This window comes from Kitasatospora mediocidica KCTC 9733, from assembly GCF_000744225.1.
Classification (GTDB): domain Bacteria; phylum Actinomycetota; class Actinomycetes; order Streptomycetales; family Streptomycetaceae; genus Kitasatospora; species Kitasatospora mediocidica.
Genome location: NZ_JQLN01000006.1, coordinates 849,212 through 906,882, shown reverse-complemented (window position 1 = coordinate 906,882; position 57,671 = coordinate 849,212). Strand labels below are relative to the sequence as shown.

Annotated in this window: 49 protein-coding genes and 3 pseudogenes (2 of these 52 running past the window's edge); 27 read left to right on the top strand and 25 right to left on the bottom strand. The window is 69.7% G+C overall.

Going from position 1 to position 57,671, the window contains the following annotated elements; genetic code table 11:
- Positions 1-255: the 3' end of an AAA family ATPase gene (locus BS80_RS42110; protein ID WP_035803981.1), read on the top strand. 2,946 nt of this gene lie to the left of the window's left edge; 255 of the gene's 3,201 nt are visible here — the last part of the coding sequence; its start codon lies beyond the left edge, outside the window; the stop codon is at positions 253-255.
- 1 nt (position 256) lies between these two features.
- On the opposite strand, the gene BS80_RS30395 is transcribed toward BS80_RS42110, so the two are convergent.
- Positions 257-520 carry a hypothetical protein gene (locus tag BS80_RS30395; RefSeq protein ID WP_035803980.1) on the bottom strand — a complete coding sequence of 88 codons (264 nt, stop codon included), beginning with the start codon at positions 518-520 and terminating at the stop codon, positions 257-259.
- 154 nt (positions 521-674) lie between these two features.
- On the opposite strand from BS80_RS30395, the gene BS80_RS30390 reads away from it, so the two are divergent.
- From BS80_RS30390 to BS80_RS38265, 3 genes are all read left to right on the top strand, one after another.
- Positions 675-2,198 carry a Mu transposase C-terminal domain-containing protein gene (locus tag BS80_RS30390; protein ID WP_408607449.1) on the top strand — a complete coding sequence of 508 codons (1,524 nt, stop codon included), beginning with the start codon at positions 675-677 and terminating at the stop codon, positions 2,196-2,198.
- Positions 2,195-2,968 carry an ATP-binding protein gene (locus BS80_RS30385; protein WP_051967385.1) on the top strand — a complete coding sequence of 258 codons (774 nt, stop codon included), beginning with the start codon at positions 2,195-2,197 and terminating at the stop codon, positions 2,966-2,968. The genes BS80_RS30390 and BS80_RS30385 overlap by 4 nt, the downstream gene beginning before the upstream one ends.
- Positions 2,969-3,106: 138 nt before the next feature.
- A complete protein-coding gene (locus BS80_RS38265; protein ID WP_157536686.1) occupies positions 3,107-4,111 on the top strand; it encodes a hypothetical protein in 1,005 nt (334 codons plus the stop codon).
- Here BS80_RS38265 and BS80_RS30375 read toward each other — a convergent pair.
- The 13 genes and pseudogenes from BS80_RS30375 to BS80_RS30325 form a co-directional block, all read right to left on the bottom strand.
- Complete coding sequence (locus BS80_RS30375) at positions 4,094-5,533, bottom strand: Wadjet anti-phage system protein JetD domain-containing protein (RefSeq protein WP_035803979.1); 1,440 nt, start codon at positions 5,531-5,533, stop codon at positions 4,094-4,096. The genes BS80_RS38265 and BS80_RS30375 overlap by 18 nt on opposite strands.
- Positions 5,526-8,597, bottom strand: coding sequence for a coiled-coil domain-containing protein (locus tag BS80_RS30370; RefSeq protein ID WP_035803978.1), 3,072 nt, complete (start codon positions 8,595-8,597; stop codon positions 5,526-5,528). Before BS80_RS30370 ends, BS80_RS30375 begins: the two co-directional genes overlap by 8 nt.
- Entirely contained in the window at positions 8,594-9,244 is a 651-nt protein-coding gene (locus BS80_RS30365) for a hypothetical protein (RefSeq protein ID WP_051967383.1), read from the bottom strand. The genes BS80_RS30370 and BS80_RS30365 overlap by 4 nt, the downstream gene beginning before the upstream one ends.
- Before the next feature lie 4 nt (positions 9,245-9,248).
- Positions 9,249-9,821: a hypothetical protein gene (locus tag BS80_RS30360; RefSeq protein WP_035791283.1), complete on the bottom strand. Its 573-nt coding sequence runs from the start codon at positions 9,819-9,821 to the stop codon at positions 9,249-9,251.
- Entirely contained in the window at positions 9,818-10,084 is a 267-nt protein-coding gene (locus BS80_RS43205; RefSeq protein ID WP_063772103.1) for a hypothetical protein, read from the bottom strand. The genes BS80_RS30360 and BS80_RS43205 overlap by 4 nt, the downstream gene beginning before the upstream one ends.
- 8 nt (positions 10,085-10,092) lie before the next feature.
- Positions 10,093-11,094: a hypothetical protein gene (locus BS80_RS30355; RefSeq protein WP_232246702.1), complete on the bottom strand. Its 1,002-nt coding sequence runs from the start codon at positions 11,092-11,094 to the stop codon at positions 10,093-10,095.
- A gap of 466 nt (positions 11,095-11,560) precedes the next feature.
- On the bottom strand, positions 11,561-12,472 hold the full coding sequence (locus BS80_RS30350; protein ID WP_157535673.1) for a hypothetical protein: 912 nt from the start codon (positions 12,470-12,472) through the stop codon (positions 11,561-11,563).
- 243 nt (positions 12,473-12,715) lie between these two features.
- The gene (locus BS80_RS30345) at positions 12,716-14,905 is read right to left on the bottom strand and encodes a sbcc family protein (RefSeq protein WP_051967382.1); all 2,190 of its coding nucleotides are present in this window, start codon (positions 14,903-14,905) and stop codon (positions 12,716-12,718) included.
- Positions 14,847-15,155: an AAA family ATPase gene (locus BS80_RS44185; protein ID WP_083975546.1), complete on the bottom strand. Its 309-nt coding sequence runs from the start codon at positions 15,153-15,155 to the stop codon at positions 14,847-14,849. Before BS80_RS44185 ends, BS80_RS30345 begins: the two co-directional genes overlap by 59 nt.
- A pseudogene (locus BS80_RS30340) lies at positions 15,155-16,308 on the bottom strand (exonuclease SbcCD subunit D). Before BS80_RS30340 ends, BS80_RS44185 begins: the two are co-directional and overlap by 1 nt.
- A gap of 398 nt (positions 16,309-16,706) precedes the next feature.
- On the bottom strand, positions 16,707-17,327 hold the full coding sequence (locus tag BS80_RS43200) for a hypothetical protein (protein ID WP_035803977.1): 621 nt from the start codon (positions 17,325-17,327) through the stop codon (positions 16,707-16,709).
- 639 nt (positions 17,328-17,966) lie between these two features.
- Positions 17,967-18,500 carry a hypothetical protein gene (locus BS80_RS38260; protein WP_051967381.1) on the bottom strand — a complete coding sequence of 178 codons (534 nt, stop codon included), beginning with the start codon at positions 18,498-18,500 and terminating at the stop codon, positions 17,967-17,969.
- An 812-nt stretch (positions 18,501-19,312) separates the two neighbouring features.
- Positions 19,313-19,642, bottom strand: a complete 330-nt coding sequence (locus tag BS80_RS30325; RefSeq protein WP_035803976.1) for a helix-turn-helix domain-containing protein — start codon at positions 19,640-19,642, stop codon at positions 19,313-19,315.
- Positions 19,643-20,046: 404 nt separating this feature from the next.
- Between BS80_RS30325 and BS80_RS30320 the strand changes: the two genes are divergently transcribed.
- Together BS80_RS30320 and BS80_RS41265 are read left to right on the top strand one after the other, a co-directional pair.
- Positions 20,047-21,060, top strand: coding sequence for an SDR family NAD(P)-dependent oxidoreductase (locus BS80_RS30320; protein ID WP_051967380.1), 1,014 nt, complete (start codon positions 20,047-20,049; stop codon positions 21,058-21,060).
- 91 nt (positions 21,061-21,151) lie between these two features.
- The gene (locus tag BS80_RS41265) at positions 21,152-21,316 is read left to right on the top strand and encodes a hypothetical protein (RefSeq protein ID WP_157536685.1); all 165 of its coding nucleotides are present in this window, start codon (positions 21,152-21,154) and stop codon (positions 21,314-21,316) included.
- A 64-nt stretch (positions 21,317-21,380) separates the two neighbouring features.
- Here the strand turns inward: BS80_RS41265 and BS80_RS41260 are convergent, their stop codons facing one another.
- Positions 21,381-21,545 (bottom strand): hypothetical protein, encoded by a 165-nt coding sequence (locus tag BS80_RS41260; RefSeq protein WP_157536684.1) that lies wholly within the window; start codon positions 21,543-21,545, stop codon positions 21,381-21,383.
- Between the two features lie 898 nt (positions 21,546-22,443).
- On the opposite strand from BS80_RS41260, the gene BS80_RS30305 reads away from it, so the two are divergent.
- The 6 genes and pseudogenes from BS80_RS30305 to BS80_RS30285 all read left to right on the top strand — a co-directional run bounded on the left by BS80_RS30305 (position 22,444) and on the right by BS80_RS30285 (position 29,252).
- Positions 22,444-22,815, top strand: coding sequence for a hypothetical protein (locus BS80_RS30305; RefSeq protein WP_035803973.1), 372 nt, complete (start codon positions 22,444-22,446; stop codon positions 22,813-22,815).
- Positions 22,816-23,057: 242 nt separating this feature from the next.
- Positions 23,058-23,384 (top strand): annotated as a pseudogene (locus BS80_RS39885) (radical SAM protein); the annotation flags it as partial.
- Between the two features lie 518 nt (positions 23,385-23,902).
- The gene (locus tag BS80_RS30295) at positions 23,903-24,832 is read left to right on the top strand and encodes a hypothetical protein (protein WP_157536683.1); all 930 of its coding nucleotides are present in this window, start codon (positions 23,903-23,905) and stop codon (positions 24,830-24,832) included.
- Between the two features lie 47 nt (positions 24,833-24,879).
- Positions 24,880-25,494: a hypothetical protein gene (locus BS80_RS30290; RefSeq protein ID WP_035803970.1), complete on the top strand. Its 615-nt coding sequence runs from the start codon at positions 24,880-24,882 to the stop codon at positions 25,492-25,494.
- A 344-nt stretch (positions 25,495-25,838) separates the two neighbouring features.
- Positions 25,839-27,569, top strand: a complete 1,731-nt coding sequence (locus BS80_RS38255; protein ID WP_051967379.1) for a restriction endonuclease — start codon at positions 25,839-25,841, stop codon at positions 27,567-27,569.
- Positions 27,570-27,851: 282 nt separating this feature from the next.
- The gene (locus BS80_RS30285) at positions 27,852-29,252 is read left to right on the top strand and encodes a hypothetical protein (protein WP_051967378.1); all 1,401 of its coding nucleotides are present in this window, start codon (positions 27,852-27,854) and stop codon (positions 29,250-29,252) included.
- A 534-nt stretch (positions 29,253-29,786) separates the two neighbouring features.
- Here the strand turns inward: BS80_RS30285 and BS80_RS30280 are convergent.
- The 5 genes and pseudogenes from BS80_RS30280 to BS80_RS30260 form a co-directional block, all read right to left on the bottom strand.
- A complete protein-coding gene (locus BS80_RS30280) occupies positions 29,787-31,925 on the bottom strand; it encodes a trehalose-6-phosphate synthase (RefSeq protein WP_051967377.1) in 2,139 nt (712 codons plus the stop codon).
- Between the two features lie 165 nt (positions 31,926-32,090).
- Entirely contained in the window at positions 32,091-32,987 is an 897-nt protein-coding gene (locus BS80_RS30275; RefSeq protein ID WP_157536682.1) for a carbohydrate kinase family protein, read from the bottom strand.
- Between the two features lie 300 nt (positions 32,988-33,287).
- Positions 33,288-33,641, bottom strand: coding sequence for a hypothetical protein (locus tag BS80_RS30270; RefSeq protein ID WP_035803968.1), 354 nt, complete (start codon positions 33,639-33,641; stop codon positions 33,288-33,290).
- A gap of 484 nt (positions 33,642-34,125) precedes the next feature.
- Positions 34,126-34,659: a CbrC family protein gene (locus BS80_RS30265; protein ID WP_035803967.1), complete on the bottom strand. Its 534-nt coding sequence runs from the start codon at positions 34,657-34,659 to the stop codon at positions 34,126-34,128.
- Positions 34,660-34,770: 111 nt separating this feature from the next.
- Positions 34,771-35,271: pseudogene (locus BS80_RS30260) on the bottom strand (ISKra4 family transposase); the annotation flags it as partial.
- 842 nt (positions 35,272-36,113) lie between these two features.
- Here BS80_RS30260 and BS80_RS30255 point away from each other — a divergent pair.
- From BS80_RS30255 to BS80_RS30245, 3 genes are read left to right on the top strand one after another with little or no spacing between them, the layout of a single operon-like run.
- Positions 36,114-36,500, top strand: coding sequence for a hypothetical protein (locus BS80_RS30255; RefSeq protein WP_035803966.1), 387 nt, complete (start codon positions 36,114-36,116; stop codon positions 36,498-36,500).
- A complete protein-coding gene (locus tag BS80_RS30250) occupies positions 36,485-38,584 on the top strand; it encodes a hypothetical protein (protein WP_157536681.1) in 2,100 nt (699 codons plus the stop codon). The genes BS80_RS30255 and BS80_RS30250 overlap by 16 nt, the downstream gene beginning before the upstream one ends.
- Positions 38,581-38,997: a hypothetical protein gene (locus tag BS80_RS30245; protein WP_035803964.1), complete on the top strand. Its 417-nt coding sequence runs from the start codon at positions 38,581-38,583 to the stop codon at positions 38,995-38,997. The genes BS80_RS30250 and BS80_RS30245 overlap by 4 nt, the downstream gene beginning before the upstream one ends.
- Here the strand turns inward: BS80_RS30245 and BS80_RS30240 are convergent.
- Entirely contained in the window at positions 38,957-39,796 is an 840-nt protein-coding gene (locus tag BS80_RS30240) for a S1 RNA-binding domain-containing protein (protein ID WP_232246701.1), read from the bottom strand. The two genes, BS80_RS30245 and BS80_RS30240, sit on opposite strands and share 41 nt — an antisense overlap.
- A gap of 105 nt (positions 39,797-39,901) precedes the next feature.
- A complete protein-coding gene (locus BS80_RS43935) occupies positions 39,902-40,150 on the bottom strand; it encodes a hypothetical protein (RefSeq protein WP_332262203.1) in 249 nt (82 codons plus the stop codon).
- A gap of 655 nt (positions 40,151-40,805) precedes the next feature.
- On the opposite strand from BS80_RS43935, the gene BS80_RS43930 reads away from it, so the two are divergent.
- The 6 genes from BS80_RS43930 (at position 40,806) to BS80_RS30210 (ending at position 46,985) form a co-directional block, all read left to right on the top strand.
- Positions 40,806-41,276, top strand: coding sequence for a hypothetical protein (locus BS80_RS43930; protein WP_332262202.1), 471 nt, complete (start codon positions 40,806-40,808; stop codon positions 41,274-41,276).
- Complete coding sequence (locus BS80_RS43925; protein WP_332262201.1) at positions 41,207-42,418, top strand: Mu transposase C-terminal domain-containing protein; 1,212 nt, start codon at positions 41,207-41,209, stop codon at positions 42,416-42,418. Before BS80_RS43930 ends, BS80_RS43925 begins: the two co-directional genes overlap by 70 nt.
- A 360-nt stretch (positions 42,419-42,778) precedes the next feature.
- Complete coding sequence (locus BS80_RS39880; RefSeq protein WP_232246700.1) at positions 42,779-43,591, top strand: TniB family NTP-binding protein; 813 nt, start codon at positions 42,779-42,781, stop codon at positions 43,589-43,591.
- Positions 43,592-44,461: 870 nt separating this feature from the next.
- Positions 44,462-45,085 (top strand): hypothetical protein, encoded by a 624-nt coding sequence (locus BS80_RS30220; protein WP_035803963.1) that lies wholly within the window; start codon positions 44,462-44,464, stop codon positions 45,083-45,085.
- Between the two features lie 552 nt (positions 45,086-45,637).
- On the top strand, positions 45,638-45,931 hold the full coding sequence (locus BS80_RS30215; RefSeq protein ID WP_157536680.1) for a hypothetical protein: 294 nt from the start codon (positions 45,638-45,640) through the stop codon (positions 45,929-45,931).
- Between the two features lie 565 nt (positions 45,932-46,496).
- Positions 46,497-46,985 (top strand): SUKH-4 family immunity protein, encoded by a 489-nt coding sequence (locus tag BS80_RS30210; RefSeq protein ID WP_232246699.1) that lies wholly within the window; start codon positions 46,497-46,499, stop codon positions 46,983-46,985.
- Between the two features lie 6 nt (positions 46,986-46,991).
- Here BS80_RS30210 and BS80_RS44300 read toward each other — a convergent pair.
- A protein-coding gene (locus tag BS80_RS44300; RefSeq protein ID WP_456298582.1) for an IS630 family transposase occupies positions 46,992-48,055 on the bottom strand; the annotation gives its coding sequence in 2 pieces (ribosomal slippage) (positions 46,992-47,608 and positions 47,608-48,055; 1,065 coding nt in all).
- Between the two features lie 219 nt (positions 48,056-48,274).
- Between BS80_RS44300 and BS80_RS30195 the strand changes: the two genes are divergently transcribed.
- Positions 48,275-48,601 carry a hypothetical protein gene (locus tag BS80_RS30195; protein ID WP_157536679.1) on the top strand — a complete coding sequence of 109 codons (327 nt, stop codon included), beginning with the start codon at positions 48,275-48,277 and terminating at the stop codon, positions 48,599-48,601.
- A 2,054-nt stretch (positions 48,602-50,655) separates the two neighbouring features.
- Positions 50,656-51,297 (top strand): GGDEF domain-containing protein, encoded by a 642-nt coding sequence (locus BS80_RS30190; protein WP_198045653.1) that lies wholly within the window; start codon positions 50,656-50,658, stop codon positions 51,295-51,297.
- A gap of 378 nt (positions 51,298-51,675) precedes the next feature.
- Here the strand turns inward: BS80_RS30190 and istB are convergent, their stop codons facing one another.
- Complete coding sequence (gene istB, locus BS80_RS30185; protein WP_051967429.1) at positions 51,676-52,401, bottom strand: IS21-like element helper ATPase IstB; 726 nt, start codon at positions 52,399-52,401, stop codon at positions 51,676-51,678.
- 106 nt (positions 52,402-52,507) lie between these two features.
- Here istB and BS80_RS30180 point away from each other — a divergent pair, with 106 nt between their 5' ends.
- On the top strand, positions 52,508-52,789 hold the full coding sequence (locus BS80_RS30180) for a hypothetical protein (RefSeq protein ID WP_232246717.1): 282 nt from the start codon (positions 52,508-52,510) through the stop codon (positions 52,787-52,789).
- A gap of 5 nt (positions 52,790-52,794) precedes the next feature.
- On the opposite strand, the gene istA is transcribed toward BS80_RS30180, so the two are convergent.
- Complete coding sequence (istA, locus tag BS80_RS30175) at positions 52,795-54,303, bottom strand: IS21 family transposase (protein ID WP_035803958.1); 1,509 nt, start codon at positions 54,301-54,303, stop codon at positions 52,795-52,797.
- Positions 54,304-54,451: 148 nt separating this feature from the next.
- Here istA and BS80_RS30170 point away from each other — a divergent pair, with 148 nt between their 5' ends.
- The 3 genes from BS80_RS30170 to BS80_RS30160 form a co-directional block, all read left to right on the top strand.
- Positions 54,452-54,715: a DUF4192 family protein gene (locus BS80_RS30170; protein WP_035803957.1), complete on the top strand. Its 264-nt coding sequence runs from the start codon at positions 54,452-54,454 to the stop codon at positions 54,713-54,715.
- 1,486 nt (positions 54,716-56,201) lie between these two features.
- Entirely contained in the window at positions 56,202-56,837 is a 636-nt protein-coding gene (locus BS80_RS30165) for a hypothetical protein (RefSeq protein ID WP_035803956.1), read from the top strand.
- 495 nt (positions 56,838-57,332) lie between these two features.
- Positions 57,333-57,671, top strand: the 5' portion of a protein-coding gene (locus BS80_RS30160; protein ID WP_035803955.1) for a hypothetical protein. Its footprint extends 201 nt past the window's final position; 339 of the gene's 540 nt are visible here — the first part of the coding sequence; it begins with the start codon at positions 57,333-57,335; the stop codon falls past the right edge of the window.

The window sequence follows — 57,671 nt, the reverse complement described above, 5'->3', positions numbered from 1 at the left end:
TTCCTGGACGAGGGCTTCGGCTCGCTGGACTCCGTCCGACTGAACGACACCCTGCAGGTGCTGCGCAAGAGCGCAACGGGAGACAGGTCCGTCACCGTCATCAGCCACCTGTTTCCGGTGGCCGAAGCGGTGAACGACGTCCTGATGGTCCGAAGGAAGACTCCAGGGTCGTCGTCCGTGGCCCGCTGGCTGCTTCCCGAGGAGCGCGACAACCTGATCCGAAACGAGATCAGGCAGATGCTGGAGCACGCCTGAGTCAGACATCGCAGGTCGGCTGGCGGCGGTGAGGACGACCGCGCTTCACCGGGGCCGCGTCTGACGGCCCGGCCCCGGTGAGGAAGGCGGCCTCCGGGGTGCCTGCGGCGAGCGCCCCGCCACACGGCGCCCCGAGCGGCACCGGCGCCACCCCGCCCCGGCGGGCCGCCGGGAGGGCGCCGGGCGCGCCGCGCGACCGCTCCCGCGAGGCCTCGGTGGCCACGTAGACGAACGGCTGCGGCCCGCAGCGCGACGCACCCACCACTGCCGGACACCACGCACGTCCGGCGCGCTGTCGAGACCTGCCACCCCCACCCGTCGGCATCAAGGAAGAGCCCAACCGCGTGAGCAACTCCCCCAGCGACGCCTCCGGCGTCACCAGACCTGTTTTCACCCGCGGCGCGGGCCGACCCGCCTCGGTGCCGCGCCTGCTCGCACTCGACGCCTGCGGCGAGCTGACCAGCGCCCACGTACGTTTGGCCGCCGAAGCGCTGGGGTGCTCCGAGCGGACGGTGTGGCGGTGGCTGGCCCAGGCGCGGGCCACCGGCCGCACCGAGCCCGCGGCGCGAGGACGGTTCGCCGTCACACCAGAGATCCGGCGGCTGCTGGTGTTGTGGGGCGGAAACGCCTCCGCCGTGCACCGCGAGCTCGACCAGCGGGCCTCGGCCGACCCCAAGCTTCCTGCGGCCCCGTCCCTGGCAACGCTCCACCGGGCGCTGAGACGGGATCTGACCCCCGGGTACCGGGCCGGGCTCGCCCGCGGGGAGAGCGCCCGGCGGGCCTTCGACGTGTTCGGCAAACGACCGGCCGAGCACCGCAACGCCGCCTGGGAAGGCGACCACAAGTGCGTGCCCGTGCGGGTGTGGGTGGAGGACGAGCTCGCACAGCCCTGGGTGACCTGGTTCATCGACTGCGCCACCAAGGTCGTTCAGGGCGCGGCCATCACCCCGCATGCGGCGAGCAGGGACGCGGTGCTTGCGGCCCTGCGCACGTCCCTGGACCGCTCGGAGCCCTTCGGCCCCGCGGGCGGTCTGCCGGGCCTGGTCCGGGTGGACCGCGGGAAGGAATTCCTCTGCCACACCACGACATCGGCCCTCGGCGCGTTCGCTGTCCCCGTCGTCGACCTGCCCGCCTACAAGCCGCACCTCAAGGGCACCATCGAAGCGCTCAACGACGCGGTGGAGGAGATGTTCTTCGTCTCCCTCCCGCACTACGTCCACCAACAGACCCTGCCGGGAAAACGCACCGTCGACCCCCACGCCCCGGCGCTCACCTTCGAGGCGTTCGTGGAACTGCTGCTCAAGTGGGTCCACTGGTGGAACACCGAACACAAGCCCAAGGACCTCGCCAGCCGCACCCCGATGGAGGCATGGCTGGCGGACCCCACTCCGCTGCACGACGTCCCCGACGGCCGGCTGGCGCACTTCGGGCTCGAGGACGACGGCCGCACCCGGGTCATCACCACCCACGGCGTGCAGTGGCGCAGCCGCCACTACATCGCCCCGTGGATGGTGGGCGAGGCCGGGCGCAAGGTGACGCTCCGCCACCTGCCCCACCACAACGCCACGATCGAGGTCTTCGACGTCCACGGCGAGCACCTGGGCGCCGCGCACCTGTCCGAGGCCGCCAGCACCGAACAGGTCCGCGCGCTGCGTAACGCCCGCACTGCCAAGGCCCGCCAGCTCCGCGCGGACCTGAAAGCGGCGGCGCGGCTGCGCCGCGACCGTTTCAAGGCCGTCACCGTCGCGGGCCCGCCCCAGCGCCTGGGGGCGCTGACCGCAGCCGAAGCCGAAGCGGGGCTCGCCGGCACAGCCACCCTGGACCTGTACAAGCGGGCGAACCCCACCTACGTCCCGCACCGGGCCGTTCCCGAAGGCTGGGCGCGCCCGCTGCCACCCGGCGGTACCCCGGTCCCGCCGGCCGATCACGAGGAGACGCAGTGATCGACAGCGTGAGCTGCGGCAGGCTCCCGGCCGAGGCCGACGACCACATCCACCGCCTGGACGCGCACCTGGTCGCCACCGACGCTCTCATGACCACGCTGGACAACATCGAGGCCACCATCGAGGCGAAGGCCATGATGTGCGCGTTCGGGCCGGCCGGCCACGGCAAGACGATGTCCGTGAACTCAGCACTGCGCCAACTCGCCCCGGACACCACCGTCCGTCTGGAGCTGCGCTCGGGGCCGACTGTGCGCGACATCCGCTACGGCCTGTTCCAGGTCCTCGGGCTGCCCGGAGAGCCCCCGGGCAGGCCGATCGAGTTCGACACGCTCCTCAAGGAGACCCTCTCCGAAAGATTCCGGGTGCTGGTCTGCGACGAGGCACAGTGGATGGGCCGCAGTTCCTTCGAGTACTGGCGGCACCTGTGGGACGACCGGCACACCGACATCGCGGTGATCTTCGCCGGCGGCGACAACTGCTACAAGGTCCTCAAACGGGAGCCGATACTCGCCTCACGGATCTTCATCTGGCAGAAGTTCAAGCGCATCCCCGAGGACGAGGTCACAGCCACCCTCCCGGCATTCCACCGGATGTGGTCGGGTGTGCGACCGGATCTGATCCGCGACATCGACCGCGCCGCCGCACACGGCAACTTCCGTAACTGGGCGACCGTCACCAAGCACCTGCAACAAGGCATGAAGAAGATGAACCTGACCGAGATCAACGACGACCTCGTGAACTGGGTCTACAGCAGGATCGGCGGCATGTAGCCGCTGCGGCTGGTCGCGGCGGCACCGCTCGATGCCGCCGCGACCAGCCCTCCTCACCGGGGAACGGCCGAGCACGGTACCCGGGTCCGCATCGAGACGACCAGGCGGAAGGCGACAGTGGCCGTGGGAATCCGCGACATGATCCTCGTAGTGGACGAACACGACGACGTCTCCCACACACGAGCGGCCCTCCAGGTGCACTGCCCCGCCGAAGGGCGCATCACTGTGCAGCCCACCCCTGCCAGCGGCGCCCCCGCCGCCCTCGCCCACGACGTCCTCTACGCCCTCGGCAAGCGCCTGACCCCGGGGCCGGACTCCCCCGACGTGTGGATGGACTCAGTGGACACGGCCTGGTTGGCGGCAGCGGCATGGAGCACCGTGGCCGGCATGAGGGACACCGTAGTCACCCGCGCGCACCTGCTGACCGCACGCCGACTGGATCAGCTGCTCGCCTGGCAGGACAAGGCCGGGATCCGGCTGACACTGCTGTGGCAGGCTAGCCCCCGGCGCATCCCGCCCCGGCTGACCGACGCCGCACGCCGAACAGACGGCCTGCGCCACCTCACCGCGCTGCTCACCAGACCGGGCCCCTTCCCCTCACTCCCGCGCCCGCCCCGATCAGCGCCTGCCGCGGCGGCGGCCGGCACCGCCCTACCGGACTGGGACCGCCAGCACCCACGCCCACAATCCAGCAGGCCCCCGATCGCACCGCGCATCCGCGCCCACTGTCCAGGGGCCACCGCAGCCGCACAACGGGTCTGTCCCGCATCCGCGTTCGGCGTCACACCCGAGACCGTAGCCGCCCTGACTGTTCTCGCCCACCCTCTCATCGCCGGCGCCCTCACCGTCCTCTCGCTCACCCGCAGCACCATCGTCGGACTGCGGTCCGTACGCGACATCGACATCAGCGGTGACATCTCTGCGATCAGGACACACGGCCCCGGGCACCGCCAGTGCAGCCTGCACACCGTGCCAACATGGGCACGCCCGCTGCTCGCCGGCGCCCGCACCCACCATCGCCTGACTGCCCGCCGCGTCGAGGACAGCCTCTTCGATCCTGTGATGGCCGCCGAGTCGCGGCACCTACGCACACACGCCGAACGGCTCCTCGGGCAAGCCAGGGCTTCACCGGAGGGGGCATGACGGCCTTCCGAGGCCGGACAGAAGGGCCGCTTCCAACAGATCCGGGAGTGCGGGCAGGACCTCGTCGTACATGGTCTCCTGCTCGCAACCCTCGCCTCCAGTCCGGGCGATCTCTCCGGCCAGGTCTCGCAGGGCCGGCAGGGCTTCCTGGGCGAGCTGGATCGCCAGTTCGCGGTTGCCCGCGAGCTTTTCCGGAGGCTGGAAGTATTTGACACCGGCGCGGTAGAGGTCGACGGTCATGGCAACCGGAATGACGGGCCGTGCGACGCGGTCGGCGAGGTTGCTGACGATGCGGATGCCGTGGGCGTCGAGGTCGCCCCATGCCACGAGAGGGAGCCCGTCGAGGGTGCGCAGGAGTTCGATGAGGCCGTTGGTCGCGTAGCCCTTGCCCCAGATGCACAGCCAGGTGTCAGTGATCTCGGGGACCTTGCAGATCTGTTCGAAGGTGTCCTCGTTCTCGACGATGAAGACGCCTCGGGCGTCGCAGGAGATCATGCCGAGGGCGTGGACGCCGCGGGCGGGGAGGGCGAGCCAGGGGTCGCAGGCTGCTGTGTCGGCGATGACGGTGCCGACGCGCCACTGGAGAGGGCCACGGATGCGCAGGTCAGTGTCGGCTTTGTCGACGGCTTGGTCGAAGGGGACGCCGATGAGGTTGGAGAAGGCCTGCTGCCGTGCGGGGGTCCACGTGCTCTTGGTGTCGCGCAGGCTGCGGCCGGCGAGTTCCTTCGCGGTGATCTTACGGGGTTGGCCCTGGGCGGGCCACCAGGTGCTGGCAGCCCGGACAGCGAGTTCGTAGACGCGCCAGTCCTCGGCGCGGGTGGCTGTCCCCTCGGGGACCTTCAGGACACGGCCGGGTGGCGTGTTGGCCAGCAGCTCGTACTCGGTGGCGAGTTCGGGGATGCCGCACATCAGGTCGAGCAGTTCGCGATGGAGGTCTTCTGGGCGGGATCGGCCCTTGAGTTCAGCGAGTTTGTCCTCGGCGAGTTCGGCCCATGAGTGCGTCAGGGTCCAGGAGCGGGGGCTGTAGCCGGTGACGTTGACGACGTCGCAGCGCAGGATGACGGCGCCGCAGCGGATGAGTTCGACGGTGGTCTGCCAGGCGTTGTCTCCGAGGTCGGCCTCGATGGTGGACCAGCGCTTGGTGCTCTTTGTCTCCAGGACTTTGGCCAGTTGCCGGGGCGTCAGGGTGGAGGGTGGGTCGTACGGGCTGACCGGGTGGTCGGCGACGAGGTCGACCTGGCGGGGGTTGACGCGTTGTTTGCGGTCCTTGGGGACGCGTATGTGGATGATGTCGTCGCCGTCCTTGACGACGCGGGGCAGGGTGACCGCGGTGATACCTGGGGGCAGGTCGCGCAGCGGTACGGTTTCGCGGCCGTGTGCTTCGCCGATGAGGAGCGCAGGGCGGTGGGCTGGGTCAGGCATGGGCGCGTCCTGCGGTGATCCAGTCTTCGGTGAGTTGGGTGCGTTCGCCGTTGCTGTCGAAAGCCCAGACGCTGGTGGGCTGGTTGGTGATGTCGGCGGCTGATGCGTGGGTGAACCACAGCAGTTCGCCGCAGACGTCTGCGGCGTCGGCCAGGACGCTGTCCTGGCAGGTGCCGAGGATGGTCAGGTGCTGGTCCCGGGCGACGTCGCGCAGGGCTGCGAGCACGTCTTTCCGGTTGGTCTCGCCGAGGCTGTTGCCGAGTTCGTCGAGGATGAGCACGCGTCCGCGGCTCTGATTGTCGGCGAGGAGGGCCGCGAGGACGAGCTGGATGGCGTGCACCTTGACCTGGGCGCTGTTGGCGTTCTCCCGGTAGGAGACGTATCCGCCGTTGCGGGAGCGCTTCCAGCGCGGGGTGACCTGCCAGTGCCAGTCGCCGGCTCCTTGCGGGCGGACGCTGTGGTGTTCGAGCCTAGCTCCATAGCCTTCGCTGCCCAGGTCGAGGTCGTTGAAGGCCGCGCCGATCTGGGTGAAGAGGCCCTCGAGGTGATTTTCGATCATGTCCTGGAGGGTCTCCAGTGTGTTCTTGCTCGTGGCAACGCCTTCGGTGAGTTCGTCGATCGCCTGTCCCCGGGTCCGGCGGTCGCGGGTGATGCGTGCCGCCGCCACCTCGTCCTGATCTCGGTGACCGGCCAGGCGGTTCTCCAGCGGGTAGGCCGCGTCGGTGTATGAGCGCAACGGCAGTTCCCCGGGATCAGCCTCGGCCAGAGACCGCGTCGCTTTCTCGCCTTCGCGCAGGTCTTCGCCCACGTCCGCGCCCGGAGCGCCGTCGACACCGTAATGCTCGTAGGCGCGGCGCAGCGCGTACTCGGCCTGTCGGCGAAGCGCGGCGGGCCGAGCGGCTTGGGCCTGGTCGGGCAGGCCGGCGAGTTGGCGTATCGCCGCATCCAGTGTTTGGCCCCACAGGTTCTGCCATTGCGGTGCGGCTGCCCTGGCGCGCTGGCGTTCGAGGGCGGTGATCGTGGCGCGGCGGTCTCTGAGTTCCTTTTTGGCAGCGTCCAGTTCGAGTTTGGCGGTGGTGAGGCGCTGCTCGTGGCCATGCTGTTCGCCCCAGGCGTGCTGCCAGACTTCCTGGAGTTCTTCCTCGGTTCGCTTGGCTTCGACGAGTCGGTCGTTGGTCTTGTCGATGTCTGCCTGGAGCCGCTTCTCCTCTGCTTTCAGTTGGGCGAGCTTCTCGGCGGCTTGGGCTGCCGTGTGCTGCGTTTGGGCCAGGGTGACGCCGGCGGCGGCGGCTTTGAGGGCGTTGGCGGCCTCTGTTACCCGTGTCTTGGCTTCGGCGAGTTGTCGGTGTGCCTGCTGCAGCCGGGTTGCGCGTCCGGCCAGCGGGGTGGTGAAGCCGCCTGTGACGGTCAGGGCCAGTGCCTGGTCGTGGACGTCGGCACCGTCGGCCGTGGGGGCGAAGCGCTCCTGAAGGGCTGTCAGGAACCGTGCCAGGTTCAGGTTGCTGCGGATTCCCTCGGGCAGTGGTTCCCGCTTGGGGTCGCAGATGACGATCTGGGTTCCGGGCAGGGCGGTGTGCAGGTGCGCTCGGGCCCTGTCCTCGTGGTGGGGCTGGACCACGACGGCGTCGTTCCAGGGGGCGAGGCGAGGCTCCCACAGGGGACGGGCGGTCTCGTCCAGGTCGATTTGGTCGAGCAGGCCGTGGCCGAGGATGCCGTGGTCGCTGAGCAGGTCGATGGCGCGGCCGGCGGTCCCGCTGCGGCCTTGCTCGACGTCGTTCAGGTGCGTCTCGGCGAGGGTGACGGCGGCCTCGGCGGCCTCGTGTGTCTGTTCCGCCTTGATGTGATCGCGCTGGCTCAGTTGAAAGCGATCGGCGGTGGTGGTCGTGTCGCTTCCGTCCCAGTCGTGGGTCTGGGGCAGAAGGGTGGAGCGCTCTTCGAGCAGCATCGCGTGTCGGGTCTTCAACTCGGTCAGCTTTTGCGCGAGTTCGCTGTCGAGCTGCTGAGCGTTTGACCAGTTCTGCTTGGCCTGGCGTTCCTTGTCGGCGAGGTCGGTCGCCGACCTGAGCGTGCTCACGCGGTCGTCGGCTTCCTGTACGGCGGCCGCGGCGGTCTCGGAAGCTTCCTCTGCTACTCGGATATCCGCGGCGAGGCTCTCGTCGAGAGCGTATGCCTCGCGGTAGGAGGCCGCGAGGTAGCGCTGCCACGCCGCACGGCCGGCTTCGAGGCTGTCGAGGGAGGCTTGACGGGCTCGTACTGCACCCAGCACCTGCTCTTCAATGAGCCGTTGCTTGTCATGCTCTGCCTGGGCGTTCTCGAGGTTGATCAGGTTTTCCAGTGCCTGGCCGCGCAGGCTGTACTCCTCGTCCAGCAGATGGCTCATGCCGGACAGAGCGATCAGGGACCGGCCGATGTCCTTGGGTTCCATCTCCGTCAGCTGCTGGCTGAGCAGCGAGGGGGCGGGTGGGCGCAGGGCGGTATCGAGGTAGGTGAGGCAGCGGGGGGCCGTGCCATAGAGCGTGTCGGCCATGGCGCGGGCGGAGAGCTGTTGGCGTGTGACCAGTGCGCGCCACAGGTCGTCGGCCTGGATGCTGCGTTCGTGGTCGGTGGCGGCGTCGGCGAGGTGTAGGCCTTCGGTCCAGTTAGCCTGCAGGTAGGGCGCGGTGGTGGCGATGCGGATCCACACGGTCATGGGGTCGGCGGCGGGGTCGGCAGGGTGGGCGAAGACGCCGACGATGTAGCCGTGGTCAACCGGCGATGCCCGGTGGGTCTGGTCGACTCCGGCGGCGTCGGGGTGGAACAGGATGCCGCTGGCGGGTCGTCCCCCGTTGGTGTCCAGGCGCCATTGTGGATCGGCCAGCAGCAGTGAGACGGCGATGAGGAAGCTGGTCTTCCCAGACCCGTTGGAGTCCTCCTTGGGGCCGAGGCCGGAGACCGCGATGAATGTCTCGGGGACGATTGGGACGGGGTGCGAGGTAAGCCTGGCGATGTCGAAGGTCTGCACGGCGACGAGTTGGCGGTCGCCGACGAGGCCCCGCGGCAGGTCCGAGGCGGGCGGGGTGGTCATGGCGTCTCCCGTGTCTCACGGTCGAGGGCGGTAGCTGGCGATGCCGGGCGGGGGGCTCGCCGGCGCCGAATCGACTCGGCGAGGGGGCCGGCGGGGTCGGCCAGCAGGATGAGCTCTTCGAACAGCTCACTGCCCGCCGATTTCGTCAGGCGCAGGAACTGGTGGCCCAGGACGTAGCCGGCCTTCGTGTGGCGGACTAGGTCCGCGTCGGCCAGTCGCTGCAGAGCGCTGGTGACGACTCCGTCGGGCACCCGGCTGTCTTTCAGCTCCTGCACGGACACGGGCGTGCCGCGGGTCCAGGGTTGGTCGGGCAAGGTGGTGCCCGCGGCCTGGGGAATGGCGACGCTGTGGAGCAGGACCAGGGTGAGGACGGCGCGGTCGTCGCGCGGCAGGATGCCGATGCCTTCGTGTACCAGACGCTGCCTGATGTCGTCGTCGTAGCCGGATAGGTAGCCGCCGCTAACGGCGAGCAGGGTACGTCCGGACGCGGCCAGGACCTGTTCCACGACGACCCTCAGCGCAGTCTCCGCGAGGGCGCGGTAGTGGGCGGGGCGCACTGGCAGTCGGGCGGTCTCCACGGCACAGACCGCGGCGCGTACGTCCGCCCGTCGGTTGTGGGGCAGCGCGTCCAGCGACGGTACGTCCACCGGGTCACTCCTTCCCCAGGCCCGGGCCGGGCAGGACGTCGTAACCGCTGCGGAGTTCGGCGATGTCGCGCTCGGACCACAGCGCGGCCATGGGGCCGAGGCGGATCGTGCCGTCGCCCTCGTCCGAGGCGAGGTAGCCGCAGGCGCGCAGGAAACGTACGGCGGCGAGGAAATGCGAGGCGCGGCCCAGTGCTGCGATGCCTTCCCTGGCGGCGAGGGTGTCGTGGAGCGGGACCAGAGTGGTGATGATGTCGTCCTGTCTGGCGGCCTGCCCCGGGTACAGGGGCTGACTGCGGTCGGGCCAGCAATGGCGGATACAGGCAGCAAGGGTGACCAACCGGAAAGCCGAGGCGGTGCGGCGGACATCGCTGTCGTCCAGCCAGCCGTTGGCGGGTTCGACGTCGGGGCTGAAGGCGAGCATCAGTTCACTGGCTCCTCCCGCGGTGATGACGTCGGTGAGGCGGCGTTCCACATCGTCGACGGCGCAGCGCAGCTGGGCGAGTTCTGCGCGATCGGCCGGGACAGGAAAGGTACGCAGCACCCGGGCACGCGCCAGCTGGTAGCGGTGGTCGTTCACGAGGGCTCCGCCGATGTGGTCTCGGTGTCGTCGTCGTGGTCGTGCATGTCCTGGAGGCCGTCGGGAACCCGGTAGACGGCCATGGGTGAGGCGTAGGTGACCGGGCCGGAGGGGTCCACCACCACTTGCCGGGAGATGGCGAGCATGAACGGCAGGGCCGGGTCGGCCGCGGCACGCAGCAGGTCGACGACATGTCGGACCGCAGCCCGCCAGGGCAGGGCCCGCAGTTCCTCGGTGAGGTCGGCTTCTGCCCTACCTCCCATGAGCAGAGTTACTGCGGCTTCGCGCCGCTCCCGCGCGCGGGCGGCCCTGGCCCGCGCGGTCTCGACCGGATCCGGACCCGGTGGCCGTGCGGGAGGCCGTGGCAGGCGCTGCCGCGGCGGCGGGGCCGGTGGTCAGCAGCGGCGGTGAGAACCTGGCCGACGGTGATGTCGACACGGGGCGGGTCGAAGACAGTCGCAGCGAACACACTCGCCAGCGCGTCGATCGGAGCGCGTCGGGCAGCGGTCACATACTGCTCGGGCAGCAGCATGCTGAAGTCACGACGGGTGGTGGCCTGTCGCATGAGACGGTCATGGAACTCCTGGACGGCCGCCGTGTAGCGCAGCGCCTCCTGGATCAGGCGAGTGCCGGCCGGGCGCAGCGCAGGGTAGCGCTCGGCGATGGCGTGGACGACGTGCTTCGCCTCATGGATCGAGGCGGCGTGGGCGTGGTGGTGGCGTTGTCCGAACAGTTCCTCGATTGGCCTGGTCCGGACGAGTTGCAGCAGGTGGTTGGTGTAGTTCGCCAGGCTGCGCCGAACTTTGGCGATCTTCGTGGCGAGGTCCGCCTCGGTCAGGGAGCCGTTCAGGATGCCTTCATGGGTCCGGTCCAGAAGCATCGTGATCTCGTGGACTCCACCGGCCTCCCGCAGCCGCTCGTAGACCAGCAACGCTGCGCCGCTGGTGGGGTTGAAGACGTAACGCTGATCATGAGCCTTGCGGCGCAGCGGCTCGAGCAACTGGAGCTTGGTGAAGACGTGGAAGCGTGCATCGAACTCGCCGGTGGAGGCTACCGACGCGCAGGCCTGGGCGATCTCCGCACGGCTGAGACCGTTCTCGGAGCCGGAGTCACCGAACACGTCACGGATCGCCTCCGCGATGCGCAACGCTACCGGATCGCCGGTCACCGCCCCGGCCGTGGCAGCCACTGGCGCCACGAACGGCGGTATGTGCTGAAGACCATCAACGCTGTCCTCCTGCTGAGCGGAGAACAGATCAGGCTGATCCGACAAACGCCCCCCACACTCCCCCTACCACGGACCGATCGACCAAGCATGACTTACGACGGCGTCAACACTCCCGGAAACGAGTCAACTTGTACTCGATCGACCGCAAGCGACCCCTCCCTTGAGCCCGCACGGCCATCGCGATCTCCAGGCGCCCGGACCGCATATACCGGCCAGCAGGCGGTCATCAACACCCACACGCGCTCTCGTCATCGTGGTGGCTAGAACCACCGTTCATGGCCGCCGGACCGCCAGAGATCGCCTTCACCCGGTCGACGAAATCGACCGGCAGGACGACAAGGCCGGGCCCCGCGCCCCTGGATCAGGTTGTCCTGGCAGCCGACGTCCGAGCCGGCGGCCGCCAAACATTCCAGGTCGCGGCTGGCGCGGAGACCTGTTCGGTCACTGAAGCCGCCAACAGGCGAACCACCTTGTCAACGGCCAGAGATCAGCATAGGTGCACCTTTGAGCGTCAGAGGTGATGAACGAACTCGTCGGGGAACACCTTCCCGCAGGCAACGCAGAGCGGAACACGGGCACCAGGCTTTGCCGCCCGTTCGGCAAAGAGAACCACAGTGGTATCCGAGCAGTCAGGACAGTCAACGATCCATTCCCGCCCGGCCTCGGGCTCCTCGTAGGAGCTCAGACCCAACACAACGTCGACATAGAACACCGCGAAGTTGGCGAAGTCCCTCGTCGGCGGCTTCTCCCCGCAGAAGTGGCAAACCAGTGGGGCGATCCCCACGACCAGAGCAAACTGGCCGCAATCGGCACACTGCACGGTTCGCTCCGCGTAGGGAGCCAGGCCCGGCCGCAAGCGATCCATACGCACCTTGATCAGGCTGCGGATGTTGGCGAGCCGCTCGATGATGTAGTACTCCCCTTCCCCTGCGTACATGAGGTCGAGGCCGGTCAAGCCAGGCATGAGGTGTTCGCGGAGGAAGACCAGGAGGAAGTCGAGAATGCTGGCAGCACGCGCTTCGACGGCCGGAGCCGGTGCGGTCATGCCATAGTGCTGAAGGGCGTTGCGCCACTTGGCCAGGTGCTTGAGCTCGTCAACGGCCTTCTGAGGGAGGCTCAACCCCGCGATACTGCCGAGCCGAACTATCGTCTCGGCAACTCCACAGCTCTCGAAGTCACCGCTCTCGAATCGCGTTCGGTCAGCACGGCCTGGATCCTTGAAGACCAGGCTCCAGTGCTCCTGGAGCAGACGCGCCTTCAAGAGAACCTCAGCTGCAGCCTGCAGATGCAAGATCGCGTACTTCAAGTCACGCGGCTTTGGCTCGCCAGAGAGATGCTCCACCACGCTGTCCAGGTAGTCCATCGCGTTGGCGACCGGTGGGTACTCCACGTGAGCAGGCCCACTCGGCGGCATCTGAGTCATGGCCGGAGACTATCCCGAGAGGCGAGACCACGACGCACGCCAACAGGAGCAGCAGGCCCTCAAAGGCTCTGACCAGCACAGACTCCTTTCCCGTCATAGCGGTCTGCGCCAGAATGGCATGATCCTTCGTCATTCATGTCAGCGATGAATAAGCACCTCCTACCAGCGCAGATCACGAGGTCGCTGGGCCCATTCCACTGACACGCAGTTGACGATACGCAACTGACACTCCCCTGCAGACCATCACTCGATGCTCTGAGTGAGGTCGTCGATGTGGCCGAGCACGGTCTCGCAGCGGACGCGGCTGGTGCTCTCGGCGATGGCTGCTGTCTCCGACCGTTCGGTGGCGGCGGCGAGGTCCGCGTCGGCGGCCTGCTCGTCTGCCGGATCCGCGGCTGCGGCCTCCACGAGATCGGGGTCCGTGAGTGTCGCCTCGTGCGTGGCCTGGGCTGTCCGCCATGATTCCAACTTGGTTTCCATTGAGGCGAGTTCGGCACTGTTGGCGATGGCGCGGCGGGCGTCGTCGAGGGTGGTGAACCCTGCGGCTGCGGTCTCGGCCTGGGCTGCCCGGGCGGCGCGGGCCAGGTTCTCCGCAGCCACTGCCGTTTGCTGGATCGCCGTCCGCGCCAAGGCGATCGCCTCCGCCTCGGCGGTGAGTTCGGCGCTGCGGGCGGCGATCGTCGAGGATCCGGCCAAGGCGTCGGCCAGGCGGTGGGTGAGGACTTCCTGCTCGGTGCTCTGGGTCTCCTGGCGGCCGAGGTAGTCGCCGATCCGTCGGTCCAGGCCGGTGAGTTCGGTTGTCCGGGTTTTACGTGTCTCGTCGAAGGTGTGCAGTTCCTCGGTGGCGGGCACGGCGTCTGCGGCGGCGGCCAGGAGGTCCTTGCGGGTCTGCCGGGCGGCGCGGTGACGCTGCTGCAGGTCGGCGGCCGTCTGCCCGTCGGCCAGGTCCTGGGCGGAGGCTGCCTCGGCCGTGAGCCGGGTGAGGTCCTGTTCGGCGTCCTTGCAGGCTTGGTCGGCCTGCTGGTAAGCCTCCTCCGCGCAGGCCTCGTCCTCCCTGCTCGGGTGGTCGGCGGTGGTGGTCGCGGGTCGGGGGTGGACGGGTGAACCGCAGACCAGGCAGGGTTCTTGAGGGCGCAGTCGGCCGGCGAGTTCGCCGGCCATTCCGTCGATGCGCCGGTCTCGGATCTCGCGCGCGTGCGTCGCGCTGCGGATGACAGCTTCTTTGAGCCGGTCGACGTCGCCCTGGACCCTGGCAACGTCGTTGGCGAGTTCGTCGCGTCGGCGGGCTGCGGCGAGTTGTTGCTCGAGGGGCGGCAGGGTGGCGGCGATTTGCTCGGCCTGGGTCTGGGCCAGGTGGGCCTGGTCGATCCGCGCGGTGCACTCGGCGCGTCGAGCGTCTGCCTGGTCCAGCCAGTCGGTGATCTCGTCGTGGTCGGCCTGCGCCTGGTCCAAGTCGGCCTCAAGCTTGGCGAGGGAGGCTGCCAGTTCGTCGGAGCGCTGTTCGTCGTGGCGCAGGGCGTCGAGGCGGCCGAGGTCGTTCTTCAGCTGGTTCTCGGCGGCGGTGAGGTCCTCGTCGGTGTCGTCGCGCTGTGGGTGGGGCAGTCGTGTCCTGGCCTCGGTTTCGGCGCGGCGGGCCGCCTGGTGGTCCCGCTCCGCGTCATTGAGGGCCTGGATGAGGGGCTGGACCCGCTCGGCACGGCGACCGCGTTCCAGGGCCGCCTGCAGGTTCTCGAAGGCCGGGGCCTGGGCCCGCAGGGCTGTGAGGGCTTCGCTGGCGGCGCGGTGGCGCAGCTGGCGCTCTGCCAGGGTTCGGACCTGTGCAGCTCGGGTTTCCCTGGTGCTGTGGTGCGCTCGGGCGTCCTGCAGTGCGGCGCTGGCCTCTTGATGGGATTGGTCGGCGCGGTGGTGCACCGCCTGCGCCCAGGTAAGTGCGGTGGGGTGGGTGGTGTCGATGCTGTCCTCGGTGGGGGCTTGTTCCTCGGCCGAGTCGGTGATCAGGGTGCCGGCGGTGCCCTGGATCCGGTCGATGTCGCGCAGGAGGGCTTTGCGGGCGTCGTCGCAGCGCTGGCCGGTCTCTTTGGCGTGGTCGGTGAGCCAGCGTGCGATGTCGCGGAAGCGGTGGGTGCCGAAGAGGCGTCCCAGGATGTTGGCGCGGTCCTCGGCCTTGGCTCGCAGGAATCGTGCGAAGTCGCCCTGCGGGAGCAGGACGACTTGGCAGAACTGCTCGCGGTTCATGCCCAGCAGGGCTTCGATTTCGCGGGCGACTTCTTGGTGGGCGGCGCTGACAGGCTTCCAGACGGGTCGGCCGAGGCTGTCGTCGCCGTGCCGTTCCTCCAGGCCGGCTTTGGCCTGCGTCTGTGTGGTGCCGTTTCCGTCACGCCGGGCCCGTTCCTGCTGGGGGGTGCGCGTGATCCTCAGGCGGCGCCCCGCCATGCTGAACTCCAGCTCGACCTGGGTGGGCGTGGCTGGGTCGGCGTGGTGGCTGCGCAGCGCCGTCTGGTGTCTCTCCCCCCGGTACGTTGCCGTAGAGGGCGTAGCAGACGGCGTCGAAGATGGTGGACTTTCCCGCGCCGGTGGCGCCGTGCAGGAGGAACAGCCCTCCTTGGGAGAGCGTGTCGAAATCGATGGTCTGCCGGGTGCGGAAGGGGCCGAAGGCCTGCAGGGTGAGGGTGTGCAGGCGCATCAGCGGGCTTCCTTCACGGTGTCGTTGCGGCGGGTGGCCTCGACCGCCCGGCGTAGGAGGTCCTGTTCGGCGGGGGTGGGGGCGTGGCCGCCTCGGACGTGGTCGACGAAACCGGCGGTGATCTCGAGTTCGGTGCGGTGGCGGGTGCGTTCGGTGTAGGTGGCACTGTGTGGGGGGCCGCCGTCCTCGGGGGCGAAGGTGAGCTGAACGGTGCGAGGGAAACGGGTGCGCAAGCGTTGATGGGGCGCTGCGGGTCGGTCAGGATGACGTGCAGCCACGCATCGCGCAGGTGTTCGTGCCGGTGGTCCTTCAGGAGGTCGTCGAGGTGCCCCGTGAGGGTGTTCAAGGCCCGGGGGCGGGGGCAGGGAACGGCTTCGATGGTGATGTTGGCGTCGGCGTCGAGGTCCACGAGCCAGGTGGTCTTGGCGTAGCCGGCTTCGGAGAAGGAGTAGGCGAGGGGGGAACCGCTGTAGCGGATGCGGTCGGTGACTTTCTGCGGGCGGTGGAGGTGGCCGAGGGCGACGTAGTCGATGCCCTCGAAGACGGCGGCGGGGACGGTGGGGATGCCGCCGGCGGTGATGTCGCGCTCGCTGTCGCTGGTGCGGCCGCCGGTGACGAAGGCGTGGGCGAGGACGACGGAGCGGGTGCCTGCGGGGCGAGTGGCGAGGTCGGCGCGGACGCGGTCCATCGCGGCGCCCAGGACGGCCTCGTGGGTGGGTTTGTCGGCTGCCATCTCCTCACGGGTCAGGAACGGTTCGAGGTAGGGCAGGCCGTAGAACGCGACGGGTCCGTGCTCGTCGTGCAGCACCGCGGGTGTGTGGCAGGTGGCGGGATCGGTGCGCAGGTGGATGCCGGCTCGTTCGATCAGGCGGGACGTGACGCCCAGGCGCTGGGGTGAGTCGTGGTTGCCGCTGATCATGATGACGGGGACCTGGAGATCGGCCAGGCTGTTGAGCGCGTGGTCGAAGAGGGCGACGGCGTCCAAGGACGGGATGGCCCGGTCGTAGATGTCGCCAGCGACGAGGACCGCGTCCACCTCCCGCTCCTGGACGACGGTCAGCAGGTGTTCGAGGAAGGCGCGCTGGGCGTCGACGAGGGACTCTCGGTAGAACGTCCGTCCGAGATGCCAGTCCGAGGTGTGGAGCAATCGCATGGTCGCTGACCGTAACCGTTCGAGTGTGGTGTGCGGGCCGACTTCGGCGTTTTGGTCCGCAACGGTGATCTGTGGAAATCACGGGAGGCCAGGGGCGGCGTACCGCCGCCAGCAGGTGAGTGAGCGGCGGGCGCGAGGGCAGGAGATTGTCAGTGCGGCGGGAAAGAATAAGGCCAGAGAGGGGGAGAGATGACTTCCGAGCAAGGCTCTTTGCGTAGCGGTTTTCCCGCTCCGAACGGGTGCCGGTGGTGCGGAATCGACGAGCGGGTCCACGCACGGCAGTGGGTGGTGGAGGCAGGCTGGCACGCCTGGGCCTCCCCCACCGGCGAACAGCGCAAGGCCCGGATGAAGGCACGACGTACCGCCCAGCTCCAGCAGGACGCACCGTCCGGAAATGATCAGCCCGCACTCGCGCGCAAAGCCGCGAATACCTCCCTCAACTGCCGCGGAACGTCAGAGGCGGATTCCAGGGATGTGGCCAGCTCGTAGACCATGTCGGGCTTACCGTCCGGGCTCTTGCTTCCCTGCTCCTTGATCATGTCCAGAATGTCCTTGCTGAATTTCCGGCCACCGCGGTGGGCCTTGAAGTGCGCGACCTCCCAGGGCTGCCCGCTCTCGCGGCGCGGCCACTTGCGGTTGGCCACTTCGGCCCACTGCTCGTCCTCGAAGAGCTCCTCGAGTTCGTTGAAGTTCTCGGCCTCACCGACGAAGGACACCTGCGTCGCTGGATCGAGGCCGAAGTGGCGCAGCCGGTCGTCCTTGAAGAACTTGGCGACGTTGCGGCTGTCGGCATCGACCAGCAGCATCACGGTGCGGCGCTGGGCAGCGAGGTGGAGGGCGCCTTCGTTGTTGTTGCAGGCCCACAGGGCGATGCCGGCCGCCTGCAGGGACAGACCCTGCGAGAGGCAGAAGAGCACCGGAATGGCCTGTTGTTCGGTGGCTCCCTCGACGGCGAGGAAGCAGCGCTCGTGGAGCAGGACGGAGTTGCGCAGGCCGAGTGCGGAGGCGATCTGCCCCAAGTGCAGGTCGATGCCCTCGTGCGTAGCTGCCTGCCAGTGCGGTGTGGACGGCCCGGTCCGGGCTCTCGTCCTTCCCGCTGAACGACAGCAGCCTCGGCAGCCGCCGCACCAACTGCTTGGGCAGGGCGGTCCATTCGGCGACCTGCGGGGACTGCGCCGCGTGTGCGCCCAGCACCGCCTGCAAGTCGGCCTTAAGGCCCTTCCCCTCGGCCCGCAGTCCGAAGGCCTCCACCAGGTCCTTGAGAGCCGGGACGAGCAGCGAGCTGAAGTCGCGCAGCCGGGGGTCGCGCGGGAGCTGGGCCCAGTACTCGATCACGGGCGCACCGTCGCCCTCCACTCGGCGCCGGATCCTCAACTCGGCCGCAAAGCCCATGCCCTGCTCACAGGTGTCCAGGGCGAAGCGGCCTTCGACCCAGGTCGAGGGACAGCGGGCCGGAGCAACAGCGGCGACACCGGCTGCCGGCGGGTTGTCGTAGGTCCGGTCCTGTTCGACCAGGCGGTACCCACCCAGGAGGAAGTCGAGAGCGGCGAGCACCGCGCTCTTCCCGCCGTCGTTGTGGCCGGCCAGGATCGTCGGCGCGCTGACGGGGATGTTCTCGACCAACGTCAGCGAGCGGAACCCGCTGACGGAGAAGTCCTTCAGATGCACAGTCGCAGCCGCTCCGCTCTCCCCTGCCGCCGTGCCGTACCGCAGGCAGCAACCAGCCCACGGCATAAGACTTCTGACGTAACCTCCGCCGCAGATGACCATCGTAGGCTCATCGGCACCGCGCCCGTGCGGCCCTGCCCGCCGGTCGCGTGCAGCAGACCCCGCAACTCCTCGGACAGCACCGGGTAGCCCCCGGCCCACTTTCCGGTGGTGGGAATGGTGCGCGACCACAGGTCCCGGCCGGTCTGCGACGGCGAGCCCATCAGCACCGCGTCCTCCCAGTGGCGGCGCAGCGCCTGCCACAGCGGCCGGAACGCGTCCCGGCAGGTGATGACGTCGGCGCCGTCCGGGTCGAACCACTCCCCCATGGACCGGATCTCGGTGGCGCCGCTGTCCGGGGCGGCGGCGGGGGCGTAGCGGCCGACGGGCTGGCGCTGGTGGACGAAGTGCCCGGCCAGCTTGTCCCGACCCGAGCCGACAGCGGTGGTCCACCGCTCCGACGGGGTGTTCAGCCAGGCCGCCACGGCGTCCTTGAGCGTGGAGTAGCGCTCGGCACCGTCGTGCCACGGGGCGCCCGCAGTGACGTAGATCCGCTCGGTCCCCGGCGCGGTCGCCAGGACGGCGTCCAGGATCTCGCCCGGGCGTGCGAGCGCCGAGGGCCAGGCGAACCACGCGGTCGCGCACCGCCAGGTCGCCGGTCGCCGCGTCCAGGAACACCGTGCTGCGGGCCTGCTGCGTGAAGTTCGGGCGCTTGGACACCAGCCCGGTCGTCACGGCCTCGAACCGCGCGTTCGCCGGGCCTTCGGGAAGGGTGGGCAGCTCGTGCGGCCCAGCAGCGACCGGAGCGACCGGAGCCGCCGGGACGACTGGCGCAGCATCGACGGGCGCGGCCGGGGCGGGCTGCTCGACGACGGCCTGGTCCTCGACCACGGTCGGCGCCTCGACGGCCGGGGTCGGCTGCTCGAGTACGGCGGCAGGGCGGGTCAGCGCCGGGGCCACCGCGGCGGCGGGCTCGGGCTCGGCCTTCGGCGCCTCGGCGGGCGCGGGCACGACCTGGTCGTCGGCCTTGGCGGCGCGGACGGCGGCCGGGGTCGGGTCCAGCAGCGGCGCGATCCGCACGACGTCGCCGACCGACAGGCCCGAGGCCTTCGCGATGGCCGGCGCCTGGGCGCCCTCGTACCCGGCGAGCCCGGCAACCCGGCGCGAGCGCTGGGCGGTGAGCTTGTCCAGCTCCTTCCGCGCGGCCGCGACCGTCTTCTCGGCGGCCGTGATCTCGGTCCGCAGCTCGCGCAGAGAGGCCAGCTCGGCGGTGTACGTCTGGCGGTCCATCAGGGTGTCACTCCCCTTCCGTGGCGTCGGTGCTGGTGTCGAGGGGGCGGGCCTGGCGGGCGAGGGTGAGCCAGCCGTCGGGGCCTTGGGTGCCGTGGATGTCGGCCAGGCCCGCGAGCAGGAAGGCGTAGGCGCCGCGCTTGGGGGCCCGCGGCTGTGCGGTGCCGGCCTCCCACTTGGCGAACGTCTCCCGCCGGGTATCCAAGGCCGCCGCCACCTCGACCTGGGTCAGACCGGCGGCCTTGCGCAGCCGCTCCCGCTCGGCCGGTTCCGGCAGGTCGCCGCCGTCCCGGGCCTTGGCCAGCAGTGCGTCCACCGCCGCGAAGATCTCAGACATCACATACCTCCTATCCAGATAGGTAGCACAGAACACCTCTCATGGCGCAACATTTTTGATCGCACAAACATCTCACTCATAACCACACATGGTACTCAAAGCCTCCGACCGGCCCTGATTGTCGGTGCCGGGTGGGAGCGTGGCCGGTGTCCCATGACAAGCGATCTTGACCGTTTGTCAAATGATCTTGACGGCCGGTGGGTTTCTGCCACGTGTTCTTGATCGGCGGGGGAAGCTGCTGCTGTTGCCGCGCTGGGTCCGCGCGATGTCGGTCGGCTGTCAGCGGGGACAGCAATCTGTCGGTGGGATGTGAGTGGCCCTCGAGACCGTAGGAACTGGGCGCGGCCGGCTGTGAATGTGCGGCCCGCCCGCCTCCAGACCACTCGAGCTTCCGGGAGCCCTCCATGCCCTCCGTGCCCCAGGTCCCACAGTGGGACATCCACCGGCTGCCTCGCGCCGAGGGAAAGAGCTTCCTGGTCACCGGCGGCAACGCGGGCATCGGGTATTTCGTCGCCGAGCAGCTCGCCGGCACCGGGGCCACAGTCGTTCTCGGTAGCCGCGACAGGGCGAAAGCCAAAGACGCAATCGCTTCCATCGGCTCGCACATCCCCGGCGCCAAGGTGAAGCATGTGCCCCTGGATCTAGCCGATCTCGCTTCGCTCAAGGAATCCGTGGACGCGCTCGGGCTGGATCGCCTCGATGCGGTCGTCCACAACGCCGGCGTGGCGCTCGACCATCCACCGCGCCGCGAAACCGCAGACGGCCACGAGCTGATGTTCGCAACCAACCACTTGGGGCACTTCGCGCTGACCCACCACCTGGCCCCCCTGCTCACGGCAACCCCGGGGAGCCGGATCGTCACCACCGGCAGCTTCGCCGCCAAGTCCGAACGCCTGGACCTCGACGATCTCCAGAGCACGCACGACTACCAGCCCAAACGCGCCTATTCGCGCTCCAAGCTGGCCCAGATGCTCTTCGCTCTTGAACTCGACCGCCGCCTACGTGCCGCCGACAGCACGACATCGAGCGTGCTCGTTCATCCCGGCGGCGCGCTCGACTCCCTCACCCCTTCGCGCCCGCCATTCCATGTCCGCACCACCGGTAAACGGCTGAGCCACCTACCGCTCGGCCTTCTCGTCCAGGGCAAGGACGCTGCCGCATGGCCCGCCGTCCGGGCCGTGCTCGACCCGAGCGTGCGCGGCGGCCAGATGTTAGGTCCCCGAGCGTTCGGGCTGCGCGGTACGCCCAGGATCGAACCCCTCTGGAACCACCTCGCCGACACCACGACCGCGGCGCGCCTGTGGGCGGCCAGCTGCGACATGACCGGCAACGACCCGTCGTTCACCACACCGACAAGGTTCGGTGAGACCGAAGGCCCGGCGACTGTGCGCGGCGAAGCAGACGCCTCGACCGGATGAGACCGGACCCGCGGTCAAGATCGTTTGGCAAACGGTCAAGATCTCATGCCACAAGACAGCCGGTTACCAACAAAGAGAGGAGGTGGAGGAGATGACGGGAAGACAGCAGAAGGCCGTGGTCGTGCTCGGCGCGGCCCTGGTCGGCAGCTACGTGCTCGGCAACGTGGTCAAGAGCCAGGCGCGCGTGCTCGGCCTGAGCGCGGCCCAGCTCGCCGTGCTGAGCGCGGGCGTCGCGTTCGCCCTGCGCAACGCCTGAGCAAGGACCCGCGCGGTCCGGCCCGGTCACCATCACGGTGGCCGGGCCGGACTGCTTCCGGGCCCTACTCGGCGCTGGCCTGCGGGCAGTGGGACGGGCACGAGCCGCCGCAGCAGCCCGGGGCGTGCGGGGTCACCGCCACCCCGGTGATCATCTTGGTGGCGCAGTCGATGAACCACGTGATCCGCGGACACGCCAACTCGCCCTCGACATCCACCTGTACCGGCACGTGATTGTGGTCCCCCTCCCAGCACGCGTTCCTCCACAACGCCGGCCGCTTCCCGAACACGTCACACGCTCGGCGGGCCGCCTCCCCACCCCGCAGACCCGCCCGCTCCCCCACCGACAACTCCCGCACCACCGCGCGGTGCAGGGCTGACAGCGACAGCACAGGCCCTGCTGCGGGGTCGTCTGCTGCGCGGGCTACCAGTTCGCGGTGGACGGCCGAGACGTTTCCTCCCACAACGCCAGCAGACGCCGGACCTCCGAGGTGACGGCCAGCCGCGCGCGGGGGCGCGCCGAGAACCGCCCTTCCTTACGCGCCGCGGCGATCCAGTACCACACCGCCCGCACAGTCACCCCGAGAGACGAGGCGACAAGCCGCACATGAGACGTGGTCAACTCGCCCCGGCTGTCCAGGTCCATCAACCTGGCCACGTCAGCGGACCGATCCAGCACTGGCTTCATCGGCTCGGGCACCACCACTCCCCCATACCGGTCAGTGCCCGTCTCCTTCACGGCAGGCCTCGTTGAGGCCAGGCTGTCCGCCCCACACCGGTGCGACACCGACACGCCGCACGACAGCACACGATCGAAGGCAAACCGCCGCCGTGGCGTTTCACCGGACGCCGGACCCCCAGGTCTCTACTGCCACGGGCAGCAGCGTTCGGCTCCCGCTCTTCACCACTGCGGCGGACCCCTTTCACCGAGGCCGGCGACCGCCCGGACACCGCGCACAATGGCTTCGTCCTCGACAACGGAAGGCGCTGAGCGATGAGTTCGAAGAGCACTGCGTACCGCGGGTCGGGAACTGAAAGCGCTGGAGCGTGCGGTCGTGCTGGTGAAGGCGTGGCCGGCGCCGGCTGAAACAGGTAGAGGATGCGCTTGCTGGTCGTCATGATCTGTCCATGGAACAAGTCGTCGATCTTGATCACGCGGCTGTCGAAGTCGCCGAGCGCAGGGCAGATTGGGAGCGCCGGGGGCTGGTAGTCGGGCACGTGACCTGGCGGGACGAGGCCGCGCCGTGGCCACCGCGCCTTGAAACAGACCGGTCTTCGGTGACCGAACCCGACTCGATCGGCGTCCTCATCACAGGCCCCGGCGACGCACAGCTCTCGGCCGTCCTGTTCCGTGGCGGTTGGGCCGACATCGACTTCATCGCGACCATCGACGACGCGGGAACGCTGCCGACTTCTGACATCGATTCAGCCCGAGCCTTCCGTGATCTCCTCGATCGCTATGTGGCCCGGGTCTTCGGTTCGCAGGGCTCCGGGAGATAAAGTACTCCGTAGAAGGCTCTGAAGCCTCCTCAGCTCCCGCTCCAGGACCACGGCCGCAAACCACGCCCCGAGGCCGGTGATAACGATCGGCGTCGGCTCTTCACCGCGATACAGCAGGACACTTCACCACGCACCCGGCTCCCCCATTCACCATCCCCGGTCGACGGCGGCCGCGACCAGAGACAAGAACCCCAACCACCCGAATGAACAGCCACGCCGAGCCACTGAAAACCAAACGCCGATCATCAGAACGGATCGCGGAGCACGCCGCGGCCCACCGACTGCCGGCCGTCCATGTCGTCCTGCACGGCGGGGAGCCCCTGCTCGCCGGCCTGGTGCTGCTGCGCCGGGCCGCGACGAGCCTGCGCGCCGCGCTGGCGCCCGACTGCGCGCTCGACCTGCGGATCCACACCAACGGGGTCCGGCTGGACCGGGAGTTCTGCGAGCTCTTCGACGAACTGGACATCAAGGTCGGCATCTCGCTGGACGGCGACAAGGCCGCCAACGACCGCCACCGCCGCTACGCCGACGGCCGCAGCAGCCACCGCCAGGCGCTGGCCGCGCGGGCCCGGAGAGCAGCCAGCAGGCCACCCCGGCGGGCACCTCGCACGTGCCGCCCCCCGGTCCCGGGCCTGACACCGAGCCAGGACGAGGCGCAGCAGCACCCACAGGGCCGGCCAACCACCGCACCCGAGAGCGCGGCCGACGGGCAGGGCAGGCAGAGCAGGCACGGACCGGCAGACCAGAACGGGCACAGCGCCACCCCACGAAACCGAACACCAACCCCACACCGGCCCCCACGCCAAAGCATCAAACCCGAATTCACATCACCACCAGCAGACAATCCATAAAAACAGCCGCGCGGAATTCCCACCCGACTACAAGCCCAAAACACCCCGCCAACCCACCAAGCCGCCGAACCCACCCCCTCCACCCATCCCGACCACCACACCCACCCCCACCCACCCCCACCCAACAGGTCCAACTAAAGGTCCAGACAACACAGCGTCTAGGGCCATTTCAAACCCACCAACACCAACAGGTCACATCGCTTCCGAGAGGCGGCACGTCCCAGGATGATGGGGTGATGTCCGACGAGCAGACAGTTCGGTCCTGGTATCGCAAAGAGGAAGACTGGGCGCGGCGAACCGCCGCGACGTGGTTGGGGCGCCCAGAGGTTCGTCAGGCGGTGGAGGCCGCGATGCCGGAGGCCGCACGGATCCTGGAGCCACTGGCCCGACATCTCGTCGACCAAGTCCAGGTCATGCGGTTCTGCTGGCGCGTGTGCGGTATCGGGGGCCGGCTCCTCGACGGCACCGAGGAGCCGAACCCGTTCGACCCTGCCGCACCCGATGCGTGGGTGCTCACTGAGGCCGAGTCGGAGGCCGCCGGCCTCATCGTCGCTGAGTTCCATCGGCTGGTCCGGGTGGTCGCGGACGTCCTGCAACGAGTCGGCGTCTCGGTCGACGCGGAGTGGGGTTCCGACCAGGCGGTGATCGGCGTGCTGCTCCTGCTGCCGCTGATCGGATACAAGGTGCCTTGGGACGCTGATCCACGCGAGCTGGCTGATCAGCTGCAGCCGCCGGGAGTCTCCGCGATCGAACGGGATGGCCGCGGAGCATCCGCCCGTGACAGCCGCACTGACGATCAGGCCCGCAACGCCGACCGGATCCGCCGACACATCCGCTCGGAGAACGGCGGCCGGGACCTGCGGGCGCCCTACGCTGGCGGCGGCCCGAGGGTCATCCCGCAGACGACCCGGATCCGCAGGGAGATCATCAAGGAGATCTGTACCGACCGGCCGGACCTCACGGTTGCTCAGCTTCTGCTGACCTACGACAACTCCGAGAAAACCGCCGGCGGCCGCCTTCGCACCACCCTGGCGCAGCGCTTCAAGGAGGCCGGTCTCGTCGAGCCGGACAGGCCAAGCCGGACCGTCCTCTTCGAGGACTTCAAGGTGCTCGGCATCCCGACCGGTTCGAACGGATCACCGTCGGCCAAGGAAGCGTCCGGCTGAACGCCCGCAGCCATCCGTCCGGACGCGATCAACGGCATGGTGCGGAAGTGATCGGAAGTCCCGACCACTTCGACGTCCTGGAGGACGCCATGACCATCTCCACCGCCAACAGCTCCTCCCCCAGCCCCGAGGACAGCTCGATGCACCGCCCGAGGGTGCTGCCGCTCCCGGGACTCACCACCACCGACACCATCGTCCTGCGGGAGAGCGTGCGGGCAGCGCTGCGCAGCACCATGCTCACCTACCTCGTCGGAGCGGAGATCGCCGCGAGCGCGGAGAAGGCCGGGCTGAGCCCGGCCGAGATCGAGGAAGCCTTCGGGGAACTGCACCGGTGCCGACTGCTCACCGCCTTCGGGCACGGCAGCACCCCGGTCCGCGTGGACCTGACCTCGCACGGCTTCCTTGCCGGGCTGCCGGCCGCCGAGCCGCGGGCCGAGCAGATCCACCTGGCCCTGATCACCGGGATGCTCGCCGTCGACCCCGCTGGCCCGGGGCGCTGGCTGGACTTCCGCAACCTCGCGGACCAGCACGACACCGAGCCACTGGTGATCGAGCAGCTGCTCATGCAGCTGAAGAACCAGGGCCAGATCGGCTTCGTGCCGATGTACGGCGGCGCCCTGCTCACCCGGATCAGCCCAGCACTACGCCGCCAACTCCCCTAACCATCCGGCCGGGGAAGGGTGGTGATTGGGGTCGGGGAGGTGTTGGGCTCCCCGACCCCGACGGGCTACTTCAAGGCGATGACGGCCACGACGGTACCGGCCACCGTGGCGAGCGCCGCGACAACACCAACAGGTCACATCAGGCGGGCTCAGTGACTCGATACCAAGACTCCACCGAGCACGGTCAGCAGGGCTTCACGATGATGCGCGGATGGGGGCGCCAGGAGCGCTCATGGTCCCGACGAACGCGGTGGCAGCATCCACTGAGGGCATTCACGTCCCAGTACCGGGCACTCAGGCGCCAGACCCGCAGATTCGTCGGTGCCACACCGCAGACTAGGGATGTGCCAGATACCGACCCGATCCTGCCCCCGGCCTCGTCCCCGGCCAGCACCGATGAGCCCGATGCCGCTTGGCAGGACTACCTGCAAGACCCTGTCCTCAAGACCTCGCCCGAGACGGGCTCACCGGGCAACGTGCCGCCCGGTGAGGACCTGAACCTCCACATCGGCTGGGACCGCTTCGAGAAGCTGATGCTCGCGGTCTGCCGAAACGGGCTGGGACTTCACCGGGTCAGGTTCCGACGCTACGGGGTACAGGGACAGCCACAGCACGGAATCGACCTGGCCGGACGCGGCCCGGACGGCAACACGGTGGTCCAGTGCAAGGACTACCAGCACTTCACGCCTGCCGTTCTGCGGGCAGCAGTTGAGAAGTTCGCCACCGGTCGGCGGCCGTTCGGCGCGAGGCATCTCATCGTCGCGACATCGGGATCCACTGAACCCACCCAGTTCACTGATGAGCTCGATGCTCTCGAAAACGAGCACCCCGACCTGGACCTGGAGCTATGGGGATCCGAGCAGATCAACCAGCGTCTTCGGTCGCTCGGCAATGTGGTCGCCCAGTTCTGGACGCGCGAGACGGCTGAGTCATTCTGCACGGACGCCCCTCTCGCGGGGGTTCCGGTCCCGCTGCCCGACCGCCTTGAGCAAGCGGAGAAGATCCTCATCGGTCCCCTGAACACCAGTGCAGTGGCCCCTTTGCTGCGAAAGGCGGAGGAACAGCGCGCCGCGGCACCGGAGGTCTCCGCACGCCTGTACGCGGACCTGGCCGGGCAGTTGGAGGCAGCCGACTTCATCGGCCACGCCACTGTCTTAAGGCACAAGCAGCTCGACGCGCTGAAGGCCGCCCATCTCCTTGACGAGGCGGCCGACGTGGCCGCGCAGTTGGCGGTCAACGCCATCCACGTCGGCGAAGGGAACGAACTCCAGGCCCTGGTCGGCCAACTCGAACGCATGACGACGGAAGCGAAGAAGGCTGGTAGCGAGGCCGCACCATCGGTCAGGCGCCATGCCGACCTGGTACGCGCCGCGCGTGGGGTCGTTGCCCACCCGCTGGGGCAGCGCGACGAGCTGCGGGCGGTTCTGGAAAACGCCACGGAATCCGAGCCGGAGTACCGGCCTGCCCTGGTACTGCTGCTTGCCGAGGACACCCTGGTCTGGGCTCCGGAGTCACTGCTGGCGCTGGACACGCTCATCCGTGGCGCCATCGCACAGTTGCGGACACGGGGATCCGAGGCTCAGGACACACTCATGCGGCTGCGTCTCGTCCGGGCCGAGTACGACCCAGACGAGCGCACCGAACTGCAGCGGCTTGCCCGTCGTCATCAGGTGCCGGGACGGCTGGCCGCCTGGGTGAACGCGCGAGAGGCCCGCCGGTGCCTGTGGGAGAGCATCGCCGATGAAGCCGTGGACCACTGGCGCGATGCCGTGCAGAACGCCATCCACGAAGGGCTCGCCGAGGACGCCGCTGACTGGCTGTACGCGATCCGCGCAGTGAACACGTTCTTCGGCCCTTGGGGAGACCTGGACGACGAGCACCGGCTCGCACAAGCGCTACGGGGCACGGGGACAGACCGCCTGTTGGTGCGTGCCCGGAAGCCGCGCGAGCACGCCCTGTCCGCGAAGGAGAACGCCCAACCCATTGAGGCGGTGCTGGCGGGGCGCCGCTGGCTCGTGGATGCCACCGTGACGGGCGACTGGGGCGGCGAACTAGAGGCTCTAGGAGTCTCTTGAAGATCTTGAAAACGCGCCCGGCTTGCACCAGTTCGACCTGATTGACATTTACTGGCAATCTGGCGCAAATCGGGCGGTCAAAGCAAGATCTTCAAGAGACTCCTAGGGTTCCTCGCCGATCTCTACGCCGCGAACCAGGAACCGGACCTGGCAGCCAGCCTCTACCGCCGTGCCGGCCAGACACAGAAGCTGCAGGCACTGGCCGCCGCCGTGGGCGACCACCTACTGCCCAGTGCCCCGATTGGTGACGCGCCCTGGTGGGTGCTTCAGTCTGGTGCCGCGATGATCGAGGCACAGGCCGATCTCATCGACGACGACACGGCGCAGCATTTCATGGGCGCTGTGACCTCTCTCGCCGAGCGAAGCCGCGCCGGCGAGCTGACCGAGTCACCCACCCACACGCTTACCCATCAGGCCACCCGGACCGCCTGCTCGCTGGCCGGCCGCGGTACCCCCGAGCAGGCCCTGAACCTCCTGGACATGCTGGCTGCGGACGTTCCCCGCGAGGCGAACCACTTCCATCACTCCGACGAGGGCCACGCCAGGGCGTGCGTGGCGATCGCCAGAGCTCATCCCAGGGCGGCGAAGCGCGCCCTCACACGATTGCTCGACCTGGCCGAGGCGAGAGTCCAAGAGGCACTCGAGCTGCTAGTCGGCGATGAACTGATCGGTCTGATCCGTACGCACGAGGGTGATGCCCCCCAGGCCCGGGAGCCAGGCCTGTCCGATGAGGACATCGCTGAACTTCGAAACCGGATCGGCGACCTGGACGACAAGGGCCTGTACCGTGCCGACGTCGCACGCGCCCTGTTCGATCCCGCTCACCCGAAGGTACTGCTGCGGGCCGAGCAAGCCCGCGATCGCATCCTTCAGCGCCCCGCACCCACACCTGGCGTCGCCCAGATCGGCACCGCCCTCGTGCCCGATTCCTACCAGGTCAGCCGTGCGCGCGAGCTGAACGACGACGACCGCAAGGCCTGCCTGGATCAACTCCTGGCAATCGCCGGCGACCCGCGGGAAGTCGCAACGACTCGGCAACAGGCTCTGACCGCGGCAAGGAACCTGGTCATGGACCGACCGGAGCAGGACCGCCGCCACGTCTTCCAAGCCATCACAGGACTGGTACTCGGCGACAACTCCGCCAGCTACCTGGGCGAGGTGCTCACAGACAGCCCGCACCCTCTGAGCGCGTTCCGGGTGAACATCGGATCGGCGTCTCTGCGCGGCCCCGCTCTCGCGCTCGCGGCAGCAGCGGCCTCCAGTCCCGATGAGCATGCCTGGGTCCGCGACCACGCGACCGAGCTCCTGCGCAGCCGCGACGAGCACGATGTCCACGAGGCAGCCGCTGCGCTGTGCGGGCTCCCGGAAGACACCGCCGACAGCGTCCACCCCGGTCTGCTGGCTACCCGCGACCACTTCGGCGTCCGCCAGGCCAGTGCCGTGCTGTGCATGCGGTTCCCCGTCCGCCATCACCAGACCGCCCTGAGCCTCACCCGCGACCCCGACTTCCGCGTGCGGCGCACCCTGGCCCAAGCCGCCGCGAACGCGGCCGTGGAGGGCCCGGAAGTCGACGCCATTCGCCACCTCCTGCGCGGAGACCCGCGCCACAGCGTCCGGGCCTTCGCCGGAACGCGACGGACGAGTTCTGACCAGGCTGGCGCCCCAGGCCGGCCACCGGCCTGATCCCGGCAGCGGGACGGAAAGCAGGCACCCCCACAGACGCCCTCGACTACGCCTGCCAGCTCCACCTCGCCGCCCCCGACGTCGGCCCGGTGTGGCGCGTCAGGAACCGGCTGCGGCGCGCACCGGGCCGGAGCGGGCCTGCGACGAACAGACGGCGGCCAGGGCTCTCATCCAGACTGCGGGAATCCCCACCATTTCTCACGCAACCTGCAAGTCCTCAACCAACCAACAAAACCAGCAGGTCACAGCGCTCTGATACTCAGCCGGCAACACCTCCGCAGAACCAGCCCCGCCCCGAACACGACCCCACCACGGCCCGGATCCTTCTCAACCAACCCATCAAACCCCCAGCCCGATAACAAGCCTCCTCAGCCAATCACCGACCCGCCACAACCAAACAGGTCACACCCGACGGCCCTTCGCCGGGTAGAGCTTGGTGTGCAGCACGCGGTCCTCCCACCATGGATCGCACCGTGGATGACGACCTCGTCCTTGAAGCCCTGGTCCACCAGGGCCGGCCCACGGACTGGCGGCTCAACCAGTCGAGTGAACGCGGCCGCTCCGGGCGTACTCGGGACTGCGGGGGCCCCCTCGGCCGGGATTCGGGTCGCCGCCTCGGATGGCGGTGGTGATGTCGGAGGCCCAGTCCATGGGGTGGCTGTGCCCCAGCAGGTCCGCTAGGCGGTCCAGCCGCATGCGGCGCTCGTCGGGGGCGAGCGTCAGCGCCCGGTGCAGGGTTTCGACGAGGTCGGCGGGTGAGTGGGGCTCCGTGAGGAGCGCCGCGGTGCCCAGCTGTGCGGCGGCGCCGGCGTGACGGGAGAGCACCAGCACACCGGAGCGGTCGGCTGCGTGCTGGGCGGCGATGAACTCCTTCGCGGTCAGGTTCATTCCGTCCTGGAGGGAGGTCACCCAGAACACGTCGGCCGCGAGGTAGTGGTCGATCACCTCGGCCAGCGGCAGGCTGCGCGGCAGGTATTCGATGGGTCGCCAGTCTCCGGTGCCCCAGTCGCGGTTGACTTCGATGATGCGGCGTTCCAGCCGCTGACGGGTCGCGTCGTGGGAGGTGATGCCGGCCTCGGGCGGCGGGCACACCAGGCGGAACCCGAGTCGTCCGCGCAACCTGGGCCGGCGGGCGAGCAGCGCGGCGATGGCTTCCACCTTCTCGACCGGGGCCTTGGCGTAGTCCAGGCGCTCGACGGAGAGCACCAGTGCCCCCTCGGCCGCGCCGGCCCGGGGCAGGCGGGCACGGGCGCGAGCCAGTGCGGCGATGGCGCCGCGGTCGATGCCCAGCGGATGCACGCCGAGCCGGGGCATCCGCGGGGATCGGGCGAGGACCCGCCGGAAGCAGTCGGCGAAGGCCTCGGTGTGGAATCCGGCCCAGTCCAGGCAGCTCAGCGAGGCACGGATCTCCCCGGCGGTGGGAAGCGCGGCGAACACGTCCGCGGGCGGGAAGGGAGTGTGGTGGAACAAGCCGATCCGCAGGTCCGGGCGTGCCGGGCGGAGCAGTCCGGGGACGAGCCACAGGTTGTAGTCGTGCAGCCAGACCGTGGCACCCGGTGCGGCCCGGGCCTGGATGTGGTCGGCGAAGCGGGCGTTCACCTCGCGGTAGTGGGCCCAGGCGTCCGGGTCGAACCGCAGGCGCTCCGGCTGGGACATCAGCACCGGCCAGAGCGCCTCCTTGCACGCCTGGTGGAAGTACCCGGACCACTCGGCGGGGCTCAACCGGACGAAGGAGAGCGGAAGTCCGGTGTCGTGGCGGTCCAGCGGCGCCGAGCGCGTGTCGGGACCATGGACCTCCTCGGTGTCGAGGACCGCGGCGGTGGTCCAGACAGCCTGCGGGTTCCCGGTGAACAGGCTGCGCAGGGTGGGCAGGATGCCGTTGGGGCTTGCGGGTGGCCGCCATCCGTCAGAGGTCCAGGTGAGCGGTGGCCGGTGGTAGCCGACCACGAGCGGGTACTCCCGTTCCACCCAGCCCAGTTCCTGAAGGGCCGACAGGATCCCGGCGGCGCCCGGCCGGTCGGGACGGTGGACGCGCTCGTCCTCGGGTACGGCGTCGAGGAGGGCGGGCTCGGCGCCACCGACGATCACTGCGTGCGCGCCGAGCCCGAAGAGCGACAGGTCGTTGAGGGAGTCGCCGGCCACCAGGACCGAGGACATCGGCCAGCCCTGCTCGGCGGCAAGCGCCGCCAGCGCGGCCCCCTTGCTCGCCGCCGGCGGCAGCACGTCGAAGTAGCGGTCCGCGGAATAGAGCCATGTGCAGCCCAACGCCTCCACCGTGTCGGTGAGCTCCCGTGTGAGCTGTTCGGGTCGCAGGTGGAACGAGCAGCGGCCGTCCTGGGCCACGCCGTGCTGGTACGTCAGGCCGGGCAGGCGGCGTAGTGCGGCGCGGACGCGTCGGGCTCCGGGCCAGCCGCTGCGTAACCTTCGCTGCAGGGGCTCGACCGGGGTCAATGAGACGCCGTCGAGGACGCTCGCCCCCACGTCCGCGATGATCCAGCGCGGCCTGGGTACCAGCGGGTCCCGCAGCACCTCGCGTACCGAGGGCAGGCCGCGACCGGTCGCGAAGACCACCGTCAGCTCCGGATGACGGGCCAGCGCGCCCTGTAGTCGCCGGCGGTCGGCCCGGTAGCCGCCCAGCAGCGTGCCGTCCAGGTCGGTGACCAGAATCCTCATTCGGTGCCCCCCTTCGGCGCGCGAAGGGCCGGGCCCACGCGCGTCCGCTCGTGTCAGCTCACGATCACCGGACGCTAACACGAGGCGATCACCAAGTGAACGGGGCCTGCCACCGTGTGCGACGGCCGGGGTTCGGGCTCGGTGACGCGGCGGGTGGACAGAGCATCAGAGTCGGGGGACGCGAGCAAGCCAGTGCAGCAGCCCGGCACGGTCGAGGGCGCGGCTGGAGCCCGGGCCGGTCACGGCGGCGGCGCCGCAAGCGACGGCGGCGGCGAGGCAGTCGGGAAGCTGCTTCCCCGCGAGGAGGGCGTGCACGAAGCCGGCGTTGAAGCAGTCACCCGCTCCGGTGGTGTCCACGACGTCGACCGGGACGGCGCGAACGTCGTACCGTTTCCCCTCCTGCACCGCGCTGGCCCCTTCGCCTCCGCGCTTGACGATCACGGTGCGCACGAGTCCGGCCAGCAGGTCGAGCGCGTCGTCGACCGTGCCCGCACCGGTCAGCCGCAGTGCCTCGTCGGCGTTGGGGGCGAAGACGTCCACGTCGGCGAGGACCTCGCGCACCGTGGGCGTGTCGAGGGTGGCGGGCACGTCCTGGCAGTCCATGAACACCAGAGTGCCGAGCTGACGCGCGACCGACAGGGATGCCTTCAGCTCAGCGCCGAAACGCAAGTGGGGCAACATCAACACCTCGGGGCGGTGCTCGCGCAGCAACTCGGTGAGCGGCGGCGCCCCGTGCGGGTCCTGATAGCTGACCATGGCCCGGTCGCCCGGGTACGACAGCGCCACCGTGACACTGCGCAGGGGAGCCGTGTGGTGACGAAAGCCGCTCTCGTCCAGGCCCTCGGCCCGAGCCGCGCCGAGCACGAGTGAGCTGAACAGGTCGGTGCCGAAGTCGGTGGCCCACACCACGTCGCGGTCCAACCGGTGCATGGCCATCGCCGGTGTGAAGGCCCCGCCGGGCAGCAGGTCGAGCGCCCCGGCGAAGACCTCGGTGCCCGGCCGGACCGGCCGTTCGAGGTCCTGGAAGATCAGATCAGCGAAGTACTCACCAACAACCAGCACTTCGCGACCCCGCACCGCACCAGCCGTCACCCGTGGACTTCCTGGCGACGAGTCATCAAAAGCTGCGCCGCTCACTCATCCCACTTTCTCCTCCGGCTCCTACGGTCGGGGCCGCCCTGCCTGTCCAGAGCTTCCGGGCCACATCCAGGCATCCGAGATGTGAGGCGCCCCGAACGCGGAGCCGGGGCGCCCTCCGCGATCACGGTGCCCAGCCGCTCCGGCCCCCGGGTCCGGCTACGCCGGTACCCGTGGGGCCCGCCGGGTTGGCGCTGTCGCCGTTTCCTTGAGCTTCGGCGCCGGCTACGCGCTTGCCTGGATCACGTCGTCGATCTTGTAGTTCGGAACGCTGATGTCCAAGGACACGTCCAGGGACTTGGCGGTCGCTGCCGTGGGGGCGCTGGGGGCTCCGGGGGTGTAGGTGGCGATGGCGTTGCCGTTCGCATCCACGACCGCGAGTTCTCCGGGGATCGTGTTGCCGCCGCTGACGACCAGCACGGCAACACCGTCGACGTAGCGCAGAGTCAACGTGCCCAGGTTCTCCGCGACGGGCTCGGTCGCCGGGATCACGAAGTCCGAGTCCTCGGTTGCTGTGCTGTGCGGACCGGCCTCGGGGACGCTGGTTCCCGTGACGTCGCGAGGGGTGATGTCGGGCACGGTTGATCCCAATCTGCCGGGTGCATGGTGGTGCTGAACGGGTGGAGCCTTCCACCTCAGGCCCGGGTCCATGCCCAGCCGAACTGCTTTGCCGCGAAGGGCCGACCATCAGCGACCTCGCGCGAGCGCCCTGATGGCGCGGGCGCCGGCGCAGTGACCTCACTCCGGAGTCGGTGTGCTTGTCGACACGAGGGGGCTGGAAGATCTTGATCGCGTCGGCTGAAGTGTTGCTGAAGATGCCGTCCGGCACGTCCGCTGATGCCGGGGCGGCCACGGCGATGGTGGCAGCAGCTGCGGGCCGCCGTTCTACCCGCTCTCGGGAGGCCAGGGCCAGCCGTTCACGAAGGTCTGCAGCTGCGCGCGCTGCCGCTGCTCGTCGGCGAGCACCTGCGCCAGGACCTCAGCTTGTCCTACGGAGCGATCGGGTCGCGTATCCCAATTGGGTGTAGTTCCCTTGAAGGGAAAGGCCCGTGCTGGACCGTCGCTATGACGCGTCGGCGTAGGCGAGGTGGGTGCCGCAGACGGTGCAGCGGAAGAGCATCGCGCTCGCGCCCTGCCCGAGGTGGGTCAGGAAGTTCTCGAGCTGGGATGCGTCGTGCCAGCCGTCGATCCGTAGGTCGGTCCGAAGCTGGTCGAGCGCCTCGGGGTGGGCGGCGAGTTCGGCGTATCCGACCTCGCCGATGAAGGCGGCCGCGTCGTTGCAGTGGACGAGCCAGTGCGGGTCCTGCCAGGCGTGGAAGCCCGGGGTGCGGCGGGTGACGTGCTCCAGGGTCTCATCACTGACGCCGTCGAGTCCGTATGAGTCGGTGAAGTCACCTTCGAATCGTTCGGCGGCGCTGCCGTCGGCGATGCACCAGGGGCAGAATCGCCCGCTGACGTCCTGGGCCGTGTAGAAGGTCGCGGTGTAGATCCAGCCCGTGGCGCGCTCGCAGCAGGCGCAGGTCCCGGCGCTCTCGCGGATGGATCCGCTGGCGACGGGATCGGGGTGGTAGCGGAAGGAGGGCAGGTCAATGCTCACTGGTGGGCCTTCCCATGCAAGGAGGGGCCGCGTTGACGCGTGTGATCTGCGCGTCGGTGGGCACGCCTGTGAACCTCATGGGTCGCAGTCTGTCCGCAAGCAGTCCTGTGATCAAGCGGTGAGGTGCAACAGCCGCTGGTTCGGGGTGGGGTAGAGGCGTTCGTGCTCGCGTGCGACGTGGAGGCGCCAGTAGGGGTCAAGGTGGCCGTTGGCGACGATGGCGCGTAGTCGCAGGATGGCTTCGGCTCCGGGCAGGCCCCAGCGGGCGCCGGTGATGTCGAGGCGGTCGGCGATCAGGTGTCGGCAGGCGCCCTCGACCGCGCCGGTGGCGATCGGCCACCCGTTGTTGAGCGCGGTCTCGTAGTGGAGCTGGTCGGGGTGGCCGGTCAGGTAGCGGTGGCAGGCGTCGACGGCCTCGCGTCGGGCGGCCAGCAGGTGTTCCCGCTTGGCCTGGGTGGTCATCTCGGTGGCGGTGCGGGCGGCGTGGCCTGCCAGGATCCCGGTCAGATGGTCGGCATCCCAGGCGTGGGCCTCGGTGGTGCCGGGTTTGTGGAAGGCGTGGGCGGCGGCCCAGGCATACTCGGCGACGTGCACGAAGTCCAGTAGCACGTGGTGGGTTGGCGAGTAGCCGAAGCGAGGCAGAAGTCCGAACCCTGACCCGGCTGCACCGCGAGAACGCCTCTCCGGAAGGACCCGCCGCGCGCGGGCGAGCTGGACATCCACGCCCTGCCGCCCGGCCACCGTCGCAGGCCACCCCGGAGCCGGCGCCGGACCCGGTTCCGGCGCCGAACCTGGCCAGACTCGCCCGGAACACGGCCCGCCCCCCTCGGCCCCGGCCCCGGCGGACACCCACCGCCACGCCGAGGAACGGCACCCGGCCTACTGCGACCGGCACGTGCGGACCGTGCTGCCATGCGGCCTGTGCGCGCCGCTGCTGGACCAGCCCGCCCTACCCGAGGTTCCCTGGGCGATCGACGGCGACGAACTGCCCCCCCCCCCCCCCCCCCCCCCCCGTCACCGTCACCGTCCTGGCCTGGATGACCGAGGACCACTCCGAGGAGTTCAGCCTGCGCGAGCAGCTGGCCGCCCGCCGCCGTGAGCGCGAACTCGTCGGGAGCCACTGATGACCACGACCACCAGGGCCGACCTCGCCCGCCAGAGCTTGCAGCTGGCCTGGTCCTCAAGTCACAGAGGACCAGGCCAGCTGCTTCCGGAGCCATCGGGCCAGGGGCGGAGGAGCCCCCGCTGGGCTTCCGCGCAGGTGGCGAAGCTGAGGCTCACGCCGCCGATGTGCTACTTCCTCTGCCGCTGCCGCAGCGCTCGCAAACCGAGGTCATAAGCCATGCTCGCGACGGTCAGGACCACCAGCGGCCAGACGACCGAGGAGTTGGCCGGCAGCGATCCGTGGACGAGCACTGCCCCGGGTTCTGCCCGGCCCCGTCGACACCCGGGCAATGGAGGAGAGCGGAATCGGTCCGGACAAGGCCCGCCAGGTCGCTGACGGAGAGCTGGACACCGGCTGGACGGCCTGCGTCGACCACGACCAGCATCCCATCACCGGGGAAGCGTGCCAGGTCACCTTCCTCGACTGCTTCCACTGCGGGAACTGCCTGGTCACCCGCGACCACCTGCCTCGGCTGCTGGCTCTGCTCGACGCCTTGGCCCAGCGCCGCCGCGAACTGGCCGAGGAGGTCTGGTGGCCGCGCTACGGGCCGGCTTGGGTCGCCATCCGCCAGGACATCCTCGCCAAGTTCACCCCCGCCGAACTCCAGCACGCCCAGGCCGAGAAGCCGCACGACGCGCTCCTGGACCTGATCGAGAACCCATGCGAACTGCCGTGACCACCGCCCTGCACGCCCTGCCGCACCTCGCCTCGCCGCCAGAGGTCCGTGCGGACGGCACCGACCCCTTCGTCTTCCACGCCCGCCGACTGCGAGTGGGCGCGGTGCTGGAGAAGACCTCGCGCTTCAGCGACGACGTCTGGGTCCTGGGCCCGGCGATGCTCAAGAAGCACGAGCGCCGGTTCGTCCTCGACTTCACCCTGATCCCCGCCACGCATCGGCAGGTCGCCAAGGAACTCTGCTACGAGATGCTGTCGGGAACCGTCCCGGCGGGCGAGGACCGGCCCGATGTCTCCACCATCCGCACCGCCTTCACCGAGTACGTCCGGTTCCTTCGCTGGGCAGCGGCTCGCCCCCGACGCCTGGATGCCATGACCGGCCGGGACCTGGAGGACTTCCAGCGGTTCCTGATCCAGTCCCTGTCCGCTGCCGACGCCCGGCAAAGAGCCCGCTCGGCCGCGCGCAAGTTCTGGCTCTGGCGGAGCGTCCTGTCCTGCGACGTCCTGTGCTTCGACCCGCGCCACGTCGACGGCTGGAGCGAACCCAAGGCCCACAACGGCGAGAACGCCACCGCACGGATCCCCGAAGAAGTGCTGGGGCCGCTGTTCGTCTGGGCAATGCGCTTCATCGACGAGTTCTCCACCGACATCCTCGCCGCGGACCGTCACTGGCGGACCCCGCCGCCGGCTCCAGCCGAGCCGCACGTCTACGGCGACCTGCCGATCCAGCTGCGGTCCTGGCTGGACGAACACATCGCGGCAGGCAAGCCGCTGCCTGGCTGGCGCGGCGAGCCCAGCGCGACCGGGGTCGCGCAGGCGCTGGGCCGCAGCCGGATCTCGCTGGGCCGCTACCGGCACCTGATCAACGAGGCCGCCGCCATCGTGGGCCTCACACCCCAGGTCGTCAGCGACCTGCCGATCCTCGGCCGGCTCGACGACGAGCCGTGGATCGGAGCGATCCTTGCCGACCACACCGAACCCGACAGCCTCGCCGCGCTCGCCCGCATACTGCAGGACTCCTGCTACCTGGTCCTTTCCTTCCTCTCGGGTGCCCGCGACAGCGAGATCAAGCATCTGAGACGCGGCGGGCTGAGGACCGAGTGCGACGCGAACGGGACGCCCTACCGCTGGAAGATGCACAGTCTGGCCTTCAAGGCCGAGGCCGACCCCGCCGGCGTCCCCGCCACCTGGAACATCGGCGAACCCGCAGCCCGGGCGATCGCCGTCCTGGAGCAGTTGCAGCCGCCCGGCACCGACTACCTCTTCTCCCGCCTGGAACACAGTCCCGGCGTCAAGCGCAACGCGGTCAGCCAGGTGCTGACCAGCGGGCGCACCAACGCCCGCCTCAACACCTTCGCCGCCTGGATCAACGACTTCTGCCAGCGCCACGGCCGCACCGACGGCATCCCGATGGTCAACCAGCAGCCCTTCCATCTGAAAAACAGCCAGTTCAGGCGCACATTGGCCTGGTTCATCGCACGCCGTCCCGGCGGCGTCATCGCCGGCGCCCTGGCCTACCGGCACCACTGCATCCAGGTTTTCGAAGGCTATGCGGGCACCAGCGAGTCGGGCTTCCGCGCCGAAGTGGAGAGCGAGCAGGCCCTGGCCCGCGGCGAGCACCTCATGGCCGCGATCGACGCCCACGAGCACACCCACCTCACCGGCCCCGCCGCCGACGAGGCCACCCGCCGTCTGGAGACCTTCGGCGAACGCGCCCGCTTCCAGGGCACCGTCGTCCTGGACGACAACCGGCTGCGACGGCTCATGACCAAGCACGACCCGGCCGTCTATCCCGGCCAGTACATCACCTGCGTCCACGACCACGCCAAGGCCCTGTGTGAACGCGCCCGCCACCGCCGCAGCGAAGGACTCCCCGACCACGGCGGCTGCAAGCCACTGGCCTGCCGAAACGTCGCCCTCACCCCCGAGAACACCGCCGCCTGGCAACGCGAGATCGACCGCATCACCCACCGCCTGGCCGCCCGCCCGCCCCTGCCGCCACTCCTGCGGCGCCGGCTGGAGGGCCGCCGCACGGAGATCACCGCGTTCCTACTGGAGAACACCACCACCAGGGAGTCCGCGTGAGCCGCCCCGCCGACATCCCCGCAGAGGCCCACGTCCGACGCGTCCTGAACCAGTACGTCAACGAGTGCCACGACAACGGCACCCGCCCCAGCGTCCTGGCCCTGGCCGCGAAGTTCGACCTGAGCAACACCACCTTCCGCCGACACTTCCCCGACCTGGCCAAGGAAGTCTCCGCCGCCCGCTCCAGGCCGGCACCCCACCCCACGGCCGAGATGCGGCCCAGCCCCTACGAGGTCCTCACCACCCGAAACGCCAAACTCCGCCGCGCCAACCGGTCGTTGACCGAGAACCTCCAGTTCGCAGCCGCCCAGATCCAGCGCCTCGCCGTCGACAACGCCTGCCTGCGCGAAGCCCTGGAAGCCAGCAGCAAGATCACACGGATTGGCTCTCCTGGACGTCCTCGCCAGTCATAACCGCGCGGAGACTGACGCGATGACGTTGGAGGTCGACCTCGGCAACCCGTACTGTGATCACGTCGCCCTCGCTGACGAGTTGGTCAGGGCTCTCCACGGGCTCCTCGGTCAGCTCGGACAGGTGAAGAAATCCCTCCACGCCGTCGGCGAGCCGCACGAACACGCCGAACGGGATGATCTTTGTGATTGGCCCGCGGGCTACGCGGCCAGCTTGGTCGGCGAAACGAATGAGCGGATCTTCCAGCAGAGCCTTCAGCGACACGGTGACCTGTCCCTGCCGCGTCTCGGACATGATCACCTCAGCGGTGACCCGTTGCCCGACTTCGACGGCCTCCGAGGCGTGATTGATCCGCGACCACGACAGGTCCACCACGCGGATGAACCCAGTGCACAGGCCGTCAGGCTCGCCTTCCAGATGGACGAAGACTCCGAAGTTGTGAACCTCCGACACGGTCCCGGACAGGATCTGCCCAGGCTTAATGCCAACGAGGAACGACCTCAGCTCCGGGTTCTCACAAGCCCTCGCGGACAGGTGAAGCTGCCCTCCACGCCAACGCCCGATCTCCTCAGCCTCGATTTCCAGGCCGACGCTGACGATCTCCGAAGGATCGTCAAAGCGGCGCATCGACACCTCATGCCGGGGGATGCGCCCAACCTCGATGTTCCCCCCCTCCGAGTCCTCCAGGCCCACGAGCACATCCGACCCATCGAACCCGACAACCTTCACCCTTCTCACCGGGCCCGGCTGGAGTCGGTTGAGCAAAGACCGCAGGCGAGGATCGGAGGCTGACTCGGGCATGAGAGCAGCCTAACCTTCATCGCACCAGCAGCCGAGAGGACAGCGAGCCAGACCGCGACGTCCGCACCGGGCCGGAAGCGGATCATCCTCGGGGCAGTCAAACGGTCAGTCCAGAACTCCATCCACAACGGCAAAGCCGATCTGGGCGATGTCCTCCGCAAGGTCGTCCAAGCTCACATCCGGGTTCAGCGACGAGACGATGCTCTGTGAGAGCGGTCGCAGAGCATAGACGTGACGCACAGCATCAAGGTCGACCGCTACCTCGTAGTACTCCTCGGCGAAGTCCCGATATGCGTCTGCAGTACCCCCGAGGAGGATGTCGAACAGCCACTCCGCGCCGTCAGCGTCCTCCATCTCCTCGTCCGGGACATGGACGTTGCCGCACTCCACTGGACATCGGATTGCTCGCGCCAGAAGCAGACGGTTGCTCGCGGCAGTCCGTTGTGGTCGGCGAACGCGGGTTGCTCCACGCACGAACGGAAGACCTCCGGGACTGAGTCGGACAGCCCAGGCCACGGCGCTGGAGGCGAAACGTGATAGGGGGTCATCGGCGACTCGTGGTCGCACGCCTGGGCATACGCCCCAGGAGCGGAGAACACGATGGCGTAGTCGTTGCCGCCACCGTCCCTCATCGAGGCCATCTCCTCGCCTGGTGACCAGCGGGAATCGAAGGAGTAGTACCTGCAGTCCCACTCGGGGCTCATGATGGCGTCCAGCATCGCCAGAGCCTTGGACCGATCGCGGACAGTCGCGATGTCAGGCAGCTTCTTGATCACTTCATAGACCGACACGAGGCCATCCAAGCCGACCCCTCTGACACCTCAGCACCACCCCGAGATCGCCACCACCCAGGACCCCCAGCCGCAGGCCTCAGACGGTCAGCGGTCAGCGGTCAGCTGAGAACTACCTCCACAACATCGCCGTCGACGTCGCCACCCGCTCCATCCTGGCCGCCGTCCTGCGCCCCCACAGCACCAAGGCCGTCGACGCCGCCCTGCTGCTCGCCGAGATGGCCGTCCCCCACCCAGCCCGGCCCACCTGGCCGCCGGTGCTGCGCTTCACCCGCTCCTCCATCCCCCACCGGGAGGAACTGCTGTCTGCCGACGAACGCCTCGAAGGCGCCGCGGCGCGGCCGGTCGCGGTACCGGAGACGATCGTCGTCGACCGCGGGAAGATCTACCTCTCCGAGACGTTCACCGCCGCCTGCCAGAGCCTCGGGATCAGCGTGCAGCCTGCCCCGCCGCACGCCCCTGCCGCCAAGGGCATCGTGGAACGCACCTTCGGGTCCATCAACACGCTGTTCTGCCAGTACCTGCCTGGCTACACCGGCTCCAACGTCACCGAGCGCGGCCGGGATGTCGAACAGCACGCCTGCTACAGCGTCACCCAGCTGCAGGACCTCCTCGACGAATGGCTCGTCCACTGCACCACCGCCCCCACAACGGGCTGCGCCACCCGCTCCTGCCCAAGGCCAAGCTGACGCCCAACGAGATGTGGGGCGCGCTGACCGCCGTCGCCGGGCACGTCCCGCTCCCGCTATCGGGGCGGGACTACCTCGAACTGCTGCCCGTACGCTGGCTCACCATCAACGACCACGGCATCCGCCTCGGCCAGCGCACCTACGACCACGACCTCCTCGGCCCCTACCGCGGCCAGCCCTCTCCCGTCGCCGCCCGGGCCGGCCGGTGGGAGGTCCACCACAACCCCCACGACCTGCGCCAGATCTGGGTCCGCCTGCCCGACCGAGACGACCTGGTGGAGATCCCCTGGATCCACCGCGACCACGTCCACCATCCCTTCGACGACCGCACCTGGGACCACATCCGCACCACCGCCCTACGCCGCGGCAACCACGACCAGCACGAGGCCGACCTCGCCCAGGCCCTCGACGACCTCCAACGCCGCGCCACCACTGGAGGCGCCACCCGCACGGAGCAGGCCGTCCTGGCCCGCGCGATGCCCGCCCGCATCCCCCACCCCACACCAGCCACCCGGCAACCAGACGCCGCCAGCGGTACTGGCCGGACCACCAGCCGGCCGCCCTCACCCGCGACCACCGACACTGGCGCAGGCGCAGGCGCAGGAGGGAAGGCCGCCGCGCAGCCCGCACCGCGTTCCGGTGACCGCCTGCCTCGCCCCGGGGCCGCCGCCGGGCCGCCCGGGTTCGGGGCGCAGCAGGCAGGCCCGCCGCGGTCTTGGGCCCGGCTGGCCGCCGACGGTCACCCGGGTACTCCCGCTGACGGCGTGGACGACGCGGGCGCGGTGCCCGCCGACGGCCCGGGCAACGCCAGCGGCAGTGCGGACGAGGACGGCCTCGCCGAAGACGCGGACGGTCTCCTCGACCCCGACGATCCCGAGGAGAGCGAGGACGACTTCGGCCCCGGCGACCGCTGGCCCCACGACACCGGCACCGCGGAAGGAGCCCACGACAACGGCTCCGGCGGCACCGACGGCGAGGGCCCCTGGAACGGTGAGCACCCGGGCGACCGGACCGGCCAGGAGCAGGACGTGGACGGCCCCGACGACGCCTGGGACGACGCGGGTGGGGACCGCCACTCCCCCGTTCCGCCCTACACCGGCCTGGGCCTGTGGGACGCGCGCAAGGAGGCCGAACGGTGGTGACCCGCCAGCCGCGCACCACCGCCGGGCCCGACACGGTGGCGGCCGCCCCGGACAGCCGGCCGCCGACGGGAGAGGCGGCACGGCACGCCGGCCCGGCACCCGCGCACCGGCGCCCAGGCGCAGCCAGCGCACCGGAGCAGGGCCAACCAGCTCATTTCGCGGGAGCGTGGGAGGCGCCGTCACCGTACGAGGTCGACACCTGGCGGGGCTTCGAGGCGTTCGCCACCGCCCCCTCCCCCGCACCGCCGGGCCCCGGCGGTGCGGGGCGCAGCGTGGAGGAACGCCTCGCGTACTACTCGCGGTTCGTGACGGCACGCACCCCCCGCGATCGACTCCCTCGCGGGGAGCGTGCGGCGTCTGATGCTGCTCGGCAGGTATCAGCGCACCACCGCCCGGCCGAGCCTGATCCTCACCGGGCCGGCGGCAACGGGCAAGACCACCGCCCTGCTGGAGGTGGGCCGCGCCTGCCACCTCGCGCACATGCGTCAACACCCCGCCCCGCCGGGTGACGCCCACCGGGTGGTGCCGGTCGCCTACGTCCTCGTGCCGGCGGGGGCGAGCGCGAAGACCCTCACCGCCCGGTTCGCCCGCTACCTCGGCATCCCCACCACCGCTCGCATGACCCAGGCCCAGCTGATGCAGGCCGTCACCCACACCTACAACGCGGCCGGGGTCCGGCTGGTGCTGATCGACGAGATCCACCGCCTCAACCCCCGCACCACCACCGGCGCCGAAGCCGCCGACCTCCTCAAGGACCTGACCGAGCAGATCGGTGCCACGTTCGTCTACGCCGGCATCGACGTCACCACCACGCCCCTGTTCAGCGGGGTGCGGGGGGCGCAGCTCGCCGCCCGTGCCTCGTTGATCGAGACCGGCTCCCTGCCCGCACGCCTGGGAGGGCGCCGCCCGTTCACCGACCTCGTCGCGGACCTCGAGAACGCCCTCGACCTCACGCGGCACCGCCCCGGCACCCTCCCCCGCCACGCGGCGTATCTCCACCAGCGCACCGCCGGGCGGATCGGCAGCCTCACCCGTCTGATCCGCGAAGCCGCCCAGACCGCGGTCCTGGACGGCACCGAACGCATCACCAAGACCGCCCTCGATCAGGTGCGCCTGGACCACCAAGCCGAAACCCACCACACCCCACGCCAGGCCCGCCCCCGCAGCCGGTAGACGCGACCCAGGCAACGGCCAGCACGGTGGGCAGCAACTCCCGCACCACGGCGGCACTGACCGCCCGTCAGCTAGAAGCTGCCACGGCTGGCCGCCGCTCCGGCCGCCTGCCCGGCCGCATCGCGGATCGGGTGAGAACACCGCACTCTCGCCGAGAACACCACACACCCGACCACCCGCTCCCGGCAGGCGCCGCCTCCCACACCGCCAGCCACCTGCGGACATCGGTCCCCGAGCAAGAACACCTCATCCTCACCGAGAACACCACCACACCACCACCGGCCACCCCGGGGCATCCACCTGGCCCGGTGCGCAACAGACCCGAAAACCTCCCAACCACACCAGCTCGCACCTACCTGACCAGCGAAAACACCAAAACAGCCATGAGACCGAGACAACACCCACGACACCAGGAACCGGAATCACCCCAGCTGCTACAACTCCAGCTCACACGCCATGACCAGACCACCCATCACCCCGAAGCCCTGTCGCACCCAACCCACAGAACCCAGCCCACAGGCCCCTTCACGCCGTAACAAGGCCCCCCGGAATCCTCAACAAGGGCAGCCGGGGTCGGCCGGCGAGGAGTCAGGGCGGCCCGGCAACCCGGCAGGCAGGGTCAACCCCGACAGCTCTCCACGCGGCGCGGCACCCGCCAGGACGCAGCCCCGCCACGCGGCCGGCTGCGGGTGGAACCGTGCTGCGGGCAGCTACGTTCCACCCGCCATGGGGAAGAAACGCAGACGCTTGGTCCTAGCCGTCGTTCTGTCAGCCGCCGCACTTGCGCTCTCCTGCACGTTCATACTCCCGAACAGCGCCCCGCGGTCAACTCAGCCCTCTCCTGCACTTCTCACTGGCTACACCGGGCGCGTGCTCGTCGGCACGGACAACCGCACTCTCACACTCGGAGCATTCGGCTCGGTCGGCGGCACCTGCCAAGACGTCGCCACGCCGTTCGCGACCGAGTCCCCGGACACCGTCGCGCTCGGCATCAGGCTCACCGAACCGGCCCATCACCAGCGCGGGGAGTGCCCAGCCCAGGTCACGGCGGCCTCGATACAGCTGAGCCGACCCCTCGGCAACCGCGCTCTCGTGGACAGCGTCACCGGAGCCGCTCTGGCGTCCTTCGACGAACACCGACTACTGCACCCCACCCGCATCCCAGCCGGCTACCGGCTCCTATACACGGCGCCCTACGGTGCAGGCACCAGCGTCGGGGCGACCCAGCACTGGGAATCACCCACAGAAATCGGCAGTCTGACCCTCACCCAGATCGACGGCCCCCTGACCGATGTCATCAAGGGCATGGCCCACGTCGACCCCCACCAGGGCTCGCCACCGCTCCTCGTGCGCGGACACCCCGCCACCGAGTTCACCAGCCCCGATGCGATCGCCTGGACGGAGAACGGCGAAGCGATGCTGATCGATTGGTACACGCCCGACCCTCCACCCACCACCGCCTCAGTGATCGCCATCGCGGACAGCAGCCCATGACGATCCAGATCCTGGCGCCCACCCGCCTCACGGCCGCCCACCCGGCAGAACCGACCCATGTGGTCACCTCACTGAGACAGCATCGAGCCCACAGCCTTCCCTGAGACCGTTCGATCATCGGTGTGACGAGACACCGAGCCCACTAAAGCCACCCGCGAGGCCTCGCCGACCGCCAGGAAGAGGCTGCCCCACCCGGCACCCGGCACCCAAAGAATCACGCCCACCCGCCCCCGGCCACATATCGCCTGGTCAGACCCGCAACACGCCTCCGTGTTACACCCCCGCGCAACACCCTGTTGCACCCCCGCGTTGCACCCCGACAACCGCCACCGAGCACCACCACCAGGCCGCCGACCACCAAGAGAAGGCCGGCCCCGGCAACGGCCGACGCCCGGCCGACTGTCCTGTGACGGCGAACCTTGACCGATTGACAGGGAAGCCTCGCCGAACACAGTTCGTGACAGCGAAGTTTGATCGTCACATGCCATTGGAGGTGGCCTGTTGCTGGCTCGGGAGCAGCTGCATAGTCTTGACCCGCTTTGGGAGGGGCTTATGAGTGATGATCAGGGACAGGGCTACAGCGCGACCGAGGCACTGAACAACAGGAGCATCAAGAGCCGCGGCAAGAGGTTCCTGGGCGGCGTGGTGCTCACGCTACTGGTCCTGGGCATCGCCGTCGCCGCCGTGGGCGCGGTTGTCGTCGTCGACTGGTTGGCGTTCCGCATTGCCATGTGGCTCGGCTCAGTGCTGGTATTCATCGAGGCGATCATGTGCCTGTACTGGCGCGGTCAGATGCTCGCTCAATCCCGTGCCGAGAAGAAGCGGCGCAAGAGCCGTTCGCTCTAGCCCCGGGGCTAGAGCCGCAAACCACGAGAACCGGCGGGCGAGCGGGCATCCTCAGCCTGAAGATCGAGACACCCCCGAACCAATCCTGACCTGCGGCGATCAGACTTCGCTGTCACAGACTGATGTCGGTCAATCTTCGGTGGCAACCGCTCAAGGTTCGGCGGCACAGGACACCGACCGACCGGCGCACCCCCGGACTGCGGCCCGCCCCGCAGCTGTCGCGCATGCTGTCGCGCCCAGACCACGATGGCGTCCCGCCGTGTGGTGTAGCCGATCACGGGTGAGGCGTGCGCGGGATTGCTCCCGGGGCGCACACCCACGAGGGGCTCACACTCCCTGATCATGGGTCAGCCACCGTGCAACTCTCCGAAGTGAACGGCCAGTTCAACTTAGGAGACGCACGGTGGCCCTGACCCAGTCTGACCTACTACGCCTGCTGGAGTCACTACTGAACTTGAATCCGTGATGTCGGGGTCTGCTGCTCGGTGATGGGGCCCGACTTGCGGCTTCCCCACGACGCGGGAGTACGAGGATGATGTCCGCGTGAGTTCGAGACCTGCCGCCGTTGCCGTTGCCCCAGTACGCCGTGGTCCGGATCGGCTGCTCGCCGCGGGTGCCCACAGAGATCGCCGCCGATCTGCGGCAGACCGGCGTACCGGCGGGACTGATCGGCTACGAGTACCGACCGCTGGCCGAGGCGGCAGTTCTGGACGGGTTCGGCGAGTGCGGGGTAGTCGTCTTCGGGTCCTGCAGTCTGTTCGGGCTGATCGGCATCGATGTGGCTTCGCGCCTCATCGTGCACATCCCCAGCACCGAGGCTTCGGTCGTCAACCACGTGAACCGGGACCTCGGGGCCTTCCACCGGTGCGTGGCAGCCACTATCGCCCGCTTCCCCTTCTACGAAGAACACGAGGAGGACCGGTTCGACCCGGCAGCGGACGACCTTCGCGAGCTCCTCGCCACCCTCGACGCCACCGCGCTGGCACACAACGGGTTCTGGGAGACCCTGTGTGACGACGTCGCGATGGGCGACTACGCGAACTGGGAGGACTGAAGCACATCAGCTCTCCAGCATCAGACCCGTGGCCGTCAGGCAGCCGTCGATCACCTCCGGCCGGTACTGCAGCATCTTGAGCTTGCGCTTCACCGCGCGGGTGATCTGGCCGAGGTCAGCGGCGGCGAGGTTACCGATGCCCCGCTTGACCAGCGACCAGACGCCCTCCTGCGGGTTCAGGTCCGGAGCGTAGGTCGGTAGCTGGAACACCGTGAGCCAGGCGGCGTTGGCCTCGAAGAACTCCCGCAGCGGCGCGACCAGGTGCATGCGCAAGTTGTCCCACACCAGGACGATCGGACCGCCGAGCTGGCTGTGGGCACGGACGATCAGGTCGCGGTAGTCCTTCCACCCGAAGCCCTTCGGTTCGTCCTTGCGGCCCCGGTACTCGCGGATCGCATAGATCAGCCGGGACCGCTCACCGGGCTTGTAGCAGGTCATCCCCGCCATGGAGACACGGCCCGAGCCCCGCCCGCGCACGCGGACGACCGGGGTGACGCCCTGGCGGCCCCAGGTCCTGGCGCGCGGCGGCGTCATCGACTGGCCGGCTTCGTCCTCGAAGACCACCCAGGCGTTGTTCACCGCCGCGGTGCTCTTACCCGCGGCCAGACCTCCTGCCTCCACAGCTCCACCACGTCGTCGTCGCGCTCGATCGCGCGCCGGGCGGGCTGCTGCCACGACCAGCCGTGCCGCCGCAGCAGCCGCCACGTGCCCTCCACGGTGTACGAGACGTGGAACAGGCGGCCGATCATAGTCTTCACCCGGGCCAGCGTCCACCGCTGGTCGGCCCACCCATGGGCCAGCGGGCCTCGCTCCAACTCCTGCTCCAGCCTGGCTATCTGCGTCTCCGACAGTCGAGGTCGGCCAGGCGATCCCTTCGACGCCAACCCGGCCAGGCCCTCCTCGCGCCACTGGCACCGCCACCGTTCCACCGACCGCTCCGAGACCCGCAACACCGCAGCGATCTCCCGGTTCTTCTCGCCGGCCTCGAAGCCAGTCACGGCCTGGAGCCGGACCCGCTCTCGCCCGGCACTCTCGGCGTCGGTCAAGCCGCCGCCCTGCGGATATCTCACCCCACCAGGACTACCGAAACCACCCGCACGCTGTCCGGCGAACAGCCCGACATCACCCAATCAAGTTCAGTATCGGAACGCGTGCGGGTTGACCGGCCTCTGCGGATCGCTACCTTCCGGCCTGCTCCCTCCCCGGCGACAGCGACCACACCTGCAGTGCGGGTCGTCCCGCTACCACTTCCTGCAACCGAAAGGCCCTGCTTGATGGACGCTCTGACCATGGCCACCACGTTTGCCGATACCTTCACCGCCCGGCTCAACATCTCCAAGGCGTGGACCCGGGAGCAGGCGGGCCTTTCCACCGGCGCCGACCGCGCGGCCACCGACGCGCTGTGGCGGGCTGTCATCGACCGCACCAACGCAGCGGCGGCAGCCTGCCAGGACTCTCTCCCAGAGGGCGAACGGCTCAGCCGTGACGCCTTCGACTCAATCGCGGCTGCAGTGATCACCACCCTCCGCCGCGAGCTGGGCACTGCGCTGACCGACCGCTCGGGCGCGCGGTTCATGGAGGCAACTGCCTGGCTCGCGCCGGGCGTGAGTACCTGAGCGTGCGGCAGGCAACTTGTCGGGTGCTGGGCCGGTTGCGAGTGGGGGAGCGGGGCCAAGACCGGGCCGTGCCCCCCTTCGGGACCATCACCATCGGCAGGAAGTCCGGGCGGGTCCTGCGCGGCGCTCTGATCCACGGCAATGGCCGGCCGGTCGCCCGCCTGGACGGCCCGCACGCGCTCCGTGCGGCGCTCAAGCAGTACGCCGCCCAGCACCACCCCACCGCACCGAGCCGACGCCACCTTCCCCGCCCGCCCGTGCGGTCTTCGCCCCAGACCGCCACCCCCGTTGGCGGTCTCGGCGAAGGCAGCGTTCTCGCGTCGAAGCGCCGTCCCGGCTGCCGGGCACACCGAAGGCCCCCAACCACCCTCCAGACCATGGGATGTTCCGTCCCGGCTGTGACTCTACGGACCGTTTCATTGATCGGTCCGGCGGCCGCGACCGTACTCCGGCCGCCGGGAGTGACGCCCGAGGTACGGGTCGCCACCGTGCACGGCAACCCCGTCCTCACCGGCCTCCTGCCCAGCTGACCCCACCGCGCCCCACCGCGCCCCGCCCCGCCGCCTCCGCGGGGCGGGGCGCCCTCATGCGTCCGCTGCTCCACGGCGGTGGCCCGCCCGCCAGACCGGGGCGGCGGGGGACGGCGGCACTTGCGTACGTCCGGCTGCCAGCCGTATGCACCTGGGCTTTTGTCGTGTCGTTCCCCGGTGACCGGCAACCGGCTTCCCGTTGGAGGTGCCTCCTCCGGTCGAGCGCGTGTACCAGGCCCGGGCGGTTGGTGACCCTGGCCACCCGGGCCCCGTAGGGGCGCCATCTGGGTGTTCCGCTGGCCTGTCGGGCTGCGAGGCAGCGACCCGTGGAGGGGTGAGCTCGGCTCCTGATCTTCTGCCCCCAGGGTTCTGCCGGTGGTGATGCCCGGTGCGGCCTGTCTGCCGCGTCCGGATCCTCGGAGCCGTTCCCCCGGGGTCTTGTTGACTCGCTGCCCGGTCTGTCTACGTTGCGTCCCGCCAGCCGTGGCCGTGGGCCGCGGACAACCGAAGCCCCCAGTGAAGGGACCCGATTCGTGCTACCCGATTGCGACTGCGGACTGTGCTGTGAGGACCCGGCCTGCGGGGGTCACGACCCCGAGTGCATTCGCAGCACCGCCTCCGTAGCCCGACGACCATCCACCGACGCGGACTGAGCCGCGCCACCGGCTACGCCCTGCACCCGCGGGGCGCAGCCGTCCCTGCTCCGGGCAGCACCAAGGGTGCGTGGACGGCACGTTCCCGCACCCTCTCTCTGCCGGCCACGCCCCCCCGGGGGGAACGCCCTGCGCTGTCCTGCCGGCGGCGGGTCGCAACGCGGTCTGCGGGGGTGACCTGTGGGGCGGTGGAGCGTGTCTGGTTGTGGGTGGTTGGGTCTTGCTGGTGGGGCGGGGTGGGTCGGGGCGCGGGGTGTCGTTGCCGTCGGCCGGGTCCTGCCCTGCCGTGACACCGTCCGTGCCCTGTACCTGCGAGGCATGGCCGCCCCGTTCCGGGCGCTGCTCCCGCGCATCTCCACGGCCGGCCACAGCCCCCCGGGGGGAGCCTGTGGTCCTGCTACCGCTGTCCAGGTCGTCCGGGATACTCCCGTCCGATCCTGCCGTTGGCCCGTGCGGTCCTGCCGTTGGCTCTCGGGCTTGCCCGGCCCGGCCTGGGTTGCCCTGGGTGCGTAACTGGCATGCTTTGTAAGGGCGTTGGGGTTGTTCGGCTGGTTGGGGTGTCTAGGTTGCGGGGTGGCCTAAGTCGCGGTCCTGCCTGGTTGTTCGGGGGCGGGGTGCGTGTGCGCGGGCCGTTGTCGCGGGGGCCCTGTCCCGGGAGCGGTTGTTCATCTGGCCAGACGGGTGACCGCTCCCGGTCGGGGTTTTCCCTCAACTCCGGTTCAGGAGAGGTGGATCAACCATGGCATACACGAGTTCCACGGTGCCAGCCCAGGCACGGCGCGCCGCGCCTGATGTTGTCGGGAGGTCGGTGGCGCAGGGCGCCCCGGCGTCTGCGGTCCGGTCGATGGTCCCGGCCCGCACGCCTTCCTTCGTGCGGATCGAGGCATTGCGCAAGGCGGTCAGGGCCCTGATCGACGCCAACCGGCGCCTGCGGGAGCGGCTGCGCCACCAGGACGAGTCGCTCCGGGCGCTGAGGGGTGAGGTCGAGCGGCTGGGCGTCGAGTTGGCCGAGGAGCGGACGGATCCGCTGAGCGGTCTGCCGGGGCGTCGGGAGTTTACCCGGCGTACCGCCGCCCTGCTGCGCGCCTGCACGCTGGTGGGAGGTGGGTCCCGCTACGCGGTGACCCTGGTCGACCTGGACGGTTTCAAGGCCGTGAACGACACGTTCGGGCACGCGGCGGGCGATGCAGTCCTGGCGGCGGTGGGGGAGCGGATCACCCGGTGGCTCGGCGAGGGCGAGGTGGCTGCGCGGCCCGGCGGCGACGAGTTCTTCGTCCTGGCGGTGTGCGGCGCCAGCCTCCCGCACCGCCTGCGGGCCCTGCACGAGGCGATCACCGCCCCCGTCGCCCACCAGGGCGTTGCTCTCGTGGTCGGGGCGTCGCTGGGCACCGCCGAGGTGCGTGGCGTCGACGACCTGTCCCGGGCGATCGGCCTGGCCGACAAGGCGATGTTCCAGGTCAAGGGCCGGGGCCGCCGGGGCTGCACCGCACCTGCCGACACACCCACGGCGTAGCGGCCCGCACGCGCCCGGGGACCCTGCACCGCGCGGGATCCCCGGGCGCGTACGCGTACCGGCCGTTGCGGCTGCGGGCTCGGGCGCGCTTGTGTTCGCGGTGCCCGCCGCGCCGCCCCAGGGTCGACCGGCTGGGCCGTCTGTCTACCGTGCGTCTTGTTCCACCGGCCGACGGGACTGTGACCCGCCACTGGCATGCAGCCCGACCTGGCTGGCAGCACCCGACTCAACCCGTCCGGCCTACCGCGCTCCTGCCCTCTGCCGGCGGTGGTTGATGTCAACGGCCATTGAGATGCCCAGGTGGGCGGTCTGCGGGTGTCCAGGCTGGTGGCCATCAGAAATCCATGCCTGTGGCCAGCGGTGTTCCTGGGGTGGGGGTCAGGTCAAGGGGACCACTCCCTTGCCGGCGAGGGCCTCGGCGAGGCGGTGTGAGTCGCCGGAGGTGGTCACCAGATGAGCGTGGTGCATGAGGCGGTCGGAGCTGGCCCCGGCGAGGGTCTTGGGCATGATCGTGTCGAAGCCTGAGGGGTGGATGTTGCTGGTCACCGCGATGGAGCGGCGTTCGTAGGCCGCGTCGATGATCCGGTAGAACGCCTCGGCGGCATCCTCGCCGACCGGTAGTAGGCCAATATCGTCAATGACGATGAGGTCGGCCCAGCAGGTCCGGGCGACGGTGCGTGCGGTCGAGCCGTCGACCTTCGACTTGCCGATCGCAGCGGCCAGGGTCTCCAGGGTGAACCAGGACACCCGCAGGTCCTTCTCGATCGCGGCCTGGGCCAGGCCTTCGGTGAAGTGCGACTTCCCGGTCCCGGACGGGCCGGCGATCACGAGGTTCTCCGCGCGGCCGATCCACTCCAGGGTGACCAGGGAGTTCTGGGTGGGTTCGGGGATGGTGGAGTCCTCGGCCCGCCAGGACGCGAGGGTCTTGCCGGTGGGGAAGTTCGCCGAGTGCCGGCGAAGGCGCCGGGTTGCCGCGTCGCGGCCGGTGACCTCCTCGGATATCAGCAGCCGCAAGACCTCGGCGGGGTCCCATCGCTGAGCGCGGGCGGTCGCCAGGACGTCGGGTGCGGCCTTGCGCATGTAGGGCAGGCGCATCCGGCGCATCAGCTTGTCGAGCTCCTCGGGCAGGGCCGGGGCCTGGGGAAACGTCACGGTCGGTAATTCCTTCGTGGGTCGTGGTGGGCGTCGGTAGGCTCGGCGGGTGATCAATATGGCGGTGCGTGGTGACAGCGGGAACGTCGTGGCCCGCGCCAAAGCCGGTGTGGACTGGATGGTCGGCTTCGCGGATCTGGACATGGCGCAGTTCCCGATGCTGTGGGCCCTGACGCCGTATGGGGATGCGGTCTTCAACCAGCGGCAGGTGCCGCTGCTGCTGGCGGAACTCGACCGGCTTCCCGCCCACTTGGACGGCGACTGGGTCGGGCAGGCCCGCGAGCTGTGCCGGGGCGTCGAGCGCGGGCAGCATCTGTATCTGTGGTTCGTCGGCGACTGACCTGGTCAGTCGGTCCTCGGCTCCCCGGCAGCCGTCTGCTGTCGGCCCAGGGCCTGCCAGGCGATGGTGCCGTTCTGGACGGAGTGGGCCTCGTCCGCGCGGACGACCTGTCCGACGGGTCTGTTGGCCGCGATGTGTTCCAGGATGGAGACTAGGTCGTCCTCGGCGAAGCGTCCGGCTGCGGCCGCGAGCCCGAGGGCCTGGTCGACCCGGCCGCTGCCCAGGACGGCGGCGAGCTCGACGGCGTGGGCCATCTTCGCGCGGATCCGGGAGGCCCCGGCGGGTCCGGCTTCCTTCAGCCAGCGCCCGGCGCCGGGGCCGATGCCGACGAACGCGATCTCCGCCTCCGAACGCGGCCGCAGCCTGGGCTGGTGGACCGAGCGGCCGTCGGGGTGGTCGGGGTAGTGGGCGTCGATGATCTGCGGGACGCCGGGCGTGGACAACTGGTGACGCCAGATCTCGGACAGGTCACCGGACTTGGTGCGGGCGGTGATCGACAGTTCCTCGCCGACGACCCGGCACCAGACCCTGGCGCCGGTGTAGCCGGGCGGGGTCGAGTAGCGCACGGAGTTGAAGCTGACGGTGCGGTCCGAGCCGACGACCCGCTCCTCGCCCAGTGCAAGGGCCAGCGGCTCGACCGGCAGGACGTGCAGCGTGGTGCGTTCGATGTCGAGCCGGTCCGCCGGGATCTGCCCGGTCGCCCGGTGCCGGCGCGTGTTCACCGTGTCGCAGCAGATCAGGCAGGCGTCCGCGAGCTCGGCGAAGGAGTCGTAGGCGGGCAGCAGGTTCGCTGTGGTGGGGACCAGGTCGGCCTTCGCGATGCGGACCGTGGCCTCCGCGCTGCCCTTGTTCTCGGGGTCGTAGGGAACACAACTGACGACCTGGCAGCCGTAGTGCCGGCCCGCGGCGACCATCTGCGGGTGCCGGACCGGGATCCCGGCGATGTGCTCGACGGTGACTGTCTTCGCATTGTCGGTCAGCACGTATGTCGGAGCGCCGCCGATCCGCCGCAGCGTGGTGTCCAGGCAGGCGACCAGGGTTCCCAGGGTGCAGTCCCAGACCGGGATCACCACCCGGAAGCGGGACCAGGACAGCCACGCGCAGAACAGCCAGGTCCGCCGCCCGCCGATCCTGGGACCCTCGCCCCAGTCGAACTGCAGCCACCGCCCGGGCTCGGGGATCCACGGACGGTAGGTCCGCCGCTTGCCCGTCTTCCACGCAGTCTTCGCCGCGTTCACCGCCCGCCGGGTCGAGCGCGCGCTGCCCGGATAGCCCATCTTCACCAGCTTGTCGTGGACCACATCGGCGCGGATCGTCGCCTTCGACCGCTCGACCCACTCCTCGATCTTCTCCAGGAACGCGTCGATCATCTTCGGCCGCGGCTCGCGCTCGAACGGGTTCCGCCCGCTGGCACGGGCCTCGACATACCGCTTGACCGTCTTCGGGTCGTGTCCCGTGAGGGCGGCCGCCGACCAGACCGTCTCGGTCAGGTCGTACGCCTCAAATATCTCCATGATCTCTCTGTCAGACTTCGTCACAGGACCTCTTCGACCAGTTCGCTGATGCATCGCAAACACCAGCAAACCGGACGAAGGGGCCTCCTTCGTCTACGGAAGCGATCAGGAACACCAAAGGCCGGACGGCCATCCACCTGGATTTCTGGTGGCCATCAGCCGGGACTCAACTGGCCGCACACCCGGACTCTGCCACGGCCACCGACACCTCACCCTGCTCGGGCTCACCGCCTGGGCCGCCGACGACGAGGTGACCGCCCGTATAGCCCTTCACGGCGCCTGCGAGATAGCCCCGGGCTACCTGCTGGCCGAACTGTGCCTCGAAAACCTCAACAGCCGGGTGTCCTTCGACAAGCTTGGCGAGACACTGCGGCAGAAGCGTGTCCAACGCCTCGGCTATCCGGCGCACTGAGAGTCCGCCCTGCCATGGCCCGGCCCTTGAGCCGGGCCATGGCAGCCCCGGAGCGCAGGCACCTGCTGATATCAACTCGGCCCGCCACCCGTCATCGCCGCAGGCCCGGGGCGGTCAACGGCCCGGACCGCATGCCACCAACCCGTCGACCTCGACCCTCCGCAGACACCACTGCCCACGGATCGCCACCGCCCCGACCCGGGCCCGCAGTGGCCGGGTGGTACCGGGGCGGCACCCGGGCCCGCTTGCGCCGTTCCCTGCGACCAGCAAGGGCGAGACAGACCCGGCCCAGCACCCCGCCTGTCCGGCGCCGGGGTTGACCTGCCCAACTGGGCGTCTACCGTGCGGCTCACTCCATGGCCTGGCTGTTGAGCTGGGTCACGGCCACTCGGGAGCAGGGGTACCCAGTGCTGTGACCGCATAGACACCGGGTTGCTGCGTTCCTATCGAGGGCGGCTCAGCGATCGGCATCGCCGAGCGTCTTCGGAGTCCCGATCGTGCGCCAGTACGGCTTCCTGCTGCTTCCCATGGAGGAAGTATCGGCAATAGCTGGTCAGGCAGCGGTAGCTGGTGCCCGTCCTCCCCAGCGCAGGGCCTTCTCGCTGCGGATGCGGGCACGTTCGCGCGTCGTCCCGGCCGGGGACGGTGCGCAGTAGAAGACCATGACCGTTCCCGTCCCGGCTGCAAACCGCCTCGCAATCCAGGTGATCGCCCTCGCTCGGAAGGCCGCCCTGAACCCCGAGCTGCGTGCCCCGCACGGCAGCACCTACGTCGTTGTCTTGGACGCCAAGGGACGGGCCGGGCTCCACGTTCGGGAGCATTACCGTCGGCAGGCGCTCCGGGCTGCTCCTGCGCGGCACCTTGCCCCACGGCAACGGCCGGCCGGGTCATCCGCCTGGACGGCCCGCACGCGGTCCGTGATGCGCTCAAGCGCTACGCCGCCGAGCACGGCCGCACTATCGACCCGAGCTGACGCTGCTTCACCCGCCCGCTTGTACGTTGTTCCTCACCTTCGCCCCGGCCGCTGTCCCTCGGCGGTCCGGGGCGAAGGTGCGTCTTCTTACGAGCGCGGCGCGGCCGCGCGGTCCGTCCGAGGGACCTGATCACCCTGCCGACGTCCGGCTCGCGAGGCTTGACCGGCCCGGACGGGTCCCTGCAGGGCATCTCCGGAGGCGAGCTCCGGCGGCCGTGACCACACCGGCCGCGCGCGGGTGCGGCTCTCGCCGCGCCTCCCGCGCCGGGAGCAGTGCCCGTGCGGCCGTTGTTGGAGCTGGTCGAGGCCGACGGGGTATCCGGCCCGCTGCCTCAAGGCGTTGATCGGCCTCCGCACCGCCCTACGGTCTGGTCGTCAGCCACGACGCCGCAGCGCCGTGCCACCGGGGCCGGGCGCTGCTCCCACCGCGCCCCGTCCCTCCGCCATCCCCCGTCTGCAGGGTGGCGTCGCCCGTTCCTGCCCGTTTCGAATGATGTGAGAGGACCGCTTGCTATGGTCGAACCGATCAACACAGGACAGCACGCCCGCCAGTTGCTGAGCCACGATGCCCGCGTCGCCATCGGGGCTGTCCTGGTCGAGGTAGAGCGCGGGTTCCACGAGTCCGTCGCCTGGGACAGTCTGCCGATCACCTGGATGTGGATTCGCCTGCCGCACCCGGAGATGATCGGTCCGCGAGCAGCTGGCCACGCCGTCGCAGTCGAGGAGATGGACGTCCCGGCCTGGGCGCACAAGGGCGGAGCGATGTTCCAGAGCGCGATGGAGGAGTACGGGCAAGCCCTGCTCGACACCTCCGCAGGTCTGGGCACGGATTCCAGGGCCGACCCGGCAGGCCCGGTCGTGGGGCTGCTCGCACTCGCCGAACGGTGGGCGTTGGACCCGGGCGACCGCGTCGAGGGCGTGGACTTCGTGGACACGCCCGCCCGGCGGCAGCGCGACCTGACCGGGGTGCTGGCCGACGGCACGGTCCTGGTCGTCACCCGCACCTTGGGCGAGCCGACCCCCCGTCGCTCCCAGAGCCACATCTCCCGCCAGCCCCGCGGCCGGACCCTGGGCCGCGCACTGTGGCTGATGGGCCAGGGCACCGGCGTCTTCCCACTGGAGACGCCACCGCCGGTGAACCGCGTGTAGTGGCACCGGCAGGCCGCCGGACCCAACACGGCGACCCTGACGGGTCCTCGGGCGCTGCCCCGCTTGGCAGGGCCCCGGGCTCCACGTTCGGGACCGTCACGGGCCCCGGCTCCCTGGGGCCTCCACAGCCCCGGGGGCTCATGGTGCCACCACCGCCCCGCACCCCTGCCCCGAGGACACGGGGCGGTCCCGCACCGGCCTCGCCCGAGCACCACTCGCCGTCCGCACCCAGCACGGCCAGGTCGCTGGTCGCTAGGCGCGCTTGTCCCGGACGACCTGAACTCCCGGGGCAGGCGTCCCGGAGCGGCATCCGTGCCGCCGGCGCGCGCTGCCCGCGACCAAGAAGGGGTGCGGCGCGGCAGTGCAGGTTCCGCAACCCGAAGGACGCCCGGTCCAACCCTCCGCCGTCCTGGCCAGCACTACTACTGCCTTGACCCGCGCCCCTGGGCGTCTACGGTCACGCCACAGTCCGACCGGCCACAACCCGAGGAAGCCATGACCGATCACCAGCCTGACACCGGCGAGCAAGCCGAGACCGAGGCGATCGCCCCGGCCCAGCAACCCGACGACGCCTTCGGGCCGGTGCTGCACATCACGCACAACCCCAACGGCAACAGCGGCAGCCACATCCTCTGCGGCGCCGAACGCAGACACACCTACCGCACGCTCGCGGAGGGCACCGCTGACCGGTACGTCGACCGGTACTTCGTTGAGCGGCCCGACATCACCTGTGACCCCGCGCTCTGTCGGAACTGCCTCGAGATCCACGACACCATGCGGCCCGCCACGCTGCCGGACATCCTTCGCAGACCGACCATCGCCGAGTCAACATTG

Excerpts from the sequence above, each read along its gene's own strand:
- BS80_RS30325 (WP_035803976.1), bottom strand. The coding sequence starts at position 19,642 with ATGTCTGAGATCTTCGCGGCGGTGGACGCACTGCTGGCCAAGGCCCGG.
- BS80_RS30280 (WP_051967377.1), bottom strand. The coding sequence starts at position 31,925 with ATGAGGATTCTGGTCACCGACCTGGACGGCACGCTGCTGGGCGGCTAC.
- BS80_RS30165 (WP_035803956.1), top strand. The coding sequence starts at position 56,202 with ATGGTCGAACCGATCAACACAGGACAGCACGCCCGCCAGTTGCTGAGC.
- BS80_RS38265 (WP_157536686.1), top strand. The coding sequence starts at position 3,107 with ATGATCCTCGTAGTGGACGAACACGACGACGTCTCCCACACACGAGCG.
- BS80_RS30195 (WP_157536679.1), top strand. The coding sequence starts at position 48,275 with ATGGCCACCACGTTTGCCGATACCTTCACCGCCCGGCTCAACATCTCC.
- BS80_RS30295 (WP_157536683.1), top strand. The coding sequence starts at position 23,903 with ATGTCCGACGAGCAGACAGTTCGGTCCTGGTATCGCAAAGAGGAAGAC.
- BS80_RS30370 (WP_035803978.1), bottom strand. The coding sequence starts at position 8,597 with ATGACCACCCCGCCCGCCTCGGACCTGCCGCGGGGCCTCGTCGGCGAC.
- BS80_RS30215 (WP_157536680.1), top strand. The coding sequence starts at position 45,638 with ATGAGTGATGATCAGGGACAGGGCTACAGCGCGACCGAGGCACTGAAC.
- BS80_RS30255 (WP_035803966.1), top strand. The coding sequence starts at position 36,114 with ATGGAGGAGAGCGGAATCGGTCCGGACAAGGCCCGCCAGGTCGCTGAC.
- BS80_RS43925 (WP_332262201.1), top strand. The coding sequence starts at position 41,207 with ATGGCTCGTCCACTGCACCACCGCCCCCACAACGGGCTGCGCCACCCG.
- BS80_RS30350 (WP_157535673.1), bottom strand. The coding sequence starts at position 12,472 with ATGACTCAGATGCCGCCGAGTGGGCCTGCTCACGTGGAGTACCCACCG.
- BS80_RS30320 (WP_051967380.1), top strand. The coding sequence starts at position 20,047 with ATGCCCTCCGTGCCCCAGGTCCCACAGTGGGACATCCACCGGCTGCCT.
- istB (WP_051967429.1), bottom strand. The coding sequence starts at position 52,401 with ATGCGCCGGATGCGCCTGCCCTACATGCGCAAGGCCGCACCCGACGTC.
- BS80_RS44185 (WP_083975546.1), bottom strand. The coding sequence starts at position 15,155 with ATGCGCCTGCACACCCTCACCCTGCAGGCCTTCGGCCCCTTCCGCACC.
- BS80_RS39880 (WP_232246700.1), top strand. The coding sequence starts at position 42,779 with ATGCTGCTCGGCAGGTATCAGCGCACCACCGCCCGGCCGAGCCTGATC.
- BS80_RS30240 (WP_232246701.1), bottom strand. The coding sequence starts at position 39,796 with ATGCCCGAGTCAGCCTCCGATCCTCGCCTGCGGTCTTTGCTCAACCGA.
- BS80_RS30375 (WP_035803979.1), bottom strand. The coding sequence starts at position 5,533 with ATGCCTGACCCAGCCCACCGCCCTGCGCTCCTCATCGGCGAAGCACAC.
- BS80_RS43205 (WP_063772103.1), bottom strand. The coding sequence starts at position 10,084 with ATGGGAGGTAGGGCAGAAGCCGACCTCACCGAGGAACTGCGGGCCCTG.
- istA (WP_035803958.1), bottom strand. The coding sequence starts at position 54,303 with ATGGAGATATTTGAGGCGTACGACCTGACCGAGACGGTCTGGTCGGCG.
- BS80_RS30180 (WP_232246717.1), top strand. The coding sequence starts at position 52,508 with ATGGCGGTGCGTGGTGACAGCGGGAACGTCGTGGCCCGCGCCAAAGCC.
- BS80_RS43935 (WP_332262203.1), bottom strand. The coding sequence starts at position 40,150 with ATGGAGGACGCTGACGGCGCGGAGTGGCTGTTCGACATCCTCCTCGGG.
- BS80_RS41265 (WP_157536685.1), top strand. The coding sequence starts at position 21,152 with ATGACGGGAAGACAGCAGAAGGCCGTGGTCGTGCTCGGCGCGGCCCTG.
- BS80_RS30345 (WP_051967382.1), bottom strand. The coding sequence starts at position 14,905 with ATGGCGGGGCGCCGCCTGAGGATCACGCGCACCCCCCAGCAGGAACGG.
- BS80_RS30305 (WP_035803973.1), top strand. The coding sequence starts at position 22,444 with ATGGAACAAGTCGTCGATCTTGATCACGCGGCTGTCGAAGTCGCCGAG.
- BS80_RS30285 (WP_051967378.1), top strand. The coding sequence starts at position 27,852 with ATGATCGAGGCACAGGCCGATCTCATCGACGACGACACGGCGCAGCAT.
- BS80_RS43930 (WP_332262202.1), top strand. The coding sequence starts at position 40,806 with ATGGCCGTCCCCCACCCAGCCCGGCCCACCTGGCCGCCGGTGCTGCGC.
- BS80_RS30250 (WP_157536681.1), top strand. The coding sequence starts at position 36,485 with ATGCGAACTGCCGTGACCACCGCCCTGCACGCCCTGCCGCACCTCGCC.